This is a genomic window from Pseudomonas sp. TE36184 (assembly GCF_054060055.1).
In genome coordinates this window covers 3,073,094-3,129,886 of record NZ_JBSSCU010000001.1, presented here as the reverse complement: position 1 = coordinate 3,129,886, position 56,793 = coordinate 3,073,094, and the positions used below count along the sequence as shown (strand labels likewise).

51 protein-coding genes are annotated in these 56,793 nt (G+C 60.9%); 34 read left to right on the top strand and 17 right to left on the bottom strand.

The genetic code is table 11. The features are described 5' to 3' along the window. Positions 1-182 precede the first annotated feature (182 nt). Together ACVWZP_RS14025 and ACVWZP_RS14020 are read left to right on the top strand one after the other, a co-directional pair. Positions 183-800, top strand: a complete 618-nt coding sequence (locus tag ACVWZP_RS14025; protein WP_079442981.1) for a LysE family translocator — start codon at positions 183-185, stop codon at positions 798-800. A gap of 49 nt (positions 801-849) precedes the next feature. Continuing rightward, positions 850-1,443 (top strand): LysE family translocator, encoded by a 594-nt coding sequence (locus tag ACVWZP_RS14020; protein WP_288077213.1) that lies wholly within the window; start codon positions 850-852, stop codon positions 1,441-1,443. Between the two features lie 477 nt (positions 1,444-1,920). On the opposite strand, the gene ACVWZP_RS14015 is transcribed toward ACVWZP_RS14020, so the two are convergent. Genes ACVWZP_RS14015 through plsB form a run of 3 tightly spaced genes read right to left on the bottom strand, consistent with a single transcriptional unit; the run spans position 1,921 to position 5,609 of the window. Next, entirely contained in the window at positions 1,921-2,610 is a 690-nt protein-coding gene (locus ACVWZP_RS14015) for a DUF4197 domain-containing protein (RefSeq protein WP_017844721.1), read from the bottom strand. A 27-nt stretch (positions 2,611-2,637) separates the two neighbouring features. Then, positions 2,638-3,039 carry a YbaY family lipoprotein gene (locus ACVWZP_RS14010; RefSeq protein ID WP_046384477.1) on the bottom strand — a complete coding sequence of 134 codons (402 nt, stop codon included), beginning with the start codon at positions 3,037-3,039 and terminating at the stop codon, positions 2,638-2,640. A gap of 50 nt (positions 3,040-3,089) precedes the next feature. Continuing rightward, entirely contained in the window at positions 3,090-5,609 is a 2,520-nt protein-coding gene (gene plsB / locus ACVWZP_RS14005; protein WP_457369863.1) for a glycerol-3-phosphate 1-O-acyltransferase PlsB, read from the bottom strand. A gap of 180 nt (positions 5,610-5,789) precedes the next feature. On the opposite strand from plsB, the gene ACVWZP_RS14000 reads away from it, so the two are divergent. Then, the gene (locus tag ACVWZP_RS14000) at positions 5,790-5,999 is read left to right on the top strand and encodes a cold-shock protein (RefSeq protein WP_017844724.1); all 210 of its coding nucleotides are present in this window, start codon (positions 5,790-5,792) and stop codon (positions 5,997-5,999) included. A gap of 143 nt (positions 6,000-6,142) precedes the next feature. On the opposite strand, the gene ACVWZP_RS13995 is transcribed toward ACVWZP_RS14000, so the two are convergent. The 4 genes from ACVWZP_RS13995 to ACVWZP_RS13980 form a co-directional block, all read right to left on the bottom strand. Beyond that, positions 6,143-6,520, bottom strand: coding sequence for a hypothetical protein (locus tag ACVWZP_RS13995; protein WP_177031371.1), 378 nt, complete (start codon positions 6,518-6,520; stop codon positions 6,143-6,145). A 71-nt stretch (positions 6,521-6,591) separates the two neighbouring features. Next, complete coding sequence (locus tag ACVWZP_RS13990) at positions 6,592-7,401, bottom strand: putative RNA methyltransferase (protein WP_457369862.1); 810 nt, start codon at positions 7,399-7,401, stop codon at positions 6,592-6,594. Continuing rightward, positions 7,401-8,552 (bottom strand): succinyl-diaminopimelate desuccinylase, encoded by a 1,152-nt coding sequence (dapE, locus tag ACVWZP_RS13985; RefSeq protein ID WP_046384474.1) that lies wholly within the window; start codon positions 8,550-8,552, stop codon positions 7,401-7,403. The genes ACVWZP_RS13990 and dapE overlap by 1 nt, the downstream gene beginning before the upstream one ends. A 226-nt stretch (positions 8,553-8,778) precedes the next feature. Next, positions 8,779-11,370 (bottom strand): glycosyltransferase, encoded by a 2,592-nt coding sequence (locus ACVWZP_RS13980; protein ID WP_017844729.1) that lies wholly within the window; start codon positions 11,368-11,370, stop codon positions 8,779-8,781. A gap of 218 nt (positions 11,371-11,588) precedes the next feature. On the opposite strand from ACVWZP_RS13980, the gene tcdA reads away from it, so the two are divergent. Then, positions 11,589-12,398, top strand: coding sequence for a tRNA cyclic N6-threonylcarbamoyladenosine(37) synthase TcdA (gene tcdA, locus ACVWZP_RS13975; protein WP_026139765.1), 810 nt, complete (start codon positions 11,589-11,591; stop codon positions 12,396-12,398). Positions 12,399-12,520: 122 nt separating this feature from the next. Here the strand turns inward: tcdA and ACVWZP_RS13970 are convergent, their stop codons facing one another. The 4 genes from ACVWZP_RS13970 to ACVWZP_RS13955 form a co-directional block, all read right to left on the bottom strand. Further along, positions 12,521-12,928: a SufE family protein gene (locus tag ACVWZP_RS13970; RefSeq protein ID WP_017844731.1), complete on the bottom strand. Its 408-nt coding sequence runs from the start codon at positions 12,926-12,928 to the stop codon at positions 12,521-12,523. Further along, positions 12,925-14,130 (bottom strand): aminotransferase class V-fold PLP-dependent enzyme, encoded by a 1,206-nt coding sequence (locus ACVWZP_RS13965; protein ID WP_079442985.1) that lies wholly within the window; start codon positions 14,128-14,130, stop codon positions 12,925-12,927. The genes ACVWZP_RS13970 and ACVWZP_RS13965 overlap by 4 nt, the downstream gene beginning before the upstream one ends. A 64-nt stretch (positions 14,131-14,194) precedes the next feature. Continuing rightward, positions 14,195-15,229 (bottom strand): 2,3,4,5-tetrahydropyridine-2,6-dicarboxylate N-succinyltransferase, encoded by a 1,035-nt coding sequence (gene dapD, locus ACVWZP_RS13960; protein ID WP_046490174.1) that lies wholly within the window; start codon positions 15,227-15,229, stop codon positions 14,195-14,197. A gap of 32 nt (positions 15,230-15,261) precedes the next feature. After that, positions 15,262-15,624 carry an ArsC family reductase gene (locus tag ACVWZP_RS13955; RefSeq protein WP_026139766.1) on the bottom strand — a complete coding sequence of 121 codons (363 nt, stop codon included), beginning with the start codon at positions 15,622-15,624 and terminating at the stop codon, positions 15,262-15,264. A gap of 212 nt (positions 15,625-15,836) precedes the next feature. On the opposite strand from ACVWZP_RS13955, the gene ACVWZP_RS13950 reads away from it, so the two are divergent. Beyond that, positions 15,837-17,480, top strand: coding sequence for a Na+/H+ antiporter (locus tag ACVWZP_RS13950; RefSeq protein WP_046384470.1), 1,644 nt, complete (start codon positions 15,837-15,839; stop codon positions 17,478-17,480). A gap of 44 nt (positions 17,481-17,524) precedes the next feature. Here ACVWZP_RS13950 and ACVWZP_RS13945 read toward each other — a convergent pair whose 3' ends face one another. The 5 genes from ACVWZP_RS13945 to map all read right to left on the bottom strand — a co-directional run bounded on the left by ACVWZP_RS13945 (position 17,525) and on the right by map (position 24,012). Beyond that, positions 17,525-18,307 carry a M12 family metallopeptidase gene (locus ACVWZP_RS13945; protein WP_079442986.1) on the bottom strand — a complete coding sequence of 261 codons (783 nt, stop codon included), beginning with the start codon at positions 18,305-18,307 and terminating at the stop codon, positions 17,525-17,527. A gap of 113 nt (positions 18,308-18,420) precedes the next feature. Continuing rightward, complete coding sequence (locus tag ACVWZP_RS13940; RefSeq protein WP_108525956.1) at positions 18,421-19,134, bottom strand: M12 family metallopeptidase; 714 nt, start codon at positions 19,132-19,134, stop codon at positions 18,421-18,423. A gap of 89 nt (positions 19,135-19,223) precedes the next feature. Then, positions 19,224-20,423 (bottom strand): succinyldiaminopimelate transaminase, encoded by a 1,200-nt coding sequence (dapC, locus tag ACVWZP_RS13935; protein ID WP_046490180.1) that lies wholly within the window; start codon positions 20,421-20,423, stop codon positions 19,224-19,226. A gap of 39 nt (positions 20,424-20,462) precedes the next feature. Then, entirely contained in the window at positions 20,463-23,165 is a 2,703-nt protein-coding gene (locus tag ACVWZP_RS13930; protein ID WP_046384468.1) for a [protein-PII] uridylyltransferase, read from the bottom strand. A gap of 64 nt (positions 23,166-23,229) precedes the next feature. Then, entirely contained in the window at positions 23,230-24,012 is a 783-nt protein-coding gene (gene map, locus ACVWZP_RS13925; RefSeq protein WP_017844739.1) for a type I methionyl aminopeptidase, read from the bottom strand. A 389-nt stretch (positions 24,013-24,401) separates the two neighbouring features. On the opposite strand from map, the gene rpsB reads away from it, so the two are divergent. From rpsB to ispD, 23 genes are all read left to right on the top strand, one after another. Continuing rightward, a complete protein-coding gene (gene rpsB, locus ACVWZP_RS13920; RefSeq protein ID WP_017844740.1) occupies positions 24,402-25,139 on the top strand; it encodes a 30S ribosomal protein S2 in 738 nt (245 codons plus the stop codon). 191 nt (positions 25,140-25,330) lie between these two features. Next, complete coding sequence (tsf, locus tag ACVWZP_RS13915; RefSeq protein ID WP_017844741.1) at positions 25,331-26,194, top strand: translation elongation factor Ts; 864 nt, start codon at positions 25,331-25,333, stop codon at positions 26,192-26,194. Between the two features lie 210 nt (positions 26,195-26,404). Further along, entirely contained in the window at positions 26,405-27,148 is a 744-nt protein-coding gene (pyrH, locus tag ACVWZP_RS13910) for a UMP kinase (RefSeq protein ID WP_003172271.1), read from the top strand. Further along, complete coding sequence (gene frr / locus ACVWZP_RS13905; RefSeq protein ID WP_046384466.1) at positions 27,145-27,702, top strand: ribosome recycling factor; 558 nt, start codon at positions 27,145-27,147, stop codon at positions 27,700-27,702. Before pyrH ends, frr begins: the two co-directional genes overlap by 4 nt. Before the next feature lie 16 nt (positions 27,703-27,718). Then, positions 27,719-28,474 (top strand): polyprenyl diphosphate synthase, encoded by a 756-nt coding sequence (uppS, locus tag ACVWZP_RS13900; RefSeq protein WP_017844743.1) that lies wholly within the window; start codon positions 27,719-27,721, stop codon positions 28,472-28,474. Next, entirely contained in the window at positions 28,474-29,280 is an 807-nt protein-coding gene (locus tag ACVWZP_RS13895; RefSeq protein ID WP_017844744.1) for a phosphatidate cytidylyltransferase, read from the top strand. Before uppS ends, ACVWZP_RS13895 begins: the two co-directional genes overlap by 1 nt. Continuing rightward, positions 29,277-30,467, top strand: coding sequence for a 1-deoxy-D-xylulose-5-phosphate reductoisomerase (ispC, locus tag ACVWZP_RS13890; protein ID WP_457369861.1), 1,191 nt, complete (start codon positions 29,277-29,279; stop codon positions 30,465-30,467). The genes ACVWZP_RS13895 and ispC overlap by 4 nt, the downstream gene beginning before the upstream one ends. Before the next feature lie 53 nt (positions 30,468-30,520). Further along, positions 30,521-31,873 carry a sigma E protease regulator RseP gene (gene rseP / locus ACVWZP_RS13885; protein ID WP_017844746.1) on the top strand — a complete coding sequence of 451 codons (1,353 nt, stop codon included), beginning with the start codon at positions 30,521-30,523 and terminating at the stop codon, positions 31,871-31,873. Between the two features lie 74 nt (positions 31,874-31,947). Continuing rightward, positions 31,948-34,335: an outer membrane protein assembly factor BamA gene (bamA, locus tag ACVWZP_RS13880; protein ID WP_046384464.1), complete on the top strand. Its 2,388-nt coding sequence runs from the start codon at positions 31,948-31,950 to the stop codon at positions 34,333-34,335. 44 nt (positions 34,336-34,379) lie between these two features. Then, a complete protein-coding gene (locus ACVWZP_RS13875) occupies positions 34,380-34,883 on the top strand; it encodes an OmpH family outer membrane protein (protein ID WP_003172279.1) in 504 nt (167 codons plus the stop codon). A gap of 3 nt (positions 34,884-34,886) precedes the next feature. Beyond that, positions 34,887-35,942: a UDP-3-O-(3-hydroxymyristoyl)glucosamine N-acyltransferase gene (gene lpxD / locus ACVWZP_RS13870; protein ID WP_017844748.1), complete on the top strand. Its 1,056-nt coding sequence runs from the start codon at positions 34,887-34,889 to the stop codon at positions 35,940-35,942. 110 nt (positions 35,943-36,052) lie between these two features. Then, on the top strand, positions 36,053-36,493 hold the full coding sequence (gene fabZ, locus ACVWZP_RS13865) for a 3-hydroxyacyl-ACP dehydratase FabZ (RefSeq protein ID WP_003172281.1): 441 nt from the start codon (positions 36,053-36,055) through the stop codon (positions 36,491-36,493). Beyond that, a complete protein-coding gene (gene lpxA / locus ACVWZP_RS13860) occupies positions 36,490-37,266 on the top strand; it encodes an acyl-ACP--UDP-N-acetylglucosamine O-acyltransferase (protein WP_046384462.1) in 777 nt (258 codons plus the stop codon). Before fabZ ends, lpxA begins: the two co-directional genes overlap by 4 nt. A 2-nt stretch (positions 37,267-37,268) precedes the next feature. Then, positions 37,269-38,408 (top strand): lipid-A-disaccharide synthase, encoded by a 1,140-nt coding sequence (gene lpxB / locus ACVWZP_RS13855; protein ID WP_017844750.1) that lies wholly within the window; start codon positions 37,269-37,271, stop codon positions 38,406-38,408. Then, on the top strand, positions 38,405-39,037 hold the full coding sequence (rnhB, locus tag ACVWZP_RS13850) for a ribonuclease HII (protein WP_017844751.1): 633 nt from the start codon (positions 38,405-38,407) through the stop codon (positions 39,035-39,037). Before lpxB ends, rnhB begins: the two co-directional genes overlap by 4 nt. Before the next feature lie 76 nt (positions 39,038-39,113). Beyond that, positions 39,114-42,635, top strand: a complete 3,522-nt coding sequence (gene dnaE / locus ACVWZP_RS13845) for a DNA polymerase III subunit alpha (RefSeq protein WP_046384461.1) — start codon at positions 39,114-39,116, stop codon at positions 42,633-42,635. 138 nt (positions 42,636-42,773) lie between these two features. Then, the gene (locus ACVWZP_RS13840; protein WP_017844753.1) at positions 42,774-43,721 is read left to right on the top strand and encodes an acetyl-CoA carboxylase carboxyltransferase subunit alpha; all 948 of its coding nucleotides are present in this window, start codon (positions 42,774-42,776) and stop codon (positions 43,719-43,721) included. Between the two features lie 161 nt (positions 43,722-43,882). Next, entirely contained in the window at positions 43,883-45,202 is a 1,320-nt protein-coding gene (gene tilS, locus ACVWZP_RS13835) for a tRNA lysidine(34) synthetase TilS (RefSeq protein WP_457369860.1), read from the top strand. Positions 45,203-45,475: 273 nt separating this feature from the next. Beyond that, positions 45,476-47,107 (top strand): CTP synthase, encoded by a 1,632-nt coding sequence (locus ACVWZP_RS13830; RefSeq protein ID WP_026139768.1) that lies wholly within the window; start codon positions 45,476-45,478, stop codon positions 47,105-47,107. A gap of 5 nt (positions 47,108-47,112) precedes the next feature. Continuing rightward, entirely contained in the window at positions 47,113-47,958 is an 846-nt protein-coding gene (gene kdsA / locus ACVWZP_RS13825; RefSeq protein WP_457369859.1) for a 3-deoxy-8-phosphooctulonate synthase, read from the top strand. Positions 47,959-48,110: 152 nt separating this feature from the next. Beyond that, on the top strand, positions 48,111-49,400 hold the full coding sequence (gene eno / locus ACVWZP_RS13820) for a phosphopyruvate hydratase (RefSeq protein WP_017844757.1): 1,290 nt from the start codon (positions 48,111-48,113) through the stop codon (positions 49,398-49,400). Between the two features lie 171 nt (positions 49,401-49,571). Then, positions 49,572-49,850, top strand: a complete 279-nt coding sequence (gene ftsB / locus ACVWZP_RS13815; protein WP_003172294.1) for a cell division protein FtsB — start codon at positions 49,572-49,574, stop codon at positions 49,848-49,850. Further along, positions 49,847-50,554, top strand: a complete 708-nt coding sequence (ispD, locus tag ACVWZP_RS13810) for a 2-C-methyl-D-erythritol 4-phosphate cytidylyltransferase (RefSeq protein ID WP_017844759.1) — start codon at positions 49,847-49,849, stop codon at positions 50,552-50,554. Before ftsB ends, ispD begins: the two co-directional genes overlap by 4 nt. A gap of 111 nt (positions 50,555-50,665) precedes the next feature. On the opposite strand, the gene ACVWZP_RS13805 is transcribed toward ispD, so the two are convergent. Continuing rightward, positions 50,666-51,568, bottom strand: a complete 903-nt coding sequence (locus tag ACVWZP_RS13805) for a LysR substrate-binding domain-containing protein (protein ID WP_079442990.1) — start codon at positions 51,566-51,568, stop codon at positions 50,666-50,668. 109 nt (positions 51,569-51,677) lie between these two features. On the opposite strand from ACVWZP_RS13805, the gene ACVWZP_RS13800 reads away from it, so the two are divergent. The 6 genes from ACVWZP_RS13800 to ACVWZP_RS13775 are packed head-to-tail and all read left to right on the top strand — an operon-like array spanning position 51,678 to position 56,641. After that, positions 51,678-52,790 carry an S-(hydroxymethyl)glutathione dehydrogenase/class III alcohol dehydrogenase gene (locus ACVWZP_RS13800; protein WP_057004721.1) on the top strand — a complete coding sequence of 371 codons (1,113 nt, stop codon included), beginning with the start codon at positions 51,678-51,680 and terminating at the stop codon, positions 52,788-52,790. Positions 52,791-52,798: 8 nt separating this feature from the next. Further along, the gene (gene fghA, locus ACVWZP_RS13795; RefSeq protein ID WP_017844762.1) at positions 52,799-53,644 is read left to right on the top strand and encodes an S-formylglutathione hydrolase; all 846 of its coding nucleotides are present in this window, start codon (positions 52,799-52,801) and stop codon (positions 53,642-53,644) included. Between the two features lie 54 nt (positions 53,645-53,698). Then, positions 53,699-54,172: a 2-C-methyl-D-erythritol 2,4-cyclodiphosphate synthase gene (ispF, locus tag ACVWZP_RS13790; RefSeq protein ID WP_017844763.1), complete on the top strand. Its 474-nt coding sequence runs from the start codon at positions 53,699-53,701 to the stop codon at positions 54,170-54,172. Further along, positions 54,169-55,227, top strand: a complete 1,059-nt coding sequence (truD, locus tag ACVWZP_RS13785) for a tRNA pseudouridine(13) synthase TruD (RefSeq protein ID WP_457369858.1) — start codon at positions 54,169-54,171, stop codon at positions 55,225-55,227. Before ispF ends, truD begins: the two co-directional genes overlap by 4 nt. Next, on the top strand, positions 55,215-55,964 hold the full coding sequence (gene surE / locus ACVWZP_RS13780; RefSeq protein WP_457369857.1) for a 5'/3'-nucleotidase SurE: 750 nt from the start codon (positions 55,215-55,217) through the stop codon (positions 55,962-55,964). Before truD ends, surE begins: the two co-directional genes overlap by 13 nt. A 41-nt stretch (positions 55,965-56,005) precedes the next feature. After that, complete coding sequence (locus ACVWZP_RS13775) at positions 56,006-56,641, top strand: protein-L-isoaspartate(D-aspartate) O-methyltransferase (RefSeq protein WP_169850588.1); 636 nt, start codon at positions 56,006-56,008, stop codon at positions 56,639-56,641. Positions 56,642-56,793: the final 152 nt, after the last annotated feature.

Below are 56,793 nucleotides of genomic sequence, written 5' to 3'. Positions count from 1 at the left end.
AGTAACTTCACAGTAATAACTTTCCTGCCGAAAAAGTATTTTCGCTGCGTCATGAGTTTGCCCGACATAAGAGGATCCAATGGCGTGATCGACTTTATGAAAAACCACAGAGCCGTCTACTACTGCCATGAACACGGGCTGCCTCGCTAAGCCGTCACGAATGTTCTTCAAAGGGGAAGCGTATGCCCGACATTGCACTGTCCGTTTACCAGGCGATATTTACCTTCGCCGTCGCCGCCATCGCGCTGCTTGCCAGTCCAGGCCCGGCGACCCTGGCGCTGGCGGCGAGTGGGGCTGCTTATGGCATGAGGCGTTCAACTCGGTTTTTCGTGGGGATCACGTTGGGCCTGGTGATCGCGATGGCATTGGTTGCTTCCGGCCTCTATGTGGTTCTGCACAGTTTTCCGATGCTGGCGACGGCACTGACGGTCATCTCCATTGTTTATATTGTGTGGCTGGCCTACCAGATTGCTACCGCGCCGCCCATCAGGGATGAGCAGTCCGTGATCACGCCGGGCTGGGGCGCCGGGTTTGTGCTGGGTGTGGCGAATATCAAGGCCTATGCCGCATTCGCCGCGTTGCTGGGCAGTTTCACCCTGGGCGCCGCACCTGCCTGGGAGCAAGGTGCGAAAGCCTTGATCTGTCTGCTGGTGTGTGTGGTATTCGACGTTCTGTGGCTCTTTGCCGGCAGTCGAATGCGCAAGTTATTCATCCACCCCACTTGGAGCCGACGACTTAACGTAAGCTTCGCGATTTTGATGGTCGCGACGGTCGCCTGGTCAATCACGCTGACGCAATAGCGCTTTCGCTGGGAAGACCATTGAATAGTTCCGCCCGAGGATAGTTTTCATGTTTGGGACTGTGTCTGCTCTGGTGTTATTACTGGTCGTGCCTGGACCGACCAATACCCTGTTAATGCGCGCAGGGGTTCTGTTTGGGTTTGCAGCATCATGGCGCATGGCATTTATCGAATGCCTGGCGTACCTGCTTCAGGTCTCTGTTTGGGGGGCGGTGTTGTTCTATGTGTCGGCCTGGTCCCCCTGGGTCGTGAAAGTGACGCAGACGGCTGCCATCTGCTATCTGCTCCAACTGTCCTTCACGTTGTGGCAGCGCAAGAGCACAGCCGTCGACCCAGGTACGGACCGTTTCTCTGGGCTGCACTTCTTCTGGCTGACGGTGATGAACCCCAAGGGCCTGCTGATTGTTTCGTTTATTGCGCCGATCAGCGCATTTGCCACGTTGCAAGGGTACGCCCGGTTCATGACCACGCTCGCGTTGGTGGTGATACCTGTAGGGTTTGCCTGGATCTTGCTGGGCAGTCGGTTCGAAGGGGGGCAAAAGGCGTGGCTGACGCCGTTGAGAATCAACCGGGCAACCTCGATGGTCATCGGGTGTTTTGCCACGCTGTTACTGGGGCGCCTGGCCGATTCTATTTTCAACTGACGCGAGGCAGTATTTCACACGCAGGACGGAACCATTTTTGCCCTTGCTTCCACACAGGATTAGTCGACCGAGCGGTTCCCGTGTATGAGATGCGGGGCAGTGAGTTGGCGCTAATCTGAATAGGAAGGAGTGTGTATGCTTTTACTACCTTTGCTGGCGTTACCGATGCAAGTCGCGGGCTCGATGCTTGGGCTGGGAAATATGTTTGGACAGAATCAGCCAAACGCCAATCGCGATATCAATATTAATATCAACAACGATAGCCATAACTTCAATGCGTCGTCGTCCAGCTCTCATCACTCACACATGTCTCACGGTGGTGCCCGACGAGCGTCGCACATCCACTATTGAGCCTACTCATCGACGCTGCCGGGCGTGAGCGTGCGGCGCCTGGTTCGGGGGCCTGATAGACGGTTCGGCGAAAAATCAAGGCCCTGACGATGTCAGGGCCTTTTTTTCAGCTCAGGTCGCGTGGCGTTACAGCGCGCCAAACACCTTCTTCGCCAGACTGGTCGCCGCTGCCGCCGGGTTTTTGCGAATGGTCTCTTCCTGCTGCGCAATCATCTTGAACAAACCATCCAGCGCTTGTTCGGTCACATAGTTTTCGACGTTGGCACTTTTGGCATCGACCGCGCCAAACGCCGCGGCCTTGCCGGCCAGCGCGTTGTACTGCTGCGCCACGCCGACCTTGTCGGTGGCGGCCTTGACGATCGGCAGGAACTTGGCGCGGATGGCTTCGCGGCTGCTTTTGTTCAGGTACTGGGTGGCCGAATCCTGGCCGCCGGTGAGAATGCCCTTGGCATCGCTCACGCTCATGTTTTTCACCGCGTTGACCAGGATTGGCTGGGCCTGGGTCACGGCGGTTTCGGCGGCTTTGTTCATGCTGGTTTCCAACTGCTCGACCTGGTCACCCATGCCGAACATCTTCAGCTTGTCGGCGACTTTGCCCAGTTTTCCGGGCAGGCCGATCTTGACGTCGGGGTTGTTGCTGAAACCACCCGGTACACCCAGTTGTTTCACGGCGATCTGTGCGCCTTGGGTCAATGCATCCTTGAGGCCGCCGGCGGCGTCGCCCTGGGACAGGCTGCCAAGATCCAGGGCCATGGCGTTGGCACCGAGCAGCAGGCCGGCGCACAGGGCGGTGAGACGAAGGGAATTACGGAGCATGGGCGCTTCCTTATGATCTGGAAATAATCAGTGTGCGACTGCATCAACCCGCAGGCGCAGCGGTTGAACGTCTTGGCCATTGAGTTGCACAGGGTGCCGCTCGGTGGTGATGAACAGTAGCTTGCCCTCCACTTCGATGCGAGCGCTGACCGAGTAACTGTGGCCCGGCTTGACCTGGGCCGGGTCATAGCTCAAGTGGAACGGCAATGGCACCTGGCCTTTGACCGGGCCTTTCTGTTCGGCCAGGGTCACGGCCGGCGCGTCCATCAGCGATACGTCCTGCAGGCTGACGCTCAAGATGGCTGTCGGCGGCAGCGCGATGCGTTGCAGGTAGAACACTTCGCCATCGAGGCTGGCCTTGGGCGCGGGATTCATGGAATGGCAGGCGCCGAGCAGGGCGGTCAGGCCCAGGAGGATGATCTTTTTCATGGTGCAGCTCCTTTTCAACGGCGCCGTAACCCAGCGACGCCTTATTCAATTTAGCGGCTTTCTTCCGGTTTGCGGGCTTCGGCTTCGACCGGCGCTTCGGCCGCGCCGTCGACGCGGTGCAGGGCAACCTGGCGGATCGACAGGCGAATCTCAGCCGGCAGCACCCGTTTCGCCGCGCCTTCAGCCAGTTCGCCGAGCAGGTCGTGATAGCTCAACTTGCCGGCTTCGTCGCGGCGCAGCACATCTTGCTCCAGCAACGTCTGAATAAAATGTCGGAAAAGGCTCTTGTCGAAGAACTCCGGGGCATTGAGGCCATGCAGGATCGATAGGCGCTGGGCCATGATCGTACACAGGTCTTCCAGCTCTTCGGCGCTGATGCTGTTCTGGCCGCTGTTGAGCAGCAGCGAAATCGCCATGTAGAAGCGTTGCAGGGTCTGGGCGATGCTCTTGGACAGCAGTGTCAGCAGCACAAAGTGCCGCGAACTCGGCGCCGGGCGCAGGTACACGTTGTTCTCGAAACGCAGCAGGCCTTGTTCGACAAACGCCTCCAGCCATTGGTCGATCACCGTGTCCAATTCCTCCAGCGACCAGCGGATAAACAGCTCTGACTGCAGGTATGGGTACAGCGCACGGGTGTAGCGCAGAATCTGCTCGCGGCTCATCCGCGAGCTGCTCTGGAAGAAGCTCGCCAGCAGCGCCGGCAAGGCAAAGATATGCAGCACGTTGTTGCGGTAGTAGGTCATCAGGACGGCGTTCTGCTCGTCCAGGTACAGAATCTTGCCGAGGGCATCGCTCTGTTCCGACAGCAGGTTCATGTCCTTGACGTGCTTGATCAACGCCATGCCATCCCCTTCGGGCAGGGTGGTATGCGGCGAGTAGGGCACCCGGCGCAGCAGCGCCAGGTACAGGTCCAACTGGCGGGCCATGGCCTGTTCGTCCAGGGCCAGGCGCGTGGTCGACAGCAGCGCCAGGGCCACCAGGTTCACCGGGTTGATCGCCGCCGCTTCGTTCAAATGGCGCGCCACCCGCTCGCCGAGGCGGTTGGTGGTTTGGTTGAGCCACGCCGGTTTGTAGTGCGGGCCCAGTTCCTGGGCACGCCAGCCCGGTTGTTCGGCGTCGAGGAATTGCGCCAGTTTGATCGGTTCGCCGAAGTTGACCGCGACCTGGCCAAAGCGCTGCTTGAGCGCACCGACCACCTTGAAAATATCGAAGATCGACTCTTTCTTCTTGCTCGCGCCGCGCAGCTCACCGAGGTAGGTACGGCCTTCGAGCACACGCTCGTAACCGATATACACCGGCACGAACACGATCGGCATGCGCGAGGAGCGCAGGAAGCTGCGCAACGTGATCGCCAGCATGCCGGTTTTCGGTTGCAGCATGCGCCCGGTGCGCGAGCGTCCGCCTTCGACGAAGTACTCCACCGGGAAACCCTTGGTGAACAGGGTGTGCAGGTATTCGTTGAACACCGAGGTGTACAGCGGGTTGCCCTTGAAGGTGCGGCGCATGAAAAACGCACCGCCGCGGCGCAGCAGGCTGCCGATCACCGGCATGTTCAGGTTGATGCCGGCGGCGATGTGCGGTGGGGTCAGGCCGTTTTTGAACAGCAGGTAGGACAGCAGCAGGTAGTCGATATGGCTGCGGTGGCAGGGTACATAGATCACCTCGTAACCCTGGGCAACCTGTTGCACACCCTCGATGTTATTGACCTTGATGCCGTCGTAGATCTTGTTCCAGAACCAGCTCAGCACCACTTCCAGGAAGCGGATCGCGGTGTACGTGTAGTCCGAGGCGATTTCGTTGCCGTAGCGCAGGGCCAGGGCCTTGGCTTTTTCCGGGCTGATCTTCTCGCGTTCGGCTTCATCGAGGATGGCCTGGCGCACCAGCGGCATATTCACCAAGCCCTTCACCAGGTTGCGGCGGTGGGACAGGTCGGGGCCGATCACTGCGGTTTTCAGGTTGCGAAAGTGTACGCGCAGGATGCGTTGGGCCATGCGAACGGTGCGTTCGTGGCCTTTATTGTGCTCGATCAATTCACGCAGGTTGATAGGCGCGGAGAATTGGACGCGGGTCTTGCGCCCCAGGATCAGGATGCTCAGCAGCCGGCGCAGGCGCCCGGTGACGGCCCAACTGTCGGCGAACAGCAGTTTCCATGGGCTGGACTCGCTGTCGGGCGACTGTCCCCAGAACACGCTGACCGGAATGATTTGTGCATTCTCTTGTGCGTGCGCGCTGAGGGTATTGACCAGGCGGGTCAGGGGCGGCGGCGCGCCGCGTTTGTCCTGGCGGCCGAGCCAGTCCGGCTCTGGCGTGAGGTAGAAGAACGCCGCGGGTTCCAGCAACGGCCCGACCGCTACCGGCAGCACCGGGCGCGGTAGGCCGGCCTTGGTGCACTCGGTATCGACCACGGCCAATTCGGTGAGGGAGGGTGATTGCAGGACGTAGAACACCGGCCGGCTGCGGTCGAGGTTAAGGGTAAGGGACGACTGGTTGATCGTCTCTGAGCGAACCCAGAGGTACAACAGTCGGCGCAAGGTGCCAAACACCAGACGGCGGAACGGGGAGCGGGTCATAGGCGAGCTGCTTCAAGTGGAAAAAACCGAGCAGGTGCTCGGGTGGGTAGTGTGCCGTATTCACCGAAAATCGGCAAAAAAGCAGCGATGTAAAGTTGAGTTGATCGTTTTTGAGCCTGTCTTATACTCGGCAGTTCAACGCGACCGACTCGACAATAACAATCATGTGGGAGTGAACAGATGACAACGCGCGAAACCGGTAATGTGAAGTGGTTCAACGATGCCAAGGGATATGGCTTTATTCAGCGTGAAGACGGCAAGGATGTGTTCGTACACTACCGCGCCATCCGCGGTGAAGGGCACCGTTCCCTGGCCGAAGGCCAGCAGGTGGAGTACGCCGTGGTGAGCGGCGAGAAGGGCTTGCAGGCAGAGGATGTGGTGGGTTTGTAATGCGGGTGTTTGTTACACCGTAGAACCCATGTGGGAGGGGGCTTGCTCCCGATCGCGTTGGATCAGTCACTAAATGTATTGACTGGCCCACCGCGATCGGGGGCAAGCCCCCTCCCACATTTGATTGGGTTCGCAATTGCGGATCAGGTGGTTTTCCAGGTGATCTGCTCTTCACCGTCTTCGCTGATGCGAATCCAGGTGTCGGCGCTTTCCTCGCCTTCTTCCTCAACCCAGCTGCCCGGTGCGCAACGCACTTCGACGTTCAGCGCGACAAAGGCGGCGCGGGCGCAGGCGATGTCGTCTTCCCACGGGGTCTGATCGCTTTCCAGGTACAGGCTGTTCCATTTGCCTACCGCCTTGGGCAACCAGGTGACAGGCACGTCGCCGGCCGTGCACTTGTAGGTCTGGCCGCGCTGGACCCAGGCGGTGCAAGGGCCAAGGGCGGCGCCCAGCCAGGCGGCGATGGCCTTGTGGTCGACGTCGGCGTCCTTCAGGTAAATCTCGATATCAGGTTGGCGCATGGATGTTCCTCGTTGCGGGATTCGAAAATCCATTCGCGGATTCAGGGTGGGCGGAGTGCCCGAAAAGTCGGTTATTGAAGCACGAAATAATCGTAGCGCATCGATACGCTGACCCGCAGCGGCTCGGCATGCTCGATTACCTCGGTGCGGCGCTCGGCGCTGGCGCGCCAGCCGTGAGGGGTCATGGCCAGCAGGTTGGCACGGTCTTTCGGGGCCGCCAGGCTCAGCGTGAACTCGAGGGTTTCGCTGTGCGCAAGGCTCATGCCGTCCGGCACCAGGGCCAGGTGTTTGTCGTCGGTGTACTCGCGCACTTCGTCGTACAGGCGCTCGCGCAGCTCCATCAGGTGACCGCGGGTCGGGCCGACTTTCATCAAGCCGCCGCCAGGGCTGAGCAGGCGTTTGGCCTCTTGCCAGTCCAACGGGCTGAACACGCTGGCGAGAAACTGGCAGCTGGCATCGGCCAACGGCACGCGGGCCATGCTGGCGATCAACCAGGTCAGTGCCGGGTTGCGCTTGCACGCACGCTTGACCGCTTCCTTGGAGATATCCAGGGCATAGCCATCGGCGTGGGGCAGGGCGTCGGCGATTTGTGCGGTGTAGTAACCCTCGCCACAACCGATGTCCACCCAGCGCTGCGGTGCTTGTTGCGCGGCCAGTTGCGCCAGGCGCTTGGCCACCGGGGCGTAGTGGCCGGCGTTGAGGAAGTCGCGGCGCGCCTCGACCATGGCGAGGTTGTCGCCCGGGTCGCGGCTGTTTTTGTGCTGCACCGGCAACAGGTTCAGGTAACCCTGGCGCGCGCGGTCGAAACGGTGTCCGACCGGGCACGCCACGCCATTGTCCACCGCGTGGAGCGGTGCGCTGCAAATGGGACAGGCCAGCATCAGGCGAGCAACTTGATCAGGGTCTGGTAGTAGATCTCGGTCAGCACGTCGAGGTCGCTGGCCAGAATGCGTTCGTTGACCTGATGGATCGTCGCGTTGACCGGGCCCAACTCGACCACCTGGGTGCCGAGGGTCGCGATGAAGCGCCCGTCGGACGTACCGCCGCTGGTGGACGCCTGGGTCTCGCGACCGGTGACTGCCTTGATGCTGGCGGACACCGCATCGAGCAAGGCCCCCGGTTCGGTGAGGAACGGCAGGCCGGACAGCGCCCAGTCTACGTGCCAGTCCAGGCCGTGTTTGTCGAGGATCGCGGCAACGCGCTGTTGCAGGCCTTCCACGGTGGATTCGGTAGAGAAGCGGAAGTTGAACACCGCTGTCAGGTCTCCGGGGATCACGTTGGTCGCGCCGGTGCCGGCGTTGAGGTTGGAGATCTGGAAGCTGGTCGGTGGGAAGAAGGTGTTGCCGTCGTCCCAATGCTCGGCGGCCAGTTCCGCCAGTGCCGGGGCAGCCAGGTGGATCGGGTTCTTCGCCAGGTGCGGGTAGGCCACGTGACCTTGCACGCCGCGCACGGTCAGGGTAGCGCCGAGGGAGCCGCGCCGGCCGTTCTTGACCACATCGCCGACCAGGCTGGTGCTGGACGGTTCACCGACGATGCACCAGTCCAGACGCTCCTTGCGCGCGGCCAGGCGTTCGATCACGGCCTTGGTGCCGTGGTGCGCCGGGCCTTCTTCATCGCTGGTGATCAGAAAGGCCACCGAGCCCTTGTGGTCCGGGTAGTCCTGCACGAAGCGCTCCGACGCCACCAGCATCGCCGCCAGGCTGCCTTTCATGTCCGCCGCGCCGCGGCCGCAGAGCATGCCGTGGTCGTCGATCAGCGCGTCGAACGGATCGTTCTGCCAGGCCTGCACCGGCCCGGTCGGGACCACGTCGGTGTGGCCGGCAAAGCACAGCACCGGGCCGTCGTGCTTGCCGTGGGTGGCCCAGAAGTTATCTACGTTTTCGATACGCATCGGCTCAAGCTGGAAACCGGCGTCGCCCAGGCGCTGCATCATCAGCTTCTGGCAATCGGCGTCGATCGGCGTCACCGAGGGACGGCGGATCAGGTCGATGGCAAGTTGAAGGGTCGGCGAAAGGTCGGCATGGGCCGTCATGGGAAACTCCGGAAATCGAGGCGGCGACGTTCTAATTGACTGTAGGAGCGAGCTTGCTCGCGAAAAACGCAAGAGCACCGCGTTCATTCAAGATGTTCGCGTGATCGTTGACGATTTTCGCGAGCAAGCTCGCTCCTACAGTGATATGTGCAAGGCTTACAAAACGGCCGTTATCTTATAGCAAAACGGCGGCCAGAGGCCGCCGTTTAGTGCATTGCACGCGTTTTTACAGCGCGGTGGCCGGCTCTGCCTTCGGCGCCGGTTTCGGCAGCGACGACAGGAACGCCATGATCAACGCCGCCACATACGGCAGCGACTGCACCAGCAGCATCACCACCCAGAAGCGCATGTCGGCGCTCGGCAGGCCCTGCACCAGGTAGATCCCCAGCGCCGCGCCCCACAACAGCAGCATGATGAACATCTCTTCGCGGGCTTCGGAAATCGCTACCCAGAACCCGTGGTTATCCGCGTTTTTCGGTGTGCGAAAGAACGGAATGCTGGTGGTGAAGAAGCCATACAGCACCGCTTTGGCGATGGTGTGGGACAACGCCAGGCCGGCCAGCGCCGCACAGAACGCATCCTTGAGGTTAACCCCCACGGCACGACGGTACAGGAAGATGATCTTGCCCACCTTGAACACGAACAACGCCAACGGCGGGATCGCGAAAATCAGCAACGGCGGGTCGACCCGGGTCGGCACGATGATCATCGCCGCCGACCACAACAGCGCGCCGACGGTGAAGAAGATGTTCATGCCATCCGCGACCCACGGCAACCAGCCCGCGAGGAAGTGGTAGCGCTGGCCACGGGTCAGCTCAGTGTCCTTGCCGCGCAGCAGGCTGGCGGTGTGACGCTTGATGATCTGGATCGCGCCATAGGCCCAGCGGAAACGCTGTTTCTTGAAGTCGATGAAGGTGTCGGGCATCAGGCCCTTGCCGTAGCTTTCGTGGTAATACGCGGCCGACAGGCCTTTCTCGAACACGCGCAGGCCGAGTTCGGCGTCTTCGCAGATGCACCAGTCGGCCCAGCCCAGCTCTTCGAGCACCGAGCGACGGGTCATGGTCATGGTGCCGTGCTGGATGATCGCGTCGCGGTCGTTGCGGGTGACCATGCCGATATGGAAGAAGCCTTTGTATTCGGCGTAGCAGAGCTTCTTGAAGGTGCTTTCGTTCTGGTCGCGATAATCCTGCGGCGACTGCACCACGGCGATTTTCGGGTCGGCGAAGTGCGGCACCATGTGCTTGAGCCAGTTCGGCGACACGCAGTAGTCCGAGTCGATCACCGCGATCACTTCGGCATCCTTGGCGGTGTGCGGGATCAGGTAGTTCAACGCGCCGCCCTTGAAACCGGCGAGGGGCGCGACGTGGAAGAACTTGAAGCGCGGGCCCAGGGTTGCGCAGTAGTCGCGCACCGGTTCCCACACCGCCGGGTCCTTGGTGTTGTTGTCGATGATCAGGACTTCGTAGTCCGGGTAGTCGAGGGCGGCCAGGGCATCGAGGGTCTGTTTGACCATCTCTGGCGGCTCGTTGTAGCACGGCACATGGATCGACACTTTCGGGCGGTAGTCCGAGTCCCCCACGACCGGCAGGAATTCACGCCGACGCTTGTGAGTCCAGACCGCTTCCGCCAGTTCATGGGCTTCGGCCAGCAGCACGATAAACACGCCCAGGGCGCCGAGCGCCAGGAGGAAGCCGACCGTCAGGCTGAACCAGGTGCTGTATTGCTGGCTGTAGTCGTAGCCGATCCACACCAGCACCGAACCGCACAGGAACGCGATAAAGGTCAGGAAGGTCCGCCCGCGTTGGCGCAGGGCCGAGCCGTCGATCATCAGCAGGGTCAATGACAGCAGTGCAAGCACCACCGAACCGATGGCCAGCACGCGCCATTGCGGGATCGCGACCACCGGTCCTTCGAAGTTGAATTTCTGCTGACGCGCGGCGTTGTACACGCCCCAGTAGGCGCCGACCGAGCCTTCGTCGCTGGCTTTCCACGGTTGGTCGAAGGCCTCGATCACGAAGTAGTTGAAGCCCTGGCGGTTCAGCTTGTTCACCAGCGTGCGCAGGTAAATTGCCTGGTCGGCGGGAGACGCATCAGCACCGCCACGCATGCGGCCGTTGCTCGGCCAGCCGACTTCCGACAGCAGCAGCGGCTTTTTCGGGAAGGTCTTCTTCAGATCCCGTGCGCGGTCGAGTACGAATTGGCCCGCCTGGTCCACCGGAATATGTTCCCAGTACGGCAGGATGTGCGCGGCGATCAAGTCGACGTGCTTGGCCAGTTGTGGGTTGTGCTCCCAGATGTGCCATTGCTCGGAGGTGGTCACCGGCACCTTGACGGCCGCGCGCACGCGATCCAGCAACACGATCAGTGCTTCGGGGGTGATCTCTTTACGGAACAACGCTTCGTTGCCGACCACCACGCGCACGACGCTGCGCGAGCTGTTGGCGATCTCGATGGCGCGCTGGATCTCGCGTTCGTTGCGTTCCAGGTCCGGGCTGATCCAGATCCCCAGGGTGACGCGCAGGCCGAACTCTTCCGCCAGCTTGGGGATGTCTCCCAGAGTGCCGTCGACCGAGTAGGTCCGGATGTTGTCCGTCAACTTGCTCATGATCTCCAGATCGCGACGCATCTGGTCGTCGGTCGGGTACTGGTCTTTCTGTGGGTACTGGCCTTGTTGAAACGGCGAGTAGGAAAAACCGGAGATCTGTTCAGGCCAGTTGGGGGCAGTGACCGGGCGGTTGATCAGCGCCCAGAAGCCGGTGAACAGCGCGGCAATTGCCAGCACCACCACCAGGTTGAGTCCAAATTTACGCGATGACATGGCTATTTCGGGTTCCAAAAGGTGTGGAACGAAAAGAGGTGTCGGCCTACGCCGAACGGCGCGCATCCTACACCGGCCCTTCCCTGAGCGTACAGCAGACTGAGAAAAGCCGGACGTTAGTCCGCGAATCTCCAGCTAAGTTCTTTACGTGTATCGCGAAGTTTCGAACTTGTCCTGGCAAAGCCCTATAATGCGCGCCGGTTTTTGGGGTAATGGTCATGAGTACAGAAGATCCGCGGTTTGCAGGCGTCGCCCGTTTGTATGGCATTGAAGGCCTGGAGCGCTTGAAAGCGGCCCATGTGGCGATCGTCGGCGTCGGCGGCGTAGGCTCATGGGCGGCGGAAGCCATCGCCCGTTGTGGGGTGGGCGAGATCTCGTTGTTTGATTTGGATGATGTCTGCGTCAGCAACAGCAACCGTCAGCTGCATGCCCTGGACAGCACCGTGGGCAAACCCAAGGTCGAGGTGATGGCTGAGCGCCTGCGCGGTATCAACCCGGACTGCACGGTGCATGCCGTGGCGGATTTCGTGACCCGCGAGACCATGGCCGAGTACATCACCCCCAACATTGACTGCGTGATCGACTGCATCGACGCCGTCAACGCCAAGGCGGCACTGATCGCCTGGTGCAAGCGCCGCAAGATCCAGATCATCACCACTGGCGGCGCTGGCGGGCAGATCGACCCGACGTTGATCCAGGTCTGCGATCTGAACCGCACCTTCAACGATCCGCTGGCCTCGAAAGTGCGCTCCACCCTGCGCCGTGACTATGGCTTCTCGCGCACGGTGACCCGCCATTACAGCGTGCCGTGTGTGTTTTCCACCGAGCAACTGCGCTATCCGAAGCCGGACGGCAGCATCTGCTTGCAGAAGAGTTTTGTCGGCGACGGCGTGAAGCTGGACTGCGCCGGCGGGTTTGGCGCGGTGATGATGGTGACGGCTACCTTCGGCATGGTGGCGGCGACCAAGGCGGTGGACAAGATCGTGGCCGGGGTGCGCCGGCCTTCCGATCGGGTCAAACCTTCTTAAACCTCAAGGCTTTGCACCATTCAAATGTGGGAGGGGGCTTGCTCCCGATAGCAGAGTGCCAGTCACTGAATACATTGATTGAACCACCGCTATCGGGGGCAAGCCCCCTCCCACATTGGGTTTTATGTACGGCTTAGTTCGCGCATGCGCTGCAGCACGGCGTTCAGGCCATTGCTGCGCGACGGCGACAACTGGCGGGACAGCCCCAGTTGATTGAACCAGTCCGGCAAGTCGACCGCCTGCAACTCGGCGGCCGAGAGCCCGTTGACCCGCGCCAGCAGCAACGCCACCAGCCCACGGATCATGCGCGCTTCGCTGCTGGCGGCGAACTGCCAGTGGCCGTCGGATAAACGCCCGACCAGCCATACCAGGCTCTCGCAGCCCTGCACCAGATTGGCCTCGACCTTGTCTTCGTCCGCCAGCGGCGGCAGCCGTTCGCCCCATTGCATCAGCAGGCGCGCGCGTTGCTCCCAACTGCCCACTGCCTGAAACGACTCAAGCGCGCCGACAGCCTCGGCCGGCAGGCTCATCGCAGCATATCCAGGGCCTGGTCCAGCGCTTCGAAGAATCGCTCCAGATCATCGGAATTGTTGTACAGCGCCAGGGACACGCGAATCGCTCCCGACAAGTGCATCGCCTTGAGCAGCGGCATTGCGCAATGATGGCCGGCGCGCACGGCAATGCCCTGTTCGGTCAGCAAGTGCGCAAGATCGGCGTTATGCACGCCTTCCACCACAAAACTGACCAACGCCACCTGCGGCGCGCCCAGTACGCGCACGCCATTGCGCGCTTTCAGCCCGCGCAACAGGTACTCGTGCAGGGCGGCTTCGTGGGCGATGAGCGCCGGTTGATCCAGTGAATTGAGGTAATCCAGGCTGGCGCCCAGGCCGATCACGCTGGCAATCGGTGGGGTGCCGGCCTCGAACCCCAGCGGCGCGGGGCGGAAGCTGGCGCTGTGGTAATCGGCCTGTTGCACCATTTCGCCGCCGAACTGCCAGTGGCGCAGCTGTTGCAGGGCTTGGGTGCGGCCGTACAGCACGCCGACGCCGTCCGGGCCGTAGAGTTTGTGGCTGGAAAATACGTAGAAGTCGCAGCCCAGCGCTTGTACGTCGTGGCGGCCATGGACGATGCCCTGGGCGCCATCGACCACGGTCAGCGCGCCCTCGGCCTTGGCCATGGCCAGCAAGGGTTCCAGCGGCTGCCAGGTGCCCAGCACGTTGGACAGTTGGCTCACCGCCAGCAGGCGCGTGCGCGGGCCGATCAGCGTGGCGGCGGCCTGAAGGTCGATCATACCGTCGTCGCCAACCGGCAGGATCACCAGTTCCAGCGCGCGACGTTTGGCCAGTTGCTGCCAGGGCAGCAGGTTGGCGTGGTGTTCCAGGGCGCTGATGACTAGTTCATCGCCCGCATTGAATAAGTGCTCGAGGCCATAGGCCAAGAGGTTCAGCGCCGACGTCGCGCCATGAGTGAAGACGATGTGCCCGCTGTCTCCTGCATTCAACCACTGCGCGACCTTGTTGCGACTGTCCTCGAAAGCCTGGGTCGCGTGGGCGCCCGGCAAATGCTGGGCACGGTGAACGTTGGCGGCGCCATTGGCGTAGTAATGGCTGATCGCGTCCAACAGGGCTTGAGGTTTTTGCGCGGTGGCGGCGCTGTCCAGATAGGTCTGGTCTTGCCGTTGCAGGGCGGCGATGGCCGGAAAGTCGACGCGCCAGGGAGAGGGCACAAGCATGGTGTTCAAGACTCGTATAAACGGGCCCCAGGATCGGGGCCCGCGAGTGGCATCGAGTCGCTGCTTAGTTGTGAGCGTGCAGCGCTTCGTTCAGTTCGATGGCCGACTTGTGGGTTTTGCACTCCACGGCACCGGTCTCGGAGTTACGGCGGAACAGCAGGTCCGGCTGGCCGGCCAGCTCGCGCGCCTTGACCACTTTAACCAGCTGGTTGCGCTCGTCGAGCAGGGCAACCTTGGTCCCGGCGGTGACATACAGGCCCGATTCCACGGTGTTGCGGTCGCCCAGCGGGATACCGATACCGGCGTTGGCGCCGATCAGGCAGCCTTCGCCGACCTTGATCACGATGTTGCCGCCACCCGACAGGGTGCCCATGGTGGAGCAACCGCCGCCCAGGTCCGAACCCTTGCCGACAAATACGCCGGCCGAGACACGACCTTCGATCATGCCCGGGCCTTCGGTGCCGGCGTTGAAGTTGACGAAACCTTCGTGCATCACGGTGGTGCCTTCGCCCACGTAGGCGCCCAGGCGGATACGCGCGGCGTCAGCGATACGCACGCCGCTGGGTACGACGTAATCGGTCATTTTCGGGAACTTGTCCACCGAGAACACTTCCAGCAGCTCGCCACGCAGGCGCGCTTCGAGTTGGCGTTCGGCCAGCTCATTGATGTCGATCGCGCCCTGGCTGGTCCAGGCCACGTTCGGCAGTTGCGCGAATACACCGGCCAGGCTCAGACCGTGGGGCTTGACCAGGCGGTGGGACAGCAGGTGCAGCTTGAGGTAGGCCTCAGGCGTGGAAGTCAGTGCGGCGTCTTCGGCCAGCAGGGTGGCGACCAGCGGGGTATGGCTTTCAGCCAGGCGGGTCAGCAGGGCTGCCTGGGTCGCGTCGACGCCTTTGAGCGCGTCAGCCAGTTGCAGGGCTTGGGCGACGGTGAAGGTGATCGCCTGGTTGCCTTCGCTGTAACCGAGGATCGGCGCGATGGCGGCGACGACTTCTGCCGACGGGTTGAGTACGGGTTGTGCGTAAAACACTTCCAGCCAAGCACCTTGGCGGTTCTGAGTGCCGACGCCGAAGCCCAGGCTGAACAGGGAATTGGACATGCTGTTACCTCTACAAAAATGGGATGGCCGGCCTACTTGAGGGCTGCCGAATAAGTATCTGGCTTGAAGCCAATCAGGGTTCTGTCTCCGAGATCAAGCACCGGGCGCTTGATCATCGAGGGTTGTGCGAGCATCAATTCAATGGCTTTCGACTGATCGAGATCGGCTTTGCGTTCGTCTTCGAGTTTGCGAAAGGTGGTGCCCGCACGGTTCAAAACCACCTGCCAACCGTGCTCGTTGCACCATTGGGTCAAGTGTTCGCGGTCGATACCGACGGTTTTGTAGTCATGGAACTCGTAGCTCACGCCGTGCTCGTCGAGCCAGGTGCGGGCTTTTTTCATGGTGTCGCAGGCTTTGATGCCGAAAAGGTGCAAGGTTTTACTTGATACGGTCAAGGAATTGCCCCCCTTTGGACCAATGAAGATGAAAGGTCTGGGATTATGCCACGACCAGCGGGTTTGGGTGCCGCTCGTCTCTAGCGTGGATTGCCCCGTGCGACTATTGTGCGAAAGCCATCGCGCAGCATAGGCGGCTAATATGGCACTTCAATGGTGAGTTGTTGCCTGATGTGTGTCGTTGCAAGTCGATTGTCCGGGAAAACCGCGTTATGCAAACCGCCTACACCGTTCTTATCTTGCTGATGCTGGTCAGCGTTTCGCGTCTGGTATGGCGAGTCATCCCACTGCCGTTACCGCTGGTGCAGATTGCCGCCGGGGCCTTGCTGGCCTGGCCCACGCTGGGGCTGCATGTCGCGCTGGACCCGGAGTTGTTCCTGTTTCTGTTCCTGCCGCCGCTGTTGTTCTCCGATGGCTGGCGCATGCCCAAGCGTGAACTGTGGCGCCTGCGCGGGCCGATTCTGACGTTGGCAGTGGGGCTGGTGCTGTTCACCGTGGTCGGCGCCGGCTACTTCATTCATTGGTTGTTGCCTTCGATTCCATTGCCGGTGGCCTTTGCCCTGGCGGCGGTGTTGTCGCCGACGGACGCCGTGGCGGTGTCGGCCATTTCCCAGAACCGTTTACCCACGCCGTTGATGCATATGCTCCAGGGCGAAGCCTTGATGAACGATGCCTCGGGCCTGGTGACCTTCAAGTTCGCCCTGGTGGCAGCCTTGACCGGGGTGTTTTCCCTGGCGGATGCCAGCCTGACCTTTGTACTGGTGGCCATCGGCGGTCTGGCGGTCGGGATCGCGTTGAGCTGGCTGGTGGGGCGCTTGCGTGTCTGGATGATTGCGCGAGGCTGGGACGACCCGGCCACCCACGTTGTGTTCATGTTGCTGCTGCCGTTCGCCGCCTATGTTCTGGCCGAACGCCTGGGCGCATCGGGGATTCTTTCGGCTGTGGCGGCGGGCATGATGCAAAGCTGGCTGGACCTGCTGCCCCGCCAGACCAGCACGCGCTTGCTCAATCGCAGCGTCTGGTCGCTGCTGGAGTTTGCCTTCAATGGCTTGATCTTCCTGCTATTGGGGTTGCAACTGCCGGACATCATCAAGGCGGTGGTGAGTCATGAAACCACGCTGTGGCCGACCCTGCTGTATCGCTGCCTGGACGTGGTCGCGATCTTCCTGGTGTTGTTGGTATTACGCTTCATCTGGGTGCAAAGCATCTGGCGTCTGTCGGGCGTGCTCCGGCGCCTGCGTGGGAAAAGCGAGCTTACCCTGGTGCCGACGGCGCGTTCCTGCTGGCTGTTGACCGTGGGCGGTGTGCGCGGGGCGGTGACATTGGCCGGTGTGATGTCGGTGCCCTTGCTGCTGGCGCCGGGCAAGGCGTTCCCGGAACGCGATCTGCTGATCTTTATCGCGGCCGGGGTGATCCTGCTGTCGCTCATCGCTGCCTGTATTGCGTTGCCGCTGCTGCTGCGCGGCATTGAAAAAAGCCCCGATGAAAAACACCACAATGAAGTGCGCGAGGCGTGGAAAAAGACCGCCGTGGCGGCGATCCATGCGCTTGAGGTCGAAGAACCCACCGAGAGCGCTCCCGCGGACGCCGCCCAGGCCGCATTGGCTACCGAGCTGAAGGCGCGACTGATGTCGGAATACCGGCATCAGTTGGACGTCTTCAACGACTCCGCCGAAGCCCAGGCACTGGCGTCGCAGATGGACCAACTGGAGCGAAAGCTACGGCTCAAGGCGCTGCGGGCGCAGCGCTTGGAGTTGTATAGCCTGAGCCGTCATCACCGGATTGGGGATGACGTGTTGAGGGAGGTGTTGGACGATCTGGACATGAGTGAGGCGAACCTGGGGTCGCCGAAGTAGGCAATTGGGGGCCGCCGTGCCGCCGGCGCTGAGTGTGCAGTGTTTTAAACGGTGCAGTCTGAGTCGGCATCACGAAAGCGTGGATGACGGATCACGGCGGGCATGGGCGCCGCTTGAGGGTAGGTTTTTTTGGCCCAGGCAATGTCTCCGTCACTCAGTGACCTGTTCTCGCTGTGCGCCCGCTTTCCATTGGTCTGGTCCGGGCTGACAGCGTAGTGCATGACCGAGTCAGGGTCATAAGGCAGCAAGTCATAAGCGCTGCTGCGAGTCAGCGGCAGGACGTTGTCCTCCACCTCATGCGGGTTGGGGGTGTTGCGGTAGGTCTGGTGGATGGTTTCACGGTTCCACGGAATGTTGGCATCGGGGTGCTGGTGGGCGTGATGGGCACCGAGCATATGCCCGAATTCATGCAGGACGGTGTCTTCGAAGCGGGGCGCGTTGTGATCCATGGGCAGGCTCATGGTCGGCAGCCCGAACGGAATGTTGCGCGCATCGGTGCCTATGGATGAAGCGCCGCCGTTATCGCCCGGCGGATTCTGCGCAATACGGATATCGCCTCTCGCCCCCGAGACAAAATCAAACTTCAGGTTGATATGGGGCAGCCAACGGCTGGCGGCTTTTTTCACGGCCAGCACGTATTCGTCGTCCACCCCATACTCATACATGGCGATCGTGAGCGTAGTGTTCTGGGGCCAGTATTTGCCCGGCTCGCCGACATTGCGTCGACGTCTCGAAAGACTGTGCGTTGGCGTAGCGCTATCGGTGCTTTCGCCAGGCGACCAGTGCGTGCCAGGCTGATACGAGGCTTCGGGGGCGGGGTTTATCATTGAGCGTTTCCTGCGGCAGGTCGAGACGAGGCACTGGTTGATTCGTGCCAATTACAGGAAAGTTCCCGGCGGTGTTGAGTGAATACGTGAGCCGATGTTTACCCCTGGGCCCGCTACGTCGGGTTGACCGGGGGGTACAGCATTCTGATCGTTTGCTTGTCGCCCGCGGAAAGGGTTGTGTTTTTAGGAATGGCCTGGCCGTTGCGCCTCAATGCTGCCGGAATTTCATAATGCATCACGGACTGTGGATCGTATGGGGTGATCTGCAGGCCGGGCCGGTTGTCTGGCTCAAGGATATGCTCGCGTACCATGGCTTCGTTGAAAGAGTCGCTGGTGTAGTAGTCATACACTTGGGGGCTGTCCCAATCCAGGCTGTTCTGCGGGTGTTGGTGTTCGTGCAATAACCCGAGGGCGTGGCCGAATTCGTGCAGGGCCGTACTGCGCAACTTCTTCGAGTCGTCGGTCCGGTTGAGGTGCATCGTGGGTTGATCTTCATCGATGCGCTTGGCCTCTGTGCCAATGGCGGACCAATTGCCCTTGAGCCCTTCATCGTCAGAAATACGAATATCGCCCGTCTTGCCTTCGACGATATTGAAGCGCAGGGCCGGCGTGTGGTGGGCCCATTCGCGGATAGCGTCCACCACTAGCGCTTTGCTTTTTTCGCTGCTCAGGTCGAGCGCAACGGTGACCACGCCGGCCGGCCAGCGCTTGTCGCTGTCGGCGATGCCTCTTTTGGTTCGCCCGGCGGATTCGGGAGGGGAGGTGTGGTTATTCGGGAGCGGCTCATAAGCGGGGGGAGGGGCGAGCGACGGGGTGATTAGGCTCATAGGCATTACTCGTAGGAAGTTTGCCTATTGGTGGTGAGCGAGTGAACAAGGTTCCCGCACTGTGCGACACAGTGCGGGATGTGGCGAGGTTACTTCCTGCGTTGAATGAAATCGCGAATGCGCTCAGCCGCTTCCACGCACTCCGCCAGTGGTGCAACCAATGCCATGCGAACGCGCCCGGCGCCTGGGTTGACGCCGTCCACCTCCCGCGACAGGTATGAGCCGGGTACTACGGTCACGTGTTCTTGCACAAACAGATCGCGACAGAAGGCGGCGTCGTCACCCTCAACATTCGGCCACAGGTAGAAACCACCATCGGGGGCTTGTACGTCCAGCACCGGCTTGAGGATCGCCAGCACGGCGTCGAATTTTTCCCGATACAGGTCGCGGTTGGCCTGGACGTGGGCTTCGTCCTGCCAGGCGGCGATGCTTGCCAGTTGGGTTTGCACGGGCATCGCGCAGCCGTGGTAGGTGCGGTACAGCAGGAAGGCCTTGAGGATGTCGGCGTCGCCGGCCACGAAGCCGGAGCGCAGGCCCGGCAGGTTGGAGCGCTTGGACAGGCTGTGGAACACCACGCAGCGTTTGAAGTCCTGGCGGCCGAGTTCGACGCAGGCGCTCAACAGGCCCGGCGGCGGGCTTTGTTCGTCGAAGTACAGCTCGCTGTAGCACTCGTCGGCGGCAATCACGAAGTCGTATTCGTCGGCCAGGGCGATGAGCTTTTTCAGGGTGTCGACCGGGATCAGCGCGCCGGTCGGGTTGCCGGGGGAGCACAGGAACAGGATCTGGCAGCGCTTCCAGACGTCTGGCGACACGGCGTCGAAATCCGGGTTGAAGCCATTGGCGTCCAGGCACGGCAGGTAGTGCGGCTTGGCGCCGGCCAGGAACGCCGCGCCTTCATAGATCTGGTAGAACGGGTTCGGGCTTACCACCAGCGCGTCGTCACTGCGATTGACCACGGCTTGGGTGAAGGCGAACAGTGCCTCGCGGGTGCCGTTGACCGGCAGGATGTTACGCGCCGGGTCCAGCCAGCCCTTGGGTACATTGAAGCGGCGTTCGCACCAGGCCGCGATGGCTTCGCGCAGCGCCGCAATGCCCAGGGTGGTCGGGTACACCGCCATCTGGTCGAGGTTATTGCTCAACGCCTCGGCGACGAAGGTCGGCGATTTATGCTTGGGCTCGCCGATGGACAGCGCGATCGGACGTTTGTCCGGGTTCGGCGTGACGCTGCCGAGCAGGGCGCGCAGTTTTTCGAACGGGTAGGGCTGCAGCTGGTTCAGGGCATTGTTCATCGGTGGATCTCGTGCAAGGCGTTAAAAACTGGGCGGGTATCAAATCGTCAGGCGCGTCAGCTCGACCCCGGGCTCCTGGTGAACGCTCAACTGCTGGACGATTGCATCCTGCAGGCGGCGGCACAGTTCGGGGTCGGACAGCGGCTGGTTGTCGGCGTCGGTAATGAAGAACACGTCTTCCACGCGCTCGCCGAGGGTCGCAATCTTGGCGTTCTGCAACGACAGGTCGAACTCCAGGAAAATCCCGCCGATCCGCGCCAGCAGACCCGGGCGATCCGGCGCGCTGAGTTCCAGCACGGTCACCGGGCGCTGGGCGTCGTTGGAAATGGTCACCTGGGGCGCAAACGCAAAATGCTTGAGCTGGCGTGGCACGCGACGCTGGATGATGGTCGGGTAGTCGTCCGGGTTGCGCAACGCCTCGGTCAGGCCTTCGCGGATCTTTTTCACCCGCGCCGGGTTATCGCCGATGGACTCGCCTTCGGTGTCGAGCACGATGTAGGTGTCGAGGGTGAACTGGCTGCTGGAGGTGATGACCCGGGCGTCGTGGATGTTCAGGTTGAGCTGGTCCATGGCCGCTACGGTCACGGCGAAGAAGTCGTGCTGGTCGGGGGCGTAGATGAAAATCTGCGTGCCGCCTTCGAACTCGCGTTGGGTCGTCTCTTTGATCAGCACCAGCGGGCCGCCATCGGCCGGTTGCTGCAGGATTGCATCGCTGTGCCAGGCCACGTCGCCGGCGGTGTGGCGCAGGAAGTAATCGTCGCCCAGTTGCGACCACAATTGTTCGACGTCGTCCGGGTCGTTGCCGCCGCGCACCAGGATATCCAGGGCCGCGCTTTGGGTGCGGCGGATCTGTTCTTCGCGGTCCACCGGGTTTTCCAGGCCCCGGCGCAGGGCGCGCTTGGTCTCGGTGTACAGCTGGCGCAACAGGCTCGCGCGCCAGGAGTTCCAGAGTGTCGGGTTGGTGGCATTGATATCGGAAACCGTCAGCACATACAGGTAGTCGAGACGGGTTTCATCGCCGACGATCCCGGCGAAGTCATGGATCACCTGCGGGTCGGACAGGTCCTTGCGCTGGGCGGTCGTCGACATCACCAGATGGTTCTGCACCAGCCAGACAATCAGGCGGCTGTCCCACAACGGCAACTGGTGACGCTGGCAGAACGCCTCGGCATCGACTGCACCGACTTCCGAGTGATCGCCGTGGCGGCCTTTGCCGATGTCGTGGTACAGGCCGGCCAGGTAGATCAGTTCGGGTTTGGGCAGCTTGGCCATCAGCTTACTGGCCAGCGGGAATTTCTCTGACACCTGGGTGTACTGCAGCTTACGCAGGTGCTTGATCAGGTTCAGGGTGTGGGCGTCGACGGTGTAGATGTGGAACAGGTCGTGCTGCATCTGCCCGACGATAAAACCGAACTCCGGCAGGTAACGCCCGAGGATGCCGTAGCGGTTCATCCGCCGCAGGTTGCGGTGGATGCCGATCTTGCACTTGAACAGCTCGATGAACAGGCTGGTGTTGCGGATGTCGTTGCGAAAGTCATCGTCGATCAGGTGACGGTTTTCTCGCAGCAGGCGAATCGTGTCGGCGCGCACGCCTTTGATTTCCGGCTGCTGGGCCATCAGCACGAAAATTTCCAGCATGGCAAACGGCGTGCGGCGGAACACGTTGTCGTTGCGCGCCTCGATATAACCGTCGTGCAGCTGGAAACGCGGGTTGATCGGCTGCGGCGGCGCTTCGTCTTCCGGGGCCAGGATCACTTCTTCGAAGTGCTGGATGATCAGGTCGCTGAGCTGGGCGATGCTCATGACCACCCGGTAGTACTGCTGCATGAAACTTTCGATGCTGGTCTTCGCGTCTTCGCCCTCGAAACCCAGCAGGGTGGCGATGGAGCGCTGATGGTCGAACAGCAGGCGGTCTTCGGCGCGCCCGGCGAGCATGTGCAGGGCGTAGCGCACTTTCCAGAGGAATTCCTGGGACGAGGCGAGCAGGGCGTTTTCGCTTTCCACCAGAAAGCCTTCACCGGCCAGGGCGCGCAGGTTCAGGGTGCCGTACTGGCGACGGGCGACCCACAAGATCGTCTGGATATCGCGCAAGCCCCCCGGGGAGCCTTTGACGTTGGGTTCCAGGTTGTATTCGGTGTCGTTGTACTTGTGGTGCCGGGCTTTCTGCTCGGCGCGCTTGGCCAGGAAGAACTCCTTGCTCGGCCACATGTGCGCGGTGCTGGTGACTTCGAGCATGCGTTGGCGCAGACGCTCGGGACCGGCGATGGTGCGGCTTTCCATCAGGTTGGTGATGACGGTGAGGTCGGCGCGGGCTTCTTCGCCGCATTCGGCCACCGAGCGCACGCTCTGGCCGACTTCCAGGCCGATGTCCCACAGCAGCGTCAGAAAACGCTCGATGGAATCGCGAAAGATCTCATGGTCGGCGCTGTCCAGCAGGATCAGCAGGTCGATGTCCGAGTAGGGGTGCAGCTCGCCGCGACCGTAGCCGCCGACCGCCACCAGGGCGATATCGGCGTCTTCGCTCCAACTGAACTGTTCCCAGGCCTTTTGCAGGATGTTATCGACGAACCAGGCGCGGTCCTCGATCAGCCGACGGATGTCCCGGCCGCTGCGAAAGCGCTCGTCGAGCACCTCGCGGGCCTGGCGGATAGCCTTCTTGAAGGCGGCGATAGGGCTGGCCTTCAGCGCCAGTTCGGCCTGGAACTGGCCACGGTCGAAGAGTTCGGGATCCACCTGGGGCATCGTTCGGCTTTCCTTTCTATCTATCAGTCAGTCACAACACAGTCTGGGAAAACCAGGGCAGCCGTTACGCCGAGATGCGTGGGATGGTGTCGTCCGCGCGCAGGGTGAAGATCTCGTAGCCGGTGTCGGTGACCAGCAGGGTGTGTTCCCACTGGGCGGAGAGCTTGCGGTCCTTGGTGATGGCGGTCCAGCCGTCGCCCAGCACCTTGGTGTCGGCCTTGCCCTGGTTGATCATCGGCTCGATGGTAAAGGTCATGCCGGCTTTGAGTTCCATGCCGGTGCCGGCGCGGCCGTAGTGCAGGATCTGCGGCTCTTCGTGGAACACCTTGCCGATGCCGTGGCCGCAGAACTCACGGACCACCGAGAAGCCGTTCTTTTCAGCGTGCTTCTGGATCACTTCACCGATATCGCCCAGGCGGCAGCCGGGTTTGACGATTTCAATGGCCTTGTACATGCATTCCTGGGTCACCTGGGACAGGCGCTCGGCCCAGACCGGCACGGTGCCGACATGGAACATGCGGCTGGTATCACCGTGGTAGCCGTCTTTGATGACGGTGACGTCGATGTTCAGGGTGTCGCCGTCTTTCAGCGGTTTGTCGCCGGGAATCCCGTGGCAGACCACGTGGTTGATCGAGGTGCAGATCGACTTGGGGAAGCCCTTGTAGTTCAGCGGGGCAGGGATAGCTTTTTGCACGTCGACTATATAGTCGTGGCAAATGCGGTCCAGCGTTTCGGTGGTGACGCCGGGCTTGACGTGTTCGGCAATCATTTCCAGCACGTCGGCCGCCAGTTTGCCGGCAACGCGCATGCCGGCAATGTCTTCGGCGGTTTTCAAGGTAACGGTCATACAGGCTCTCTCTCTAGCGCGAGGCGCTGAAATCAATACGGTTTACGGGTGTGCGACAAAAGGTTGCAGAATTCGCACAAGCCCTGAAAAACGCGATTCTACCAGACGCGGGCGGCAAACCATGAGCGTCTGGCCATCGGTTATCTCTATAAGGTGGGGCTATAGTGGCGCGATTCAAAGGGTTGCGCAAAAGTCGTTGGCGGCAAATGTGATTGCGGGTTTCGTTTTTTCCCTTCGTGTGGTATAAAATGCGCCGCTTTCCGGGGATACCCCGCGAAGCTTAAATCCACACACGTGTCGACACGATGACCTGGGTGCCGGAGGCCTTGATGCCGCTGGTTGGTCATTGGGATACGTGGAGGCCAAACCCGACTTATTAAGGAACTATCATGTCCCAAGTCAACATGCGCGATATGCTGAAGGCCGGTGTGCACTTCGGTCACCAGACCCGTTACTGGAACCCGAAAATGGGTAAATACATTTTCGGCGCGCGTAACAAGATCCACATCATCAACCTTGAAAAAACCCTGCCAATGTTCAACGAAGCTCTGACTTTCGTAGAGCGTCTGGCCCAGGGCAAAAACAAGATTCTGTTCGTCGGCACCAAGCGTTCCGCTGGCAAGATCGTTGCTGAAGAAGCAGCACGTTGCGGTTCGCCGTACGTCGATCACCGCTGGTTGGGCGGCATGCTCACCAACTTCAAAACCATCCGTGCTTCCATCAAGCGTCTGCGTGACCTTGAAGTGCAAGCCGAAGACGGTACTTTCGCCAAGCTGACCAAGAAAGAGGCGCTGATGCGTACTCGCGACCTGGAAAAGCTCGATCGTTCCCTGGGTGGTATCAAGGACATGGGCGGTCTGCCTGACGCACTGTTCGTTATCGACGTTGATCACGAGCGCATTGCGATCACCGAAGCCAACAAGCTGGGCATCCCTGTTATCGGCGTAGTCGATACCAACAGCAGCCCAGAAGGCGTTGACTACATCATCCCAGGCAACGATGACGCCATCCGCGCTATCCAGCTGTACATGGGTTCGATGGCTGACGCTGTCATCCGCGGTCGCAACCACGTTGCTGGTGGTACCGAGCAGTTCGCTGAAGAAGCTCCGGTAGCCGCAGCTGAGTAATTGACGCCCTGGCGTTGACTCAGTAAGCAAAAAGGGGGCTTGGCCCCCTTTTTGCCCCCTCGAAAACCATTTGTCGGCAGCGCAGCTACAACATCTGTAACGTGCAGCGGCCTACAAGGGTGATTCGGGAAGAATTGATCGCCCGTTTGATCGGGTGGAATGGTTGAAAACCTATCCAAGAGGATTTTGAAATGGCAGAGATTACTGCAGCGTTGGTTAAAGAACTGCGTGAGCGTACCGGCGAAGGCATGATGGATTGCAAAAAGGCCTTGACCAAGGCTGGCGGCGACATCGAAAAAGCCATTGATGACATGCGTGCTTCGGGCGCCATCAAGGCTGCCAAGAAAGCAGGCAACGTTGCTGCTGAAGGCGCCATCGCGCTGAAAGAAGACGGTAAATCCGCAGTTCTGCTGGAAGTGAACTCGCAGACCGACTTCCTGGCTCTGCAGGACGACTTCAAGGCATTTGTTGCTGCCAGCATTGAGAAAGCGTTCGCTGACAAGCTGACTGACGCCGCTCCGCTGATCGCCGCTCAAGAAGCTGATCGCCTGGTACTGGTCGGCAAGGTTGGCGAAAACGTCAACATCCGTCGCCTGGCTCGCGTTGAAGGTGATGTTGTCGGTGGTTACCTGCACGGCAACAAGATCGGCGTTGTGGTTGCCCTTAAAGGCGGCAGCGTTGAGCTGGCCAAAGACATCGCTATGCACGTAGCGGCCAGCAACCCTGAATTCCTGCTGCCATCGGAAGTGTCCGCTGAAGCCATCGAACGCGAAAAAGCCGTGTTCCTGAGCCTCAACGCTGACAAGATCGCGGGCAAGCCAGAAAACATCGTTGAAAACATGATCAAAGGCCGTATCAGCAAGTTCCTGGCTGAAGCGAGCCTGGTTGAGCAGGCGTTCGTCAAGAACCCTGAAGTCAAGGTTGGCGAACTGGCCAAGAAAGCCGGTGCTGAAATCGTTTCCTTCACTTACTACAAAGTAGGCGAAGGCATCGAGAAGCCGGTCGACAACTTCGCTGAAGAAGTTGCTGCCCAGCTGGCTGCCGCCAAGCAATAAGACGGTTTTCAACTGTCGCCCGAAAGAGGCTGCCCGCTCACGCGCGCAGCCTCTTTTCAAATGGGAAGGCTAATTTTATTTGGCTTCCCTTCGGAACTGGCTTACAAAGCCGTGTTCCGATGGCGCTGTGATAGCGTCCAGCTAGAGTGAACGCAAGCCGTAAACGGCTCGCCAAGAATTTTTTAAAATACGCCGCAGGAGAGATTCGCAATGGCTCAGCAGGGCAGTGGTTATCAGGCTCGCTATAAACGCATTCTACTCAAGCTCAGCGGCGAGGCCCTGATGGGCTCGGAAGAGTTCGGGATCGATCCCAAGGTACTCGACCGCATGGCGCTGGAAGTTGGCCAATTGGTCGGCATCGGCGTGCAGGTCGGCCTGGTGATTGGCGGTGGCAACCTGTTCCGCGGTGCCGCACTGAGTGCGGCGGGCATGGACCGGGTCACCGGCGACCACATGGGCATGCTGGCCACTGTGATGAACGCCCTGGCCATGCGCGATGCCCTGGAGCGCGCCAACATCTCGGCGATCGTGATGTCGGCTATTTCCATGGTAGGCGTGACCGATCACTATGACCGTCGCAAAGCCATGCGCCACCTGAACGCCAAGGAAGTGGTCATCTTCGCCGCCGGTACCGGCAACCCGTTCTTCACCACCGACTCGGCCGCATGCCTGCGTGCGATTGAAATCGATGCTGACGTCGTGTTGAAAGCGACCAAAGTCGACGGCGTATACACTGCAGATCCATTCAAAGACCCGCATGCCGAGAAGTTCGATCATCTGACCTACGATGAAGTGCTGGATCGCAAGCTGGGCGTGATGGACCTGACGGCAATTTGCCTGTGCCGCGACCACAAGATGCCGCTGCGCGTATTTAACATGAACAAGCCCGGCGCCCTGCTGAACATCGTACACGGCGGCGCGGAAGGCACTCTGATCGAGGAAGGCCAACAATGATCAACGAAATCAAGAAAGACGCCCAAGCGCGTATGCACAAATCCCTGGAGTCTCTGGCCCATGCATTCGGCCAGATTCGTACAGGCAAGGCGCACCCCAGCATTCTGGGTAGCGTGATGGTGCCGTACTACGGTGCGGACACCTCCATCACTCAAGTGGCCAATATCACCGTAAAAGACTCGCGCACCCTGCAAGTCGTTGCCTTCGAGCGCAACATGCTCGCGGCGGTCGACAAGGCGATCCAGAGCGCCGGCCTGAACCTCAACCCGACCAACCTGGGCGAGTTGCTGCTGATTTCCATGCCTGCCCTGACTGAAGAAACCCGCAAGGGCTTCACCAAGCAGGCGCGCAGCGCAGCAGAAGATGCACGTGTTGCCGTGCGCAACATCCGTCGCGATGCCCTGGGCGAGCTGAAGAAGCTGGTCAAGGACAAGGAAATCAGCGAAGACGAAGAACGCCGTGCGGCGGCTGACATCCAGAAGCTGACCGACAAGGCCGAAGCTGATATCGATGCGGCCACCAAGCAAAAAGAAGCGGACTTGATGGCCGTATAAGGGTCAGGGCGCTTTCATGGAAAAGACCAAGCAGACTGTGCCCTCCGTGGTGCCGCGCCATGTCGCGATCATCATGGATGGGAATAATCGCTGGGCGAAAAAACGCTTCCTGCCTGGCGTCGCCGGGCACAAAGCGGGTGTCGATGCGGTACGGGCAGTGATCGAGGTGTGCGCCGAGGCCAAGGTCGAAGTGTTGACCTTGTTCGCGTTTTCCAGTGAAAACTGGCAGCGCCCGGCCGAGGAAGTCAGTGCCTTGATGGATCTGTTCTTCAGGGCTCTGCGTCGTGAGGCCAAGCGCCTCAACGACAACAACATCACGCTGCGCATCATTGGTGATCGCTCGCGGTTCCACCCGGAGCTGCAAGCGGCCATGCGTGAGGCTGAAGCCATTACCGCCGGCAGTAACCGTTTTGTGCTGCAGATTGCCGCCAACTACGGTGGTCAGTGGGACATCGCCCAGGCTGCGCAACGGCTTGCCCGCGAAGTGCAGGCCGGCCACCTGCAGCCGGACGAAATCACGCCCGAACTGTTGCAGACCTGCCTGGTTACCGGCGACCTGCCGCTGCCGGACTTGTGCATCCGTACCGGTGGCGAGCACCGCATCAGTAATTTCCTGTTGTGGCAGTTGGCCTATACCGAGCTGTATTTCTCCGACCTGTTCTGGCCGGACTTCAAACACGATGCCATGCGTAAAGCGCTGGCCGATTTCGCTTCCCGTCAGCGTCGCTTCGGTAAAACGAGCGAGCAGATCGAAGCTGGAGCCCGGGTTTAATGCTTAAACAACGAATCATCACTGCACTGATCCTGCTGCCGATTGCCTTGTGTGGCTTTTTTCTGCTCGACGGATCCGGCTTTGCGCTGTTCATCGGCCTGGTCGTGACGCTTGGTGCCTGGGAATGGGCGCGCCTGGCCGGCTTCAGTGCGCAGTTGCCGCGGGTGGTGTATGCCGCCATCGTGGCGCTGTTGCTGTTCCTGATGTACATCCTCCCGGATCTCGCTCCTTGGGTGTTGGGTGCGGCAGTGCTGTGGTGGGCGTTGGCGACCTTCCTGGTGTTGACTTATCCGCGCACCAGCAGCCAGTGGTCCAGTGTTGCCTGCAAGCTGGTGATCGGCTTGTTGATTCTGCTGCCGGCCTGGCAAGGGCTGGTGGAGATCAAGCGTTTTCCGATCGGCAATGAGTTGATCCTGGCGGTGATGGTGTTGGTCTGGGGTGCCGATATCGGTGCCTACTTCTCCGGTCGGGCCTTCGGCAAGCGCAAGCTGGCGCCGGCGGTCAGCCCGGGCAAGAGCTGGGAGGGCGTGTACGGCGGCCTGGCCTTGACCTTGGTGATCACGCTCGTGGTTGGTGTTGTGCGTGGCTGGTCGGTGAAAGAGCTGTGCCTGGCCTTGCTGGGCGCGGCCATCGTCGTATTGATCTCGGTCGTGGGCGACCTCACCGAGAGCATGTTCAAGCGCCAGGCCGGGATCAAGGACAGCAGTAATCTGTTGCCGGGCCATGGCGGCGTGCTGGACCGTATCGACAGTCTGACCGCTGCGATCCCGATCTTTGCCGTGCTGTTGTGGATGGCTGCGTCGTGAGCCGCCTGCAACAGGTCACCGTGCTGGGTGCGACCGGCTCGGTAGGGTTGAGCGCCCTGGATGTGATCGCGCGCCACCCGGAACGCTATCAAGTTTTCGCATTGACCGGCTTCTCTCGCCTGACTGAGCTGCTGGCGTTGTGCGTGCGCCATGCGCCACGTTTTGCCGTCGTGCCTGGGGTCGCCGCCGCGCGAGGCTTGCAGGATGACCTGCGCGCCACCGGCCTGGCTACTCAGGTGCTGGTGGGCGAGGAAGGGTTGTGCCAGGTGTCGGCCGATGCCGAGGTGGATGCCGTGGTGGCGGCCATCGTCGGCGCCGCTGGCTTGCGCCCGACCCTGGCCGCCGTCGATGCGGGCAAGAAGATCCTGCTGGCTAATAAAGAAGCGCTGGTCATGTCCGGCACACTCTTTATGCAGGCGGTGCGCAAGAGCGGGGCGGTATTGCTGCCGCTCGACAGTGAGCACAACGCGATTTTCCAGTGCATGCCCGGCGATTTTGCCCGCGGCCTGAGCCAGGTCGGTGTACGCCGGATTTTGCTGACAGCATCCGGTGGGCCTTTTCGCAAAACTCCGCTGGCGGACCTGGAGCATGTGTCTCCGGATCAGGCGTGCGCCCATCCGAACTGGTCCATGGGGCGCAAGATCTCCGTGGATTCGGCCAGCATGATGAACAAGGGCCTGGAGTTGATCGAGGCCTGCTGGTTGTTCGATGCGCGGCCCGATCAGGTCGAGGTGGTGATTCATCCGCAAAGTGTGATTCATTCCCTGGTCGACTATGTGGATGGCTCGGTGCTGGCGCAGTTGGGTAACCCCGACATGCGGACGCCGATCGCCAATGCCCTGGCCTGGCCTGAGCGGATCGATTCTGGTGTTGCACCGTTGGACCTGTTCGCGATTGCACGCCTGGACTTCGAGGCACCGGACGAGCAGCGCTTTCCATGCCTGCGCCTGGCGCGGCAAGCTGCGGAGGCGGGCAACAGCGCGCCAGCGATGCTCAATGCGGCTAACGAGGTGGCGGTGGCGGCGTTTCTCGAACAGCGCATCCGCTTTCCGCAGATCGCGAGTATCATCGAGGATGTTCTGAGTCTTGAGCCCGTGGTGGCTGTGAATGATCTGGGGGCAGTGTTCGAGGCGGATGCCAAGGCCCGCGCCCTGGCCGAACAATGGTTGAACCGCAACGCGCGTTAGTCTTTGGGCGTGTTTGCGTCTTCAGGCACTGGATTGGAATGCGGAGAAATTAGATGAGTGCGCTTTACATGATTGTCGGCACCCTGGTTGCTCTGGGTGTGCTGGTTACCTTCCACGAATTCGGCCACTTCTGGGTGGCGCGTCGTTGCGGCGTCAAGGTACTGCGCTTTTCCGTTGGTTTCGGCATGCCGTTGCTGCGTTGGCACGACCGCCGCGGCACCGAGTTCGTGATCGCGGCCATCCCCTTGGGCGGCTACGTCAAGATGCTCGATGAGCGCGAAGGCGAAGTGCCGGCGGATCAACTGGACCAGTCCTTCAATCGCAAGACCGTTCGTCAGCGCATCGCTATTGTCGCCGCCGGCCCGATCGCCAATTTCCTGTTGGCCATGGTGTTCTTCTGGTTCCTGGCCATGCTCGGCAGCGAACAGATACGTCCGGTGATCGGCGCGGTTGAAGCGGACAGCATGGCGGCGAAGGCGGGATTGGTCGCCGGGCAGGAAATTGTTTCTATTGATGGCGAACCAACCACCGGTTGGGGCGCGGTCAATTTGCAGTTGGTACGTCGCCTGGGCGAAAGCGGCACCGTCAAGGTGGTGGTGCGCGAGCAGGACTCTTCCGCCGAGACCCCGCGTGAACTGGCCCTCGACCATTGGCTCAAGGGGGCCGATGAGCCGGACCCGATCAAGTCCCTGGGTATTCGCCCATGGCGCCCGGCCTTGCCGCCGGTGCTCGCCGAGCTTGACCCGAAAGGCCCGGCCCAGGCCGCAGGTCTGAAAACCGGCGACCGCCTGCTGGCCCTCGATGGCCAGGCGCTGGGCGACTGGCAGCAAGTGGTCGACCTGGTGCGTGTACGGCCTGATACCAAAATTGTGCTGAAAGTTGAGCGCGATGGTGCTCAAATCGACGTCCCCGTAACCCTGGCGGTTCGCGGGGAAGCCAAGGCGGCCGGGGGTTACCTCGGTGCCGGCGTGAAAAGCCCGGAGTGGCCGCCGTCGATGATGCGCGAGGTCAGTTTCGGGCCGTTGGCGGCAATTGGCGAGGGTGCGAAACGTACTTGGACCATGAGCGTGCTGACTCTCGAATCGCTCAAGAAAATGTTGTTCGGCGAGCTCTCGGTAAAAAACTTGAGTGGGCCGATAACCATTGCTAAAGTGGCGGGCGCTTCTGCCCAGTCGGGTGTCGCGGATTTCCTGAATTTCCTGGCTTATCTGAGTATTAGCCTTGGGGTTCTGAATTTGTTGCCCATTCCAGTATTGGATGGGGGGCATCTGTTGTTTTATCTGGTCGAGTGGGTGCGTGGTCGCCCCTTGTCGGATCGGGTGCAGGGTTGGGGGATACAGATCGGTATCAGTTTGGTGGTCGGGGTGATGTTGTTAGCCTTGGTCAACGATCTGGGACGACTGTAACGCTTCGCTGAATTGCGAATCTGCCGCATTTTGCGGCAGTTTGTTTATTGCCAGTTGGAATAAGAAAGGACTTCATGAAACGTCTGCTGCTAACTGCGGTTCTCACCGTATTGATGATCGCCGAAGTTCACGCCGAGTCCTTCACTATCTCCGATATTCGCGTCAACGGCCTCCAGCGGGTTTCCGCGGGTAGCGTCTTTGGTGCCTTGCCGTTGAACGTCGGGGAACAGGCTGATGACCGTCGCCTGGTGGAATCCACTCGTGCGCTGTTCAAAACGGGGTTCTTTCAAGATATCCAACTGGGTCGCGAAGGTAACGTCCTGGTCATCACCGTCGTCGAGCGACCTTCCGTCGCCAGTATCGAGATCGAGGGTAACAAGGCGATCTCCACTGAAGACCTGATGAAGGGCCTCAAGCAATCCGGCCTGGCCGAGGGCGAGATCTTCCAGCGCGCCACCCTCGAGGGTGTGCGTAACGAGCTGCAACGCCAGTATGTTGCCCAGGGCCGCTACTCCGCGACCGTGGAAACGGAAGTGGTCCCGCAGCCTCGTAACCGTGTCGGCCTCAAGGTCAACATCAACGAAGGCACCGTGGCGGCCATTCAGCACATCAACGTGGTGGGCAACACCAAGTTCCCTGATGAAGACCTGATCGGCCTGTTCGAGCTCAAGACCACCAACTGGCTGTCGTTCTTCAAGAACGACGACAAGTACGCCCGTGAAAAACTCTCCGGTGACCTGGAGCGCTTGCGTTCCTACTACCTGGACCGTGGCTATATCAACATGGATATCGCTTCGACCCAGGTGTCCATCACCCCTGACAAGAAGCATGTGTACATCACCGTCAACGTCAACGAGGGTGAGAAGTACAAGGTCCGCGACGTCAAGCTCAGCGGCGACTTGAAAGTGCCTGAAGACCAGGTCAAGGCCCTGTTGCTGGTGCAGAAAGACCAGGTGTTCTCGCGCAAGCTGATGACCACCACGTCCGAACTGATCACCCGTCGCCTGGGTAACGAAGGCTATACCTTCGCCAACGTCAACGGCGTGCCGACCCCGCACGATGACGACCACACCGTGGACATCACCTTCGTGGTCGACCCGGGCAAGCGTGCCTACGTGAACCGCATCAACTTCCGTGGCAACACCAAGTCTGCGGACGAAGTGCTGCGTCGTGAAATGCGTCAGATGGAAGGTGGCTGGGCGTCGACCTACCTGATCGACCAGTCCAAGACCCGTCTTGAACGTCTGGGCTTCTTCAAGGAAGTCAACGTCGAAACCCCAGCCGTACCGGGTGTGGACGACCAGGTTGACGTGAACTACGCCGTTGAAGAACAAGCCTCGGGCTCGATCACCGCCAGCGTCGGTTTCGCACAGAGTGCCGGCCTGATCCTCGGTGGTTCGATCACCCAGAACAACTTCCTCGGTACCGGTAACAAGGTTTCCATCGGCCTGACCCGCAGCGAATACCAGAGCCGCTATAACTTCGGTTATGTCGACCCCTACTGGACCGCTGACGGTGTGAGCCTGGGCTACAACGCCTTCTATCGCACCACCGACTACAAAGACCTCGACGTCAACGTTGCCAGCTATGCGATCGACAGCCTGGGTGCCGGCGTCAACATCGGTTACCCGATCAGTGAGACCTCGCGTCTGACCTTCGGCCTGACCGCGCAGCAGGATGAGATCAAGACCGGTGTGTACACCGTGGATGAGATCTTCGACTTCACCCGCCGCGAAGGCGACAAGTTCCTGAACTTCAAGGCGTCTGCCGGCTGGTCCGAGTCGACCCTGAACAAAGGCGTACTGGCCACCCGCGGTCACTCCCAGAGCGTGACCCTGGAAGCCACCACGCCGGGCAGCGACCTGTCGTTCTTCAAGCTCGACTACCGTGGCCAGTTGTTCCAGCCTTTGAGCGACAACTACACCATGCGCCTGCACACTGAACTGGGCTATGGCGACGGTTATGGTTCGACCAACGGCTTGCCGTTCTATGAGAACTACTATGCAGGTGGTTTCAACTCGGTTCGCGGCTTCAAGGACAGCACCTTGGGTCCTCGTGGTACCCCTAGCCGTGGCGCTGGCGTGACCGGTAACACCGGTACCGTGGCGGATACGGACACTAGCGCACTGCCATTCGGTGGTAACGTGCTGATCCAGGGTGGTGCCGAGATCCTGTTCCCACTGCCGTTCGTGAAAGATCAGCGGTCCCTGCGTACTTCGGTTTTCTGGGATGTGGGTAACGTATTCGACTCCAAGTGCGATCAGGTCACCAACCCGACTGGCGTGAAGTCCAATACCCAGTGTAACGAAGTAAGCCTCAGCAACCTGGCGAGCTCCGTAGGTGTTGGCGTGACGTGGGTGACTGCGCTTGGTCCGTTGAGCTTTGCTCTGGCTATGCCAATCAAGAAACCGGATAACGCTGAAACCCAGATTTTCCAATTCTCCCTCGGCCAGACGTTCTAAGCGTCTGACCCAAGATAACGACAACGGATCTGTAGGAGTACATCGTGCGTAAGTTGACTCAATTGGTTCTGCTGGCCACTGTGCTGGTAACCACCCCGGCCTTCGCCGAGATGAAAATCGCCGTCCTGAACTATCAGATGGCCCTGCTGGAATCCGACGCGGCCAAGAAGTACGCGGTGGATGCCGAGAAGAAGTTCGGTCCGCAACTGACCAAGCTCAAAACGTTGGAAAGCAGTGCCAAGGGCATCCAGGATCGTCTGGTAGCCGGTGGCGACAAGATGCAGCAAGGCGAGCGCGAGCGGCTGGAGCTTGAATTCAAGCAAAAGGCCCGTGACTACCAGTTCCAGTCCAAGGAGCTGAACGAAGCCAAGGCTGTTGCCGACCGCGAAATGCTCAAGCAGCTCAAGCCGAAACTCGACAGCGCTGTGGAAGAAGTCATCAAGAAAGGTGCCTTTGACCTGGTGTTCGAGCGCGGCGCCGTGATTGACGTCAAGCCTCAATACGACATCACCCGCCAGGTGATCGAGCGCATGAACCAGCTGAAGTAAGCCATGACCGCGACTATCAAGCTCGGCGAGTTGGCCGAGTTCCTGGGAGCCACCTTGCGTGGTTCCCCGGAGAAAGAAATCACTGGGCTAGCCACCTTGCAGGAGGCTGGCCCATCTCAGTTGAGCTTCCTCGCAAATCCCCAATACCGTAAATACCTGGCCGATAGCCAAGCCGCAGCCCTGCTGCTGAAGGCTGCTGACGCCGAGGGTTACGCCGGGGATGCGCTGGTGGTGCCTGATCCGTACCTCGCTTATGCGCGGGTATCCCACCTGTTCGATCCGAAACCCAAGGCGGCTGGAGGGATCCACCCGACGGCGGTGATCGCCGATGATGCCCAGGTTGATCCTGCGGCGAGCATTGGCGCCTTTGCCGTGATCGAAAGTGGCGCGCGCATTGGCGCCGGTGTCACCGTGGGCGCTCAGTGCTTTATCGGCGCACGCTGTGAAATCGGTGCCGATGGCTGGCTGGCGCCCCGCGTGACCCTGTACCACGATGTGCGTATCGGGCAGCGGGTGGTCATTCAGTCGGGCGCGGTGATCGGTGGTGAAGGCTTCGGTTTTGCCAATTCGAAAGGCGTTTGGCACAAGATTGCCCAGGTCGGCGGCGTATTGATCGGCGACGATGTGGAAATCGGCGTCAATACCGCTGTTGATCGCGGGGCTTTGGCCGATACCGTGATCGGTAATGGCGTGAAGCTCGATAACCAGATCCAGATTGCCCACAACGTACAGATTGGCGATCACACCGCCATGGCGGCCTGCGTAGGCATATCCGGCAGCACCAAGATCGGCAAGCATTGCATGCTCGCCGGTGGCGTAGGGCTGGTTGGGCACATCGATATTTGCGACAACGTCTTCATCACCGGCATGACCATGGTCACCCACTCGATTACCGAGCCCGGTGCCTATTCGTCCGGTACCGCCATGCAGCCTGCGGCTGAATGGCGCAAGAGTGCGGCGCGTTTGAGGCACATCGACGACATGGCTCGACGTCTCAAACAGCTGGAAAAGCGTGTTGGGGACGTGACCCCTGGCGGTAATGCTTCATCAGAAGGCTGATACCATTTCCATATCAAGTGTGCACAGCCGCTAGACTGCCTCCTTGATTTGCTAGCGGGGCGTGCGTTTAGTCGCCCGCCCCCAATCTTTATTACAGGCTTCCCCCCGAAATGATGGACATCAACGAGATTCGCGAATACCTGCCTCACCGTTACCCGTTCCTGCTGGTGGACCGTGTAGTGGACCTCAATGTTGAGGAAAAGCGCATTCGTGCCTACAAGAATGTCAGCATCAACGAACCGTTCTTCAATGGTCACTTTCCCGCGCATCCGATCATGCCGGGCGTGTTGATCATCGAAGCAATGGCCCAGGCTGCCGGTATCCTTGGTTTCAAAATGCTCGACCTCAAGCCTGCCGACGGCACGCTTTATTATTTCGTGGGCTCCGACAAGTTGCGTTTCCGCAACCCGGTCACCCCGGGTGACCAGTTGATCCTGGAAGCCAAGTTCATCAGCTGCAAGCGCCAGATCTGGAAGTTCGAATGCCAGGCCTCGGTGGATGGCAAGCCGGTGTGCTCCGCCGAAATCATCTGCGCGGAACGCAAACTATGAGTTTGATTGACCCTCGCGCAATCATCGATCCGTCGGCCGTACTGGCCGCCGACGTTGAGGTCGGCCCTTGGTCGATCGTCGGCGCAGGTGTGGAAATCGGCGAGGGGACTGTCATCGGGCCGCACGTGATCCTCAAGGGACCGACCCGCATTGGCAGGCACAATCGCATCTATCAGTTTTCCTCGATAGGCGAAGACACCCCCGACATGAAGTACAAGGGGGAAGAAACACGCCTGGTAATCGGTGATCACAACATCATTCGTGAAGGCGTGACCATTCACCGTGGCACCGTGCAGGACCGTGCCGAGACCACGTTGGGTGATCACAACCTGGTCATGGCTTACGCGCATATCGGCCACGACAGTGTGATCGGCAACCACTGCATCCTGGTCAACAACACCGCGTTGGCAGGCCATGTACACGTTGACGATTGGGCGATCCTGTCCGGTTTCACCCTGGTGCATCAGTACTGCCACATCGGCGCCCATAGTTTTTCCGGCATGGGCACGGCTATCGGCAAGGATGTCCCGGCGTTCGTCACGGTGTTCGGCAACCCTGCCGAAGCCCGCAGCATGAACTTCGAAGGCATGCGCCGTCGGGGTTTCAGCGACGATGCGATCCACGCCCTGCGTCGCGCCTACAAGGTGGTTTACCGCCAGGGCCTGACGGTTGAGCAGGCATTGGCCGAACTGACCGAGCCGGCAATGTTGTTCCCGGAAGTCGCGGTGTTCCGTGACTCGATCCAGGCGTCGACCCGCGGCATCACGCGCTGATCATGGCCAATCTGCGTATCGCATTGGTCGCCGGGGAAGCTTCCGGCGATATCCTGGGCGCGGGGCTGATGCGGGCGCTCAAGGCCCAGCATCCGGCGGTCGAGTTCATTGGCGTGGGCGGCCCGTTGATGCAGGCTGAAGGCCTCACCTCCTACTTCCCCATGGAGCGCTTGTCGGTCATGGGGTTGGTGGAAGTGCTGGGCCGTCTGCGTGAGCTGCTGGCACGGCGCAAGCTGCTGATTCAGACCCTGATCCAAGAAAAGCCTGACGTGTTCATCGGAATCGACGCGCCGGATTTCACCCTCAATATCGAGCTCAAGTTGCGTCAGGCCGGGATCAAGACCGTGCATTACGTCAGCCCGTCCGTGTGGGCGTGGCGGCAGAAGCGCGTGCTGAAGATCCGCGAAGGCTGTGATTTGATGCTGACCTTGCTGCCGTTCGAAGCCCGTTTCTACGAAGAGAAGGGCGTGCCGGTGCGGTTTGTCGGGCACACGCTGGCCGACACCATCCCGCTGCACGCCGATCGTGCTGCGGCGCGTGCCGAACTGGGCTTGCCGGACGGCCCGCTGGTCGCGCTGATGCCGGGCAGTCGGGGTGGCGAAGTGGGCCGCCTGGGCGCGCTGTTTTTTGATGCCGCCGAGCGCCTGCTGATCATGAAGCCTGGCGTGCGCTTTGTGCTGCCGTGTGCGAGCCCGCAACGTCGCGCACAAATCGAAACCTTGCTGCAAGGGCGCAACCTGCCGTTGACCCTGCTCGATGGTCAGTCGCACCTGGCCCTGGCGGCGTGCGACGCGGTGCTGATCGCCTCGGGTACCGCGACCCTGGAGGCGTTGCTGTACAAGCGTCCGATGGTCGTGGCTTACCGCCTGGCGCCGCTGACCTTCTGGATTCTCAAGCGCATGGTTAAAAGCCCCTACATCTCCTTGCCCAATCTGCTGGCCCAGCGCCTGTTGGTGCCGGAATTGTTGCAGGACGATGCAACGCCCGCAGCCCTGGCGCAGACGCTACTCCCCTTGATCGACGGCGGCGAAGAGCAGACCCGCGGCTTTGACGAGATCCACCGCACCCTGCGGCGCGATGCGTCAAACCAGGCGGCGGATGCCGTGTTGACCTTGATCGGCCATAAACAGGAAGCCCTATGACGACGCAAATGGGGCTGGATTTCAGCCTGGTCGCGCAAGCCCACGAACTGGTGGCCGGCGTGGATGAAGTCGGGCGCGGCCCGCTCTGTGGTGCCGTGGTGACGGCGGCGGTGATTCTTGATCCGAATCGGCCGATCCTCGGCCTCAACGACTCGAAGAAACTCACCGAAGCGCGTCGGGAAAAACTCTTCGACGAGATCTGTGAAAAAGCCCTGAGCTGGCATATCGCCCGGGCTGAAGTCGAAGAAATCGACGAGTTGAATATCCTCCACGCCACCATGCTTGCCATGCAGCGCGCCGTCGAGGGCCTGCATATCACCCCGAAACTGGCGATGATCGATGGCAATCGCTGCCCGAAACTGGCGATGCCGGCTGAAGCGGTGGTCAAGGGTGATAGCAAGGTGCCTGCCATCGCGGCCGCCTCGATTCTGGCCAAGGTCAGCCGTGACCGTGAAATGGCTGCGTTCGAATTGATCTACCCCGGCTACGGCATTGCGGGCCATAAAGGCTACCCGACGCCCGTTCATCTGGAAGCGCTGGCCCGTCTCGGCCCGACGCCGATCCACCGCCGCTCGTTCGCCCCGGTGCGCCTGGCTTACGAACAGCGCGAGAGCCTCAGCGAGGTTTAGTCGCGAGGCTGATGTTTTTGCCCAGGCCCGGTACAATCCCGGGCCTTGTTGTTTCTACGTTTAAGACAGGATCACTATGCCGGCTTCATTCGTTCACCTACGCCTGCACACTGAATACTCCCTGGTTGACGGCCTGGTACGGATCAAACCGCTGGTCAAAACCCTGGTGGGCATGAACATGCCTGCCGTCGCGGTCACCGATCAGAACAACATGTGTTCCCTGGTCAAGTTCTACAAGAACGCCATGGGCGCCGGCATCAAGCCGATCTGCGGCGCCGACCTGTGGCTGTCGAACAAAGACCCGGATAACCCTCTGAGCCGCATCAGCCTGTTGGCGATGAACGGCGTCGGTTATCGCAACCTCACCGAACTGATTTCCCGTGGCTTCATCGACGGCCAGCGCAACGGCGCGGTGATCATCGAGCGTGAGTGGGTGGCCGAGGCCAGCGAGGGCGTGATCATGCTCTCGGCGGCCAAAGAGGGTGAGATCGGGATCGCGCTGCTGGGCGGCAACCCGCAGGAAGCCGAAGTGCTGGCCCGCGAGTGGATGGCTGTGTTCCCTGACCGCTTCTACCTGGAAGTCCAGCGCACCAACCGCCCCAACGATGAAGAACATCTGCACGCCGCCGTGGCCCTGGCCGACAAGCTGGGCGCGCCGCTGGTGGCGACCAACGATGTGCGCTTCATCAAGAAAGAAGATTTCGAAGCCCACGAAACCCGCGTGTGCATCGGCGAAGGCCGGGCCCTGGATGACCCGCGCCGCTCGAAAAACTACAGCGAAGAGCAATACCTCAAAAGCGCCGAGGAAATGGCCGAGCTGTTCAGCGACCTGCCCGAGGCCCTGGAAAACTCCGTCGAGATCGCCAAGCGCTGCAATATCGAAGTGAAGCTGGGCAAGCACTTCCTGCCCAACTTCCCGATTCCCGAAGGCATGACCATCGATGAGTATTTCCGCAAGGTATCGTTCGATGGCCTGGAGGAACGCCTCTCGGTCCTGCTGCCCAAGGACACCACCGAAGATTACGAAGCCAAGCGTCAGGTCTACGTCGACCGGCTGAATTTCGAGCTGGATATCATCATCCAGATGGGGTTCCCCGGTTACTTCCTGATCGTGATGGACTTTATCCAGTGGGCCAAGAGTAACGGCGTGCCGGTTGGTCCTGGCCGGGGCTCGGGTGCCGGCTCGCTGGTTGCCTATGTGCAGAAGATCACCGACCTCGACCCGCTGGAATATGACCTGCTGTTCGAACGCTTCCTTAACCCGGAACGGGTCTCCATGCCCGACTTCGACGTCGACTTCTGCATGGACGGTCGCGACCGCGTGATCGAATACGTGGCCGATAAGTATGGCCGCAACGCCGTGAGCCAGATCATCACGTTCGGTTCCATGGCGGCCAAGGCGGTAATCCGCGACGTGGCCCGGGTGCAGGGCAAGTCCTACGGCCTGGCGGATCGCCTGTCGAAGATGATCCCGTTCGAAGTCGGCATGACCCTGGAAAAGGCCTACGAGCAGGAAGAAATCCTGCGCGACTTCATCAAGGTCGACGAAGAAGCCGCCGAAATCTGGGAGATGGCGCGCAAGCTCGAAGGCGTGGTGCGTAACGTCGGTAAACACGCCGGTGGCGTGGTGATCGCGCCGACCAAGCTCACCGACTTTTCGCCGATCTATTGCGACGAAGAAGGCGATGGCCTGGTGACCCAGTTCGACAAGGACGACGTGGAGGCGGCCGGCCTGGTGAAGTTCGACTTCCTCGGCCTGCGGACTCTGACGATCATCGACTGGGCGCTCAAGACGATCAACCGCGACCGTGCCAAGGTCGGCGAAGCACCGCTGGACATCGCGTTTATCCCGCTGGATGACAAGCCGACCTACAGCCTGCTGCAAAAAGCCGAAACCACGGCGGTGTTCCAGCTGGAATCCCGCGGCATGAAAGAGCTGATAAAAAAGCTCAAGCCCGACTGCCTGGAAGACTTGATCGCACTGGTCGCCCTGTTCCGTCCGGGCCCGCTGCAATCGGGCATGGTGGATGACTTCATCAACCGTAAGCACGGTCGCGCCGAACTGGCCTACCCGCACTCGGACTACCAGTACGAAGGCCTCAAGCCGGTACTGGCACCGACCTACGGCATCATCCTGTACCAGGAACAGGTGATGCAGATCGCTCAGGTCATGGCCGGTTACACCCTCGGTGGTGCGGACATGCTGCGTCGCGCCATGGGTAAGAAAAAGCCCGAGGAAATGGCCAAGCAGCGCGGCGGTTTCATTGAGGGTTGCGCCACCAACAATATCGACGCCGACCTTGCCGGTAACATTTTCGACCTGGTGGAAAAATTCGCCGGTTATGGCTTCAACAAATCCCACTCCGCTGCCTACGGCCTGGTGTCGTACCAGACCGCCTGGCTGAAGGCCCACTACCCGGCGCCGTTCATGGCCGCGGTACTCTCGGCGGATATGCACAACACCGACAAGGTCGTGACCTTGATCGAGGAAGTGCGAACCATGAAGCTGCGCCTCGACGCGCCGGACGTGAACGCCTCGGAGTTCAAGTTCACCGTGAACGACGAAGGCCGCATCATCTATGGCCTGGGGGCGATCAAGGGGGTGGGCGAGGGCCCGGTGGAAGCGATCACCGAGGCGCGCCAAAACGGCCCGTTCAAGGATCTGTTCGATTTCTGCGCGCGGGTCGACCTCAAGCGCATCAACAAACGTACCCTCGATGGCTTGATCCGCAGCGGCGCCCTCGACCGTCTCGGCCCGTATTTCCATGATGAGCCGAAGGCCTACCAGGCGAATATCGACCGCAATCGCGCGGTGCTGCTGACCGCCATGGAAGAAGCGATCAAGGCCGCCGAACAGACCGCCCGCACCCACGACAGCGGTCACGCCGACCTGTTTGGCGGGTTGTTCGTCGAGGAAGACGCGGATGTCTACGCCAACCATCGCAAGGCCAAGGAGCTGACCCTCAAGGAACGCCTCAAAGGTGAGAAAGACACCCTGGGCCTGTACCTGACCGGTCATCCGATTGACGAATACGAAGGGGAAATCCGTCGTTTCGCCCGTCAGCGCATCATCGACCTGAAACCGGCGCGCGACACCCAGACCGTCGCCGGCATGATCATCGCCCTGCGGGTGATGAAAAACAAAAAGGGCGACAAGATGGGCTTTATCACCCTCGACGACCGCTCCGGCCGGATCGAGGCGTCGCTGTTTGCCGATGCGTTCCATTCGGCGCAGTCGCTGTTGCAGACCGACGCCATGGTGGTGGTGGAAGGGGAGGTCAGCAACGACGACTTCTCCGGCGGCCTGCGCCTGCGGATCAAGCGCGTGATGAGCATGGAAGACGCGCGCACCAACCTGGCCGAAAGCCTGCGCTTGAAAGTCAAGACCGAGGCGCTCAAGGGCGATCAGCTGCGCTGGTTGGGGGACTTGCTCAAACGCCACCGTGGCGCATGCCCGGTGACCATGGAATACACCGGTAACGACGCCAAGGCCATGCTGCAGTTCGGCGAGACCTGGCGAATTGATCCCGCTGATGGCTTGATTCAAGCATTGCGTGACCAGTTCGGTCGTGACAACGTCTTCCTCCAATACCGTTGACGATCAGGTGATGGCAAATAGCCTGATCTCGACCAAACATTTAATCTCGACCTAGACGCGCCTCTCCCTTAAGGTAGGGCGCGAATAGACAACCGGCTGGCCAGGCACTCCTTGGCCGTCGACCCAAGACGGACGCTTATGAACCCGAATTTTCTTGATTTCGAACAGCCGATCGCTGACCTGCAAGCCAAGATCGAAGAACTGCGCCTGGTCGGCAATGACAACTCGCTGAATATCGGCGATGAAATCGCTCGCCTGCAAGACAAGAGCAGCTCGCTCACCGAAGACATCTTCGGCAAGTTGACCAGTTGGCAGATTGCGCGCCTGGCCCGCCATCCGCGCCGTCCGTACACCCTGGACTACATTCAGCACATCTTCACCGAGTTCGACGAGCTGCACGGCGACCGCCACTTCTCCGACGACGCCGCCATCGTGGGCGGTATCGCTCGCCTGGACGACCAGCCGGTGATGGTGATCGGTCACCAGAAAGGCCGTGAAGTGCGCGAGAAAGTCCGCCGTAACTTCGGCATGCCGCGTCCGGAAGGCTACCGCAAGGCTTGCCGCCTGATGGAAATGGCCGAGCGCTTCAAGATGCCGATCCTGACGTTCATCGACACCCCGGGCGCGTACCCGGGTATCGACGCCGAAGAACGCAACCAGAGCGAAGCGATCGCCTGGAACCTGCGCGTCATGTCCCGCCTGAAAACCCCGATCATCGCCACCGTGATTGGTGAAGGTGGTTCCGGCGGTGCGTTGGCCATTGGTGTCTGCGACCAATTGAACATGCTGCAATATTCGACCTACGCGGTGATCTCGCCGGAAGGTTGCGCCTCGATCCTGTGGAAAACCGCCGAGAAAGCGCCGGACGCTGCCGAAGCGATGGGCATCACCGCCGATCGCCTCAAGGGCCTGGGTATCGTGGATAAAGTCATCGCCGAACCATTGGGCGGCGCCCACCGCGACCCGGCCGCCGCTGCCGCGACCATCCGTGCCGAACTGGGTTCGCAACTGGCGATGCTCAAGAAGCTGGATACCGAAGCACTGTTGGCCCGGCGTTACGAGCGCCTGATGAGCTACGGTCTCTAAACCGCAGCCGTAAAAAATGTGGGAGGGGGCTTGCTCCCGATTGCTGAGTGTCAGTCAATGCATCTGGTGACTGACCTGCCGCAATCGGGAGCAAGCCCCCTCCCACATTTGCTTTGTGTATGCTTGGCCAACGTATTCCAGGTTTGCGGCGGTAACATCTGATGAAACCATTACTTTCCGCCAAACTTCTGCAAACCCTGGCCCCCTGGCGCAACGCTCCGGCCTGGCATATCGCTTTTTCCGGCGGGCTTGATTCCACCGTCTTGCTGCACCTCCTGGCAAATCTCGCCAAAACTGAGAAGCTTCCTACGCTCGGCGCTGTTCATGTCCACCATGGCCTGCAAGCTGCGGCCGATGCCTGGCCCGCTCATTGTCAGTCGGTCTGTGACGCCCTTGGCGTGCCGTTGCGGGTGATGCGCGTGCAGGTGCGGGCTGGCGCAAGCCTGGAGCGCGCAGCCCGTGATGCGCGCTATCAGGCATTCAGTGAGGTGGTCGGGGTAGGGGAAGTGTTGCTCATCGGCCAGCACCGCGACGATCAGGCCGAAACCTTGCTGTTTCGTCTGTTGCGCGGCGCGGGGGTGCAAGGGTTGGCGGCCATGCCGATGCAGCGTGCGCTGGCGGGCGGTCATCTGCTGCGGCCGTTGCTGCGCAGTTCACGCGCGCAGCTGCAGGCCTACGCCGAGGAGCACCAGTTGACGTGGATCGAGGACCCTTCCAACGCCGATCCCCGCTTTTCGCGCAATTACCTGCGCCATCGTGTATTCCCGCGGCTGACCGAGCGCTGGCCCCAGGCCGCGGCCAACCTGGCCCGTGCCGCTGAACATTTGAGCGAAGCCCAAGGCCTGTTGGACGAGTTGGCGCACATCGACCTGCAAGCCGCCGAGCAGCCTTCGCCTTTTCCGTGGCTGCCCTTGCCGTCCTTGGCCCTGGCGCCGCTGTGTGAGCTTTCCGACGCGCGTCAACGCAACGCCCTGCGCCATTGGCTGAGCCCGCTGACGCGTTTACCCGACAGCGACCACTGGGCCGGCTGGCATTCCCTGCGCGACGCCAAGCTCGATGCACAACCCCTGTGGCGCTTGGCCAACGGCGATCTGCACCGTTGCGGCGAGCGCATCTGGTGGCTGCCCTCCAGTTGGTCGGAGTTTTCCGACGCATCGGTGAGCTGGGCGCAGCCGCAAAACCCGCTAGAGTTACCGGGTAATGGCCAACTCCGGTTGATCGGTCGGGTTCCCGAGGGCGTGTTGCAGGTTCGCTATCGCCAGGGCGGCGAAATCATCGACATTCCGGGGCGCGGTCGGCGCGATTTGAAGCGTCTGCTCAACGAAAGTGGGCTGCCGGGTTTTGTCCGTGGCAGATTGCCGCTGCTGTATCGGGGCGAGCAATTGCTGGCTGTGCCCAGCCTTGCAGGGCTTTGGAAGACGTCGAATGACGGCTGGCAATTACATTGGATGCCACAGACCTGCGATCAAGGTTTGAGCTGATAGCGCCTTTCCGGTAGACTACGCTCCCTTCTTGATACAACTTCTGTGGATTCGCCTGAATCGCAGCAGTTGCCGATTACCAAGCAGTCTTTGCTGGGCGATTCCAAAAAATGTGTAGCGATCAACGTACCGGTGTTTCATTGCTGGTCTGTCACCACGCGGCGGTTTTTTTGAAAGGTGCACTGTGATTAATGCAGGTGATCGGGGGCTTCGGCCTTCCTTCGCTTTCCCCGGCGGCTCGGACCGCTTTAACGCAGACTTCTAGGGTTTTTCATGACGCGCTACATATTCGTCACGGGCGGTGTTGTTTCTTCATTGGGGAAAGGCATTGCCTCCGCTTCATTGGCGGCCATCCTGGAGGCGCGGGGACTTAAGGTCACCATGCTCAAGCTGGACCCGTACATCAACGTTGACCCGGGCACCATGAGCCCGTTCCAGCACGGTGAAGTGTTCGTCACCCACGACGGCGCCGAGACCGACCTGGACCTGGGCCACTACGAGCGGTTCATCCGCACGACCATGACCCAGAACAACAACTTCACCACCGGCCGTGTCTACGAACACGTGCTGCGCAAGGAGCGTCGTGGTGACTACCTGGGTGCAACCATCCAGGTGATCCCGCACATCACCGACGAAATCAAGCGCCGCATCATCAAGGGCGCGGGCGATGCCGACGTGGCGATGGTCGAGATCGGTGGCACCGTGGGTGACATCGAATCCCAACCGTTCCTCGAAGCCATCCGCCAGTTGCGTTTCGAAGTCGGCGCCAAGCGCGCGATGCTGATGCACCTGACACTGGTGCCCTACATCGCCACCGCCGGCGAAACCAAAACCAAGCCAACCCAGCACTCGGTCAAGGAACTGCGTTCCATCGGCCTGCAGCCGGACGTGCTGGTGTGCCGTTCCGATCACCCGATCGATATTTCCTCGCGTCGCAAGATCGCGCAGTTCACCAACGTTGAAGAGCGTGCGGTGATTGCCCTGGAAGACGCCGACACCATCTACAAGATCCCGGGCATCCTGCATTCCCAGGGCCTGGACGATTTTGTGGTCGAGCGTTTCGGCCTGCAATGCGGCGGCGCGGATCTGTCCGAGTGGGAAGCCGTGGTCGACGCCAAGCTCAACCCTGAGCACGAAGTCACCATCGCCATGGTCGGCAAGTACATGGAGCTTTTGGACGCGTACAAGTCGCTGATCGAAGCGATGAGCCACGCCGGCATCAGCAACCGTACCAAGGTCAACCTGCGCTATATCGATTCCGAAGACATCGAGAACCAAGGCACCGCTCTGCTCGAAGGCGTCGACGCGATCCTCGTTCCAGGCGGTTTCGGCCTGCGTGGCGTGGAAGGCAAGATCACCGCCGTGCAGTACGCTCGTGAGCACAAGGTGCCGTACCTGGGGATCTGCCTGGGCATGCAAGTGGCCGTTATCGAGTTCGCTCGTAACGTGCTGGGCTGGAAAGACGCCAACTCCACCGAGTTCGATCATTCCAGCGGCCACCCGGTCGTAGGCCTGATCACCGAGTGGGAAGACGCCACCGGCGCCGTTGAAACCCGTACCGAATCGTCCGACCTGGGCGGCACCATGCGCCTCGGCGCGCAAGACTGTCTGCTGGAGCCGGGTTCGCTGGTCCACGACTGCTACGGCAAGGACGTGATCGTCGAGCGTCACCGTCACCGCTACGAAGTGAACAACAACCTGCTGCCGCAGATCAAAGCAGCCGGCCTGAAAGTCTCCGGTCGCTCCGGTGACGGCAAGCTGGTCGAAGTGGTCGAGGCGCCGGATCATCCATGGTTCGTGGCCTGCCAGTTCCACCCTGAGTTCACCTCGACGCCGCGCGACGGTCACCCGTTGTTCAGCGGTTTCGTTAAAGCAGCACTGACGCAACATCAGAAGAAGGCGTGAAGCTGATGGCCCAGAAGATCATTCGCGTAGGCGACATCGAGATTGCCAACGACAAGCCCATGGTGCTGTTCGGCGGCATGAACGTGCTGGAAAGCCGCGACATGGGGATGCAGGTCTGTGAAGAGTACGTCAAGGTTACCCAGAAACTGGGTATCCCTTATGTGTTCAAGGCCAGCTTCGACAAGGCCAACCGTTCGTCCGTGACCTCCTATCGCGGCCCGGGCCTTGAAGAAGGCATGCGGATCTTCCAGGACATCAAGCAAGCCTTCGGCGTGCCGATCATCACCGACGTCCACGAGCCTGAACAGGCTGCCGTGGTCGCCGAGGTGTGCGACATCATCCAGTTGCCGGCCTTCCTGTCGCGCCAGACCGACCTCGTGGTCGCCATGGCCAAGACCGGTGCGGTGATCAATATCAAGAAAGCCCAGTTCCTCGCGCCCCAGGAAATGAAGCACATCCTGAACAAGTGCGTGGAAGCGGGTAACGACCAGTTGATCCTCTGCGAGCGCGGTTCGAGCTTCGGCTACAACAACCTCGTGGTGGACATGCTCGGTTTCGGCATCATGAAACAGTTCGAATACCCGGTGTTCTTCGACGTGACCCACGCGCTGCAAATGCCGGGTGGCCGCGCCGATTCCGCTGGCGGGCGTCGTGCCCAGGTATTGGACCTGGCCAAGGCCGGCATCAGCCAGTCCCTGGCCGGCCTGTTCCTGGAAGCCCACCCGGACCCGGACAACGCCAAATGCGACGGTCCTTGCGCCCTGCGCCTGGACAAACTGGAGCCATTCCTGGCCCAGCTCAAGCAGTTGGACGAACTGGTCAAGAGTTTTCCGACGGTAGAGACCGCGTAAGCGCCAGTTCTCCGTGCAGGAGCCGAGCTTGCTCGCGATGAGGCCCGAGAGGGCACTATTACTGGCAAGTTCGTTCCAAATATTGCAATGTGCGCGACAAGTTAAATCGAGCGGTATAGAGCATTTTCGTCAACTTTGGAGTGTTTACAACAATGGCAAAAATCGTCGACATCAAAGGTCGTGAAGTTCTCGACTCCCGTGGCAACCCCACCGTCGAAGCCGACGTGCTTCTCGATAACGGCATCATCGGCAGCGCTTGCGCGCCGTCCGGTGCTTCCACAGGTTCCCGCGAAGCGCTGGAACTGCGTGATGGCGACAAGAGCCGTTACCTGGGCAAGGGTGTCCTCAAGGCGGTAGCCAACATCAACGGTCCGATTCGCGACCTGTTGCTGGGCAAAGACCCGCTGGACCAGAAAGCCCTGGACCACGCGATGATCAAACTCGACGGCACTGAAAACAAAGGCAGCCTGGGTGCCAACGCCATCCTCGCCGTGTCCCTGGCCGCCGCCAAGGCCGCCGCGCAGGACCAGGACCTGCCGCTGTACGCCCACATCGCCAACCTCAACGGCACTCCGGGTGTGTACTCGATGCCGGTGCCGATGATGAACATCATCAACGGCGGCGAGCACGCCGATAACAACGTCGACATCCAGGAATTCATGGTGCAGCCGGTTGGCGCCAAGACCTTCTCCGAAGGCCTGCGCATGGGCACCGAGATTTTCCATCACCTCAAGGCTGTGCTGAAGGCCCGTGGCCTGAGCACCGCCGTGGGTGACGAAGGTGGTTTCGCGCCGAACCTGGCGTCCAACGAAGATGCACTGAAAGTCATCTCCGAAGCCGTAGCCAACGCCGGCTACACCCTGGGCACCGACGTGACCCTGGCCCTGGACTGCGCCGCCAGCGAATTCTACGAAGACGGTAAGTACAACCTGTCCGGCGAAGGCCAGGTGTTCAACTCCGAAGGTTTTGCCGAGTACCTCAAGGGCCTGACCCAGCGCTACCCGATCATCTCGATCGAAGACGGCCTGGACGAGTCCGACTGGGACGGCTGGAAAATCCTCACCGACAAGATCGGCGAAAAAATCCAGCTGGTGGGCGACGACCTGTTCGTGACCAACACCAAGATCCTGAAAGAAGGCATCGACAAGAAGATCGCCAACTCGATCCTGATCAAGTTCAACCAGATCGGCACCCTGACCGAAACCCTGGAAGCCATCCAGATGGCCAAGGCTGCGGGCTACACCGCCGTGATCTCGCACCGCTCCGGCGAAACCGAAGACTCGACCATTGCCGACCTGGCCGTGGGCACGTCGGCGGGCCAGATCAAGACCGGCTCGCTGTGCCGTTCCGATCGCGTGTCCAAGTACAACCAATTGCTGCGTATCGAAGAGCAACTGGCGGGTAAAGCCAAGTACAACGGTCGCAGCGAGTTTCGCGGCTGATCAGTAAATGGTAAAAAGTCGGCAGATTGTGTCGGAAAAATCACGAGAGTGTGAAATTCGACGCTAATCTGATGACGATCAAGCACAAGCCTGGGTCTTCCAGGCTTCGTGCTATCCGTTGCTGCAAAAGTTTTGTATGGCGGTCTTTTTTCACTGGATACCCGATATTCGATGCGCAGTCCCAATTGGTTGTTCCTCGTCTTGCTCTTGTTGCTGGCTGGCCTGCAGTACCGCCTATGGGTGGGTAATGGCAGCTTTGCGCAGGTAAAAGACCTGACCCAGCAAATTGCCGACCAGCACGCCGAAAACGAACGCCTGCTGGAGCGCAATCGCGTTCTCGATGCCGAGGTGCTTGAGCTGAAAAAAGGCACGGAGACCGTCGAAGAGCGGGCTCGCCATGAGTTGGGCATGGTCAAGGAGGGCGAAACCCTCTACCAGTTGGCCCAATGAATCACCGTTTGCCGGCCTTCTGGGCCGTGATTCCTGCCGCGGGCATCGGTGCCCGTATGGCTGCGGACCGTCCCAAGCAGTACTTGCAACTGGGCGGGCGCACTATTCTCGAACACAGCCTTGGCTGTTTTCTCGACCACCCCTCGCTCAAGGGCCTGGTGGTCAGTCTTGCTGTTGATGACCCTTACTGGCCTCACCTCGCGTGTGCCGCTGACCCGCGTATCCAGCGGGCGGACGGTGGCTCGGAGCGTTCGGGCTCGGTACTCAATGCGTTGCTGCAGCTCAATGCCCTGGGTGCCAGCGATGATGATTGGGTCTTGGTGCATGATGCGGCGCGGCCTAACCTGAGTCGTGACGATCTCGACAAACTGCTCGCCGAACTCGCGGACGATCCGGTGGGTGGCCTGCTGGCTGTGCCGGCCCGCGATACCCTCAAGCGTGTAGACAAGCACGGTCGCGTCATCGAGACCGTCGACCGCAGCTTGATCTGGCAGGCCTACACGCCGCAGATGTTCCGCCTGGGTGCGCTGCACCGTGCACTGGCCGACAGCCTTGTGGCCGATGCGGTCATTACCGACGAAGCGTCGGCCATGGAATGGTCTGGCCAGGCGCCGCGCCTGATCGAAGGGCGCTCGGACAATATCAAGGTGACCCGGCCCGAGGACCTGGAATGGCTGCGACTACGCTGGGCCAATCGGCTGTAGGAGCGAGCTTGCTCGCGAAAAACGTCAACGATAACGCGGACAATCTGGATTGAAGCGGCGCTCTCAAGTTTTTCGCGAGCAAGCTCGCTCCTACATAAACGATAAACGCCATCAATGCTCAGCACCGTACTCGGGCCGTTCGGCCAACCCTGCCTTTAAATAATCCACCAGCTTCCTGACCTTCGGCGACAAATGCCGCTGCTGCGGATACAACGCCCACACCGCCGTATTCGGCGGCTGATGCGCTTCCAGTAACGACACCAGCGCGCCACTGTGCAAATGCTCGAGCACGTAATAGTCCGGCAACTGACACAAGCCCACCCCTTGCAACGCCGCGTCCAACACCGCCTGCCCACTGTTGCAGCGCCAGTTGCCCTGCACCCTTTGGGAAAATTCGCGCCCGTCCTGGGCCAGTTGCCAGATGTCCGAGCTGCCGATCAGGCAGTTGTGCCGAGTCAATTCCGACAAACTGTGCGGCCGCCCATACCGCGCCAGGTAGGACGGCGACGCGCACAAGTACATGCGGCGCGGCGCCAGGCGGCTGGCGACCATGCGCGAGTCTTGCAGGCGTCCCAGGCGAATCGCCAGGTCGAGACCTTCGTGTACCAAGTCCAACTGACGATTGCTCAGTTCGATGTCCACCCGCAGTTGCGGGTAAAGCCCCATGAACCGCGTCACCAACGGCACGATGAATCGTTCGCCATACGCCACGGCGCAGGTCATGCGCAGCATGCCCTTGGGCTCGCTGGCGAGGTCGCCGACGGCGCGCAGGGCCTCTTCGCGGCCATCCTGCAGGCGCTGGCAGTGTTGCAGAAAGGTCTGGCCGGCTTCGGTCAGGGTCACCTTGCGCGTACTGCGATACAGCAAGCGCGTTTGCAGCCGTTCTTCCAGGCGAGCCACTTGCCGGCTGATGTGCGACGAAGATACCCCAAGGCGTTCCGCCGCCGCGGTGAATTGGCTGCATTCAGCGACGGCGACGAACTCATCGATGCCTTCCCAGCGGTTTTCCAGCATGGCGATTATCCCTGTACAGCAATAAAGTTTTGCTTTTGCCTGGATTATTAATCAGCGGGGCATGTTTTACACTCGCCGTCTTAGTTTTTAACTCCCAGGAGAAACCCGGATGATCAAGTCCCGCGCCGCCGTAGCCTTCGAAGCCAAGAAGCCCCTCGAGATCGTAGAAGTGGATGTCGCCATGCCCAAGGCCGGCGAAGTGCTGTTGCGCGTGGTTGCGTCCGGCGTGTGCCATACCGACGCCTACACGTTGTCGGGCGCCGACCCGGAAGGCATCTTCCCGTCGATTCTCGGCCATGAAGGCGGTGCGGTGGTTGAGGCGATCGGCGAGGGCGTGACCTCGGTTGCAGTCGGCGACCATGTGATCCCGCTCTACACCCCGGAGTGCGGCAAGTGCAAATTCTGCCTGTCGGGCAAGACCAACCTGTGCCAGGCGATTCGTGCCACCCAGGGCAAAGGCCTGATGCCCGATGGCACCACGCGTTTCTCCTACAAGGGTCAGCCGATTTTCCACTACATGGGCACCTCGACCTTTTCCGAGTACACCGTGCTGCCGGAAATTTCCGTGGCGAAGATTCCTAAAGACGCGCCGCTGGAAAAAGTCTGCCTGCTCGGCTGTGGCGTCACCACCGGTATCGGTGCGGTGATCAACACCGCCAAGGTCAAGCCCGGCGATACCGTCGCCATCTTCGGCTTGGGCGGTATCGGCCTGTCGGCGGTAATCGGCGCGGTAAAAGCCAAGGCCGGTCGCATCATCGCCATCGACATCAACCCGGCCAAGTTCGAAATCGCCAAGCAACTGGGCGCCACCGACTGCATCAACCCGAAAGACTACGATCGCCCGATCCAGGACGTGATTGTCGATTTGACTGACGGCGGCGTGGACTTTTCCTTCGAGTGCATCGGCAACGTGCAACTGATGCGCGCCGCCCTCGAGTGCTGCCACAAAGGCTGGGGCGAATCGGTGATCATCGGCGTTGCCGGTGCCGGCCAGGAAATTTCCACCCGTCCATTCCAGCTGGTGACCGGCCGCGTCTGGCGCGGTTCGGCCTTTGGCGGCGTGCGTGGTCGCAGCGAGCTGCCCAGCTACGTGGAAATGGCCCAGAACGGCGAGATCCCGTTGGACACCTTCATCACCCACACCATGGGCCTGGAAGACATCAACAAAGCGTTTGATCTGATGCATGAAGGCAAGAGCATTCGTACCGTCATTCACTTCTGAGGTCGGCCATGAGTCTGGAAAACCTGTCGTGCCAGAAGAGCTTCGGCGGCTGGCATAAACGCTACAAGCATCATTCCGAGGTGCTCGGTTGCGACATGACCTTCGCCGTCTACCTGCCGCCGCAAGCGGAGCAGGGCGGCAAGCTGCCGGTGGTGTACTGGCTGTCCGGGTTGACCTGCACCGATGAAAACTTCATGCAGAAAGCCGGCGCCCAGCGCATGGCGGCCGAACTGGGGCTGATCATTGTTGCGCCGGACACCAGCCCGCGTGGTCCTGGGGTGCCGGGCGATCCGGACAACGCCTGGGATTTCGGCCTGGGGGCCGGGTTCTATCTGAATGCCACCCAGGAACCCTGGGCCAAGCACTATCGGATGCATGACTACGTGGTGCAGGAATTGCCGGCGTTGGTTGAGGCGCATTTCCCGGCTTCGCAGAAGCGCGGTATCAGCGGCCACTCCATGGGCGGCCACGGTGCGCTGGTATGTGCATTGCGCAACCCCGGGCGTTACCTATCGGTGTCGGCGTTTTCGCCGATCAACAACCCGATGGATTGCCCATGGGGCCAGAAAGCCTTCTCCCGTTACCTGGGCGAAGAGCGCTCGAAGTGGCGCGAGTGGGACGCTTGCGTGCTGATCAGCGAAGCCGCGGAAAAGCTGCCGTTGCTGGTGGACCAGGGCGACCGCGACGACTTCCTCGCGGTGCAGCTCAAGCCCGAAGCCCTGCAGCAAGCGGCGAAAGCGGCCAACCATCCGCTCGAACTGCGCCTGCAACCGGGCTACGACCACAGCTACTTCTTTATCGCCAGCTTCATCGAAGATCATTTGCGACATCATGGCCGTGCTTTGCTCGGTTAATATGCGACAAAAGTAGGTAGAATCACGCCCTGAATTAAATCGGGGCGTTTTTTTATGCGTATTGGCCACGGCTACGATGTGCACCGTTTCGCTGAAGGCGATTTCATCACCCTGGGCGGCGTGCGGATCGCGCACCACCATGGGTTGCTGGCTCATTCCGACGGCGATGTCCTGCTGCACGCGTTGAGCGACGCCTTGCTCGGCGCCGCGGCGCTCGGCGATATCGGCAAGCACTTTCCGGACACCGACCCGACCTTCAAGGGCGCGGACAGCCGGGTATTGCTGCGCCATGTGGTCGGCCTGATCCACGCCAAAGGCTGGAAGGTCGGCAACGTCGATAACACCATCGTGGCCCAGGCGCCGAAAATGGCCCCCCACATCGAGTCGATGCGCGCGCTGATCGCGGCGGATCTGCACATTGAATTGGATCAAGTGAACGTGAAAGCCACCACCACCGAAAAGCTCGGGTTTACCGGTCGTGAAGAGGGCATCGCGGTACATTCCGTCGCTTTGTTGCTGCGCGCATGAACGACTTGCAACTGCTGGGCCCGCGGGCCTATGGCGAGGCCTTGGGCAGCGCCGTGCTGAAGGCTACCGCGGAAGATTTCCAGGTCGACGAAGTGCTCGATATCCCGCTGAGCGGTGAGGGTGAGCACCTGTGGCTGTGGGTGGAAAAGCGTGGCCTCAACACCGAAGAAGCCGCGCGCCGGATCGCCAAGGCCGCCGGCGTGCCGTTGCACACCGTCAGCTATGCCGGGCTCAAGGATCGCCAGGCGTTGACCCGCCAGTGGTTCAGTGTGCAACTGCCGGGCAAGGCCGATCCGGACCTGAGCGGCGCGGAAAACGACACCCTCAAGATCCTCAAGACCGGCCGCCACAAGCGCAAGCTGCAACGCGGTGCTCATTCGGCCAACGGTTTTACCTTGCGCCTGACGCAACTGGCGGGGGATCACGCGGCCATCGATGCGCGCTTGCAACTGATCGCCCAGCACGGCATTCCCAATTATTTCGGCACCCAGCGCTTTGGCCACAACGGCGGCAACGTGGTGGATGCGCGTGAGTGGGCGGCCCGCAAGGCCTTGCCGGAGCAGCGCAACGTGCGTTCGCGGTTGCTGTCGACGGCGCGCAGTTACCTCTTCAACAAAGTGTTGGCGGCCCGTGTCGCGGACGGTTCCTGGCAGCGTGCGCAGGTCGGCGATCTGCTGGCCTTCACCGACAGCCGCAGTTTTTTCCCGGCGGGGGAGGCTGAATGCAGCGACCCGCGCCTGGCGATCCTCGATCTGCACCCCACCGGACCGCAGTGGGGCGAAGGCGATTCGCCAGCCAGCGGTGCAACCCAGGCGCTGGAGCAGGCGGTTGCCGCCAGTGAGGCCGACCTGCGCGATTGGCTGGTGAATGCCGGCATGAGCCAGGAACGTCGCATTCTGCGACTGCCCATTGGCGGGTTGACGTGGCATTATCCCGGGCCTGACATTCTGCAATTGGAATTCGTCCTGCCGGCCGGATGCTTCGCCACTGTCTTGGTGCGCGAGCTTGTTGATCTGGTGCCGGTGGGGCAGACGGACAGCCCATGCGTATTCTGATATCAAATGACGACGGTGCCACCGCACCCGGCCTCGCCGCGCTTCATGCTGCGCTGGCGGATTACGCCGAGTGCGTGGTGGTTGCCCCCGACCAGGACAAGAGCGGCGCCAGCAGTTCGCTGACGCTCGACCGTCCGCTGCACGTGCACGTTCTGGCCAATGGCTATATCAGCGTGAACGGCACCCCCACCGACTGCGTACACCTGGCGATCAACAGTTTGTTGGAACAGGAGCCGGACCTGGTGGTGTCGGGCATCAACCTCGGCGCCAACCTGGGGGATGACGTGCTGTATTCCGGCACGGTGGCGGCGGCCCTGGAAGGGCGTTTCCTGGGGCGGACCTCGTTTGCCTTTTCGTTGACCTCGCGTCAATTGGACAACCTGCCGACGGCCGCGCATTTCGCGCGCAAGCTGGTGGAGGCCCACGGTTCCCTCGATCTGCCGCCCCGGACGGTGCTTAACGTCAATATCCCCAACTTGCCCCTCGAGCATATTCGCGGTATCCAGCTCACGCGCCTGGGCCATCGCGCCCGCGCGGCGGCGCCGTTGAAGGTGGTCGACCCGCGTGGCAAGGAAGGTTATTGGATCGCCGCTGCGGGCGATGCCGAAGACGGTGGGCCGGGCACTGACTTTCATGCGGTGATGCAAGGCTATGTATCGATTACCCCGTTGCAGCTCGATCGCACCTTCAGTGATGCCTTCAGTAGTCTCGATGGCTGGCTGGAGGACTTGCGCTGATGGCTCGTGAACAAGACGACCTGTTGCGTCGCGGCATCGGGATGACCTCCCAGCGCACCCGCGAGCGTCTGATCCAGCGCCTGTACGAAGAAGGCCTGTCCAACGCCCAGGTACTGGAAGTGATCCGGCGCACGCCCCGGCACCTGTTTGTCGATGAGGCCCTGGCCCATCGCGCCTATGAAGACACGGCGTTGCCGATCGGGCATAACCAGACCATTTCCCAGCCGTATATGGTTGCGCGCATGAGCGAGCTGCTGCTGGCGGCGGGCCCGTTGGACAAGGTGCTGGAGATCGGCACCGGTTCCGGCTACCAGACTGCCGTGCTGTCGCAGTTGGTAGAGCGCGTGTTCTCGGTGGAGCGCATCAAGGTGCTGCAGGACCGCGCCAAGGAACGCCTGGTGGAACTGAACCTGCGCAACGTGGTGTTCCGCTGGGGCGATGGCTGGGAAGGCTGGCCGGCGCTGGCGCCGTATAACGGCATCATCGTCACCGCGGTCGCCACCGATGTACCGCAGGCGTTGCTCGATCAACTGGCCCCCGGCGGTCGGCTGGTGATCCCGGTGGGTTCCGGCGAAGTGCAACAATTGATGCTCATTATCCGTGAAGACGAAGGCTTTTCCCGGCATGTGCTCGGCGCCGTGCGTTTCGTGCCGTTGCTCAATGGCCCGTTGGCCTGATCATTTATTCGCGAGCAGTGAATTCTGTTGGCGGCGATGTGTCTTACGGCGGGGTCTATAGAGTCAACATGATCGGTCGTTGGTTTTAAACGCGATGAATCTTTCGTTTCAGTCGTGTGCCAGTAAAAAGCCAATGCCCAGTTATACTTACG

Excerpts from the sequence above, each read along its gene's own strand:
- ACVWZP_RS14000 (WP_017844724.1), top strand. The coding sequence starts at position 5,790 with ATGACAACGCGCGAAACCGGTAATGTGAAGTGGTTCAACGATGCCAAG.
- fabZ (WP_003172281.1), top strand. The coding sequence starts at position 36,053 with ATGATGGACATCAACGAGATTCGCGAATACCTGCCTCACCGTTACCCG.
- tcdA (WP_026139765.1), top strand. The coding sequence starts at position 11,589 with ATGAGTACAGAAGATCCGCGGTTTGCAGGCGTCGCCCGTTTGTATGGC.
- map (WP_017844739.1), bottom strand. The coding sequence starts at position 24,012 with ATGACCGTTACCTTGAAAACCGCCGAAGACATTGCCGGCATGCGCGTT.
- bamA (WP_046384464.1), top strand. The coding sequence starts at position 31,948 with ATGAAACGTCTGCTGCTAACTGCGGTTCTCACCGTATTGATGATCGCC.
- dnaE (WP_046384461.1), top strand. The coding sequence starts at position 39,114 with ATGCCGGCTTCATTCGTTCACCTACGCCTGCACACTGAATACTCCCTG.
- ispF (WP_017844763.1), top strand. The coding sequence starts at position 53,699 with ATGCGTATTGGCCACGGCTACGATGTGCACCGTTTCGCTGAAGGCGAT.
- ACVWZP_RS13980 (WP_017844729.1), bottom strand. The coding sequence starts at position 11,370 with ATGTCATCGCGTAAATTTGGACTCAACCTGGTGGTGGTGCTGGCAATT.
- ftsB (WP_003172294.1), top strand. The coding sequence starts at position 49,572 with ATGCGCAGTCCCAATTGGTTGTTCCTCGTCTTGCTCTTGTTGCTGGCT.
- ACVWZP_RS14020 (WP_288077213.1), top strand. The coding sequence starts at position 850 with ATGTTTGGGACTGTGTCTGCTCTGGTGTTATTACTGGTCGTGCCTGGA.
- tilS (WP_457369860.1), top strand. The coding sequence starts at position 43,883 with ATGAAACCATTACTTTCCGCCAAACTTCTGCAAACCCTGGCCCCCTGG.
- dapD (WP_046490174.1), bottom strand. The coding sequence starts at position 15,229 with ATGTCCAATTCCCTGTTCAGCCTGGGCTTCGGCGTCGGCACTCAGAAC.
- ACVWZP_RS13965 (WP_079442985.1), bottom strand. The coding sequence starts at position 14,130 with ATGCTTGTGCCCTCTCCCTGGCGCGTCGACTTTCCGGCCATCGCCGCC.
- kdsA (WP_457369859.1), top strand. The coding sequence starts at position 47,113 with ATGGCCCAGAAGATCATTCGCGTAGGCGACATCGAGATTGCCAACGAC.
- ACVWZP_RS13805 (WP_079442990.1), bottom strand. The coding sequence starts at position 51,568 with ATGCTGGAAAACCGCTGGGAAGGCATCGATGAGTTCGTCGCCGTCGCT.
- ACVWZP_RS14010 (WP_046384477.1), bottom strand. The coding sequence starts at position 3,039 with ATGAAAAAGATCATCCTCCTGGGCCTGACCGCCCTGCTCGGCGCCTGC.
- tsf (WP_017844741.1), top strand. The coding sequence starts at position 25,331 with ATGGCAGAGATTACTGCAGCGTTGGTTAAAGAACTGCGTGAGCGTACC.
- ACVWZP_RS13830 (WP_026139768.1), top strand. The coding sequence starts at position 45,476 with ATGACGCGCTACATATTCGTCACGGGCGGTGTTGTTTCTTCATTGGGG.
- lpxD (WP_017844748.1), top strand. The coding sequence starts at position 34,887 with ATGACCGCGACTATCAAGCTCGGCGAGTTGGCCGAGTTCCTGGGAGCC.
- ACVWZP_RS13800 (WP_057004721.1), top strand. The coding sequence starts at position 51,678 with ATGATCAAGTCCCGCGCCGCCGTAGCCTTCGAAGCCAAGAAGCCCCTC.
- ACVWZP_RS13930 (WP_046384468.1), bottom strand. The coding sequence starts at position 23,165 with ATGCCCCAGGTGGATCCCGAACTCTTCGACCGTGGCCAGTTCCAGGCC.
- ACVWZP_RS13950 (WP_046384470.1), top strand. The coding sequence starts at position 15,837 with ATGCAAACCGCCTACACCGTTCTTATCTTGCTGATGCTGGTCAGCGTT.
- rseP (WP_017844746.1), top strand. The coding sequence starts at position 30,521 with ATGAGTGCGCTTTACATGATTGTCGGCACCCTGGTTGCTCTGGGTGTG.
- ACVWZP_RS14025 (WP_079442981.1), top strand. The coding sequence starts at position 183 with ATGCCCGACATTGCACTGTCCGTTTACCAGGCGATATTTACCTTCGCC.
- rpsB (WP_017844740.1), top strand. The coding sequence starts at position 24,402 with ATGTCCCAAGTCAACATGCGCGATATGCTGAAGGCCGGTGTGCACTTC.
- ispD (WP_017844759.1), top strand. The coding sequence starts at position 49,847 with ATGAATCACCGTTTGCCGGCCTTCTGGGCCGTGATTCCTGCCGCGGGC.
- plsB (WP_457369863.1), bottom strand. The coding sequence starts at position 5,609 with ATGACCCGCTCCCCGTTCCGCCGTCTGGTGTTTGGCACCTTGCGCCGA.
- ACVWZP_RS13990 (WP_457369862.1), bottom strand. The coding sequence starts at position 7,401 with ATGCTGGCCTGTCCCATTTGCAGCGCACCGCTCCACGCGGTGGACAAT.
- ACVWZP_RS13775 (WP_169850588.1), top strand. The coding sequence starts at position 56,006 with ATGACCTCCCAGCGCACCCGCGAGCGTCTGATCCAGCGCCTGTACGAA.
- ACVWZP_RS13940 (WP_108525956.1), bottom strand. The coding sequence starts at position 19,134 with ATGAGCCTAATCACCCCGTCGCTCGCCCCTCCCCCCGCTTATGAGCCG.
- lpxB (WP_017844750.1), top strand. The coding sequence starts at position 37,269 with ATGGCCAATCTGCGTATCGCATTGGTCGCCGGGGAAGCTTCCGGCGAT.
- dapE (WP_046384474.1), bottom strand. The coding sequence starts at position 8,552 with ATGACGGCCCATGCCGACCTTTCGCCGACCCTTCAACTTGCCATCGAC.
- ACVWZP_RS14015 (WP_017844721.1), bottom strand. The coding sequence starts at position 2,610 with ATGCTCCGTAATTCCCTTCGTCTCACCGCCCTGTGCGCCGGCCTGCTG.
- pyrH (WP_003172271.1), top strand. The coding sequence starts at position 26,405 with ATGGCTCAGCAGGGCAGTGGTTATCAGGCTCGCTATAAACGCATTCTA.
- frr (WP_046384466.1), top strand. The coding sequence starts at position 27,145 with ATGATCAACGAAATCAAGAAAGACGCCCAAGCGCGTATGCACAAATCC.
- lpxA (WP_046384462.1), top strand. The coding sequence starts at position 36,490 with ATGAGTTTGATTGACCCTCGCGCAATCATCGATCCGTCGGCCGTACTG.
- ACVWZP_RS13995 (WP_177031371.1), bottom strand. The coding sequence starts at position 6,520 with ATGCGCCAACCTGATATCGAGATTTACCTGAAGGACGCCGACGTCGAC.
- fghA (WP_017844762.1), top strand. The coding sequence starts at position 52,799 with ATGAGTCTGGAAAACCTGTCGTGCCAGAAGAGCTTCGGCGGCTGGCAT.
- rnhB (WP_017844751.1), top strand. The coding sequence starts at position 38,405 with ATGACGACGCAAATGGGGCTGGATTTCAGCCTGGTCGCGCAAGCCCAC.
- ACVWZP_RS13945 (WP_079442986.1), bottom strand. The coding sequence starts at position 18,307 with ATGATAAACCCCGCCCCCGAAGCCTCGTATCAGCCTGGCACGCACTGG.
- ACVWZP_RS13970 (WP_017844731.1), bottom strand. The coding sequence starts at position 12,928 with ATGAGCCTGCCGGCCGAGGCTGTCGGCGCGCTTGAGTCGTTTCAGGCA.
- ACVWZP_RS13840 (WP_017844753.1), top strand. The coding sequence starts at position 42,774 with ATGAACCCGAATTTTCTTGATTTCGAACAGCCGATCGCTGACCTGCAA.
- truD (WP_457369858.1), top strand. The coding sequence starts at position 54,169 with ATGAACGACTTGCAACTGCTGGGCCCGCGGGCCTATGGCGAGGCCTTG.
- eno (WP_017844757.1), top strand. The coding sequence starts at position 48,111 with ATGGCAAAAATCGTCGACATCAAAGGTCGTGAAGTTCTCGACTCCCGT.
- dapC (WP_046490180.1), bottom strand. The coding sequence starts at position 20,423 with ATGAACAATGCCCTGAACCAGCTGCAGCCCTACCCGTTCGAAAAACTG.
- ACVWZP_RS13895 (WP_017844744.1), top strand. The coding sequence starts at position 28,474 with ATGCTTAAACAACGAATCATCACTGCACTGATCCTGCTGCCGATTGCC.
- uppS (WP_017844743.1), top strand. The coding sequence starts at position 27,719 with ATGGAAAAGACCAAGCAGACTGTGCCCTCCGTGGTGCCGCGCCATGTC.
- surE (WP_457369857.1), top strand. The coding sequence starts at position 55,215 with ATGCGTATTCTGATATCAAATGACGACGGTGCCACCGCACCCGGCCTC.